Source organism: Marinobacter sp. bablab_jr008 (assembly GCF_016464145.1).
In the GTDB taxonomy this organism is placed as follows: Bacteria; Pseudomonadota; Gammaproteobacteria; order Pseudomonadales; family Oleiphilaceae; genus Marinobacter; species Marinobacter nauticus.
This window is the reverse complement of record NZ_JACDWW010000054.1, coordinates 57191-114129: the sequence shown is the minus strand read 5'-3', so window position 1 is coordinate 114129 and position 56939 is coordinate 57191. Positions and strand designations below refer to the sequence as shown.

51 protein-coding genes and 4 tRNA genes (2 of these 55 running past the window's edge) are annotated in these 56939 nt (G+C 57.1%); 41 read left to right on the top strand and 14 right to left on the bottom strand.

Going from position 1 to position 56939, the window contains the following annotated elements; translation table 11 throughout:
- Together ppsA and rraA are read left to right on the top strand one after the other, a co-directional pair.
- On the top strand, positions 1-2075 hold the 3' portion of the coding sequence (gene ppsA / locus JIF53_RS07820) for a phosphoenolpyruvate synthase (protein ID WP_014421120.1). 298 nt of this gene lie to the left of the window's left edge; 2075 of the gene's 2373 nt are visible here — the last part of the coding sequence; its start codon lies off the left edge, out of view; it ends in the stop codon at positions 2073-2075.
- Between the two features lie 32 nt (positions 2076-2107).
- A complete protein-coding gene (gene rraA / locus JIF53_RS07815; protein WP_023009926.1) occupies positions 2108-2587 on the top strand; it encodes a ribonuclease E activity regulator RraA in 480 nt (159 codons plus the stop codon).
- Positions 2588-2636: 49 nt separating this feature from the next.
- Here rraA and JIF53_RS07810 read toward each other — a convergent pair whose 3' ends face one another.
- The 3 genes from JIF53_RS07810 to JIF53_RS07800 form a co-directional block, all read right to left on the bottom strand.
- Positions 2637-2927: a PilZ domain-containing protein gene (locus JIF53_RS07810; RefSeq protein WP_153740329.1), complete on the bottom strand. Its 291-nt coding sequence runs from the start codon at positions 2925-2927 to the stop codon at positions 2637-2639.
- Between the two features lie 5 nt (positions 2928-2932).
- Positions 2933-3601: a TIGR04211 family SH3 domain-containing protein gene (locus JIF53_RS07805; protein WP_199452190.1), complete on the bottom strand. Its 669-nt coding sequence runs from the start codon at positions 3599-3601 to the stop codon at positions 2933-2935.
- 117 nt (positions 3602-3718) lie between these two features.
- Positions 3719-4018 carry a YciI family protein gene (locus JIF53_RS07800; RefSeq protein WP_011785354.1) on the bottom strand — a complete coding sequence of 100 codons (300 nt, stop codon included), beginning with the start codon at positions 4016-4018 and terminating at the stop codon, positions 3719-3721.
- 87 nt (positions 4019-4105) lie between these two features.
- Here JIF53_RS07800 and JIF53_RS07795 point away from each other — a divergent pair, with 87 nt between their 5' ends.
- Complete coding sequence (locus JIF53_RS07795) at positions 4106-4972, top strand: PHP domain-containing protein (RefSeq protein ID WP_199452189.1); 867 nt, start codon at positions 4106-4108, stop codon at positions 4970-4972.
- Positions 4973-4976: 4 nt separating this feature from the next.
- Here the strand turns inward: JIF53_RS07795 and JIF53_RS07790 are convergent, their stop codons facing one another.
- Together JIF53_RS07790 and rne are read right to left on the bottom strand one after the other, a co-directional pair.
- On the bottom strand, positions 4977-5519 hold the full coding sequence (locus tag JIF53_RS07790; protein ID WP_199452188.1) for a YecA family protein: 543 nt from the start codon (positions 5517-5519) through the stop codon (positions 4977-4979).
- Positions 5520-5521: 2 nt separating this feature from the next.
- Positions 5522-8692 (bottom strand): ribonuclease E, encoded by a 3171-nt coding sequence (rne, locus tag JIF53_RS07785; RefSeq protein WP_199452187.1) that lies wholly within the window; start codon positions 8690-8692, stop codon positions 5522-5524.
- A 629-nt stretch (positions 8693-9321) separates the two neighbouring features.
- Here rne and rluC point away from each other — a divergent pair.
- From rluC to JIF53_RS07770, 3 genes are read left to right on the top strand one after another with little or no spacing between them, the layout of a single operon-like run.
- Positions 9322-10389 carry a 23S rRNA pseudouridine(955/2504/2580) synthase RluC gene (rluC, locus tag JIF53_RS07780; protein ID WP_206769539.1) on the top strand — a complete coding sequence of 356 codons (1068 nt, stop codon included), beginning with the start codon at positions 9322-9324 and terminating at the stop codon, positions 10387-10389.
- The gene (locus tag JIF53_RS07775; RefSeq protein ID WP_023009931.1) at positions 10389-11039 is read left to right on the top strand and encodes an HAD family hydrolase; all 651 of its coding nucleotides are present in this window, start codon (positions 10389-10391) and stop codon (positions 11037-11039) included. Before rluC ends, JIF53_RS07775 begins: the two co-directional genes overlap by 1 nt.
- Before the next feature lie 29 nt (positions 11040-11068).
- Positions 11069-12118, top strand: coding sequence for a S49 family peptidase (locus JIF53_RS07770; protein ID WP_121206808.1), 1050 nt, complete (start codon positions 11069-11071; stop codon positions 12116-12118).
- Between the two features lie 13 nt (positions 12119-12131).
- On the opposite strand, the gene JIF53_RS07765 is transcribed toward JIF53_RS07770, so the two are convergent.
- Positions 12132-12725 (bottom strand): Maf family protein, encoded by a 594-nt coding sequence (locus tag JIF53_RS07765; RefSeq protein ID WP_121206807.1) that lies wholly within the window; start codon positions 12723-12725, stop codon positions 12132-12134.
- A gap of 141 nt (positions 12726-12866) precedes the next feature.
- Here JIF53_RS07765 and JIF53_RS07760 point away from each other — a divergent pair, with 141 nt between their 5' ends.
- From JIF53_RS07760 to putP, 12 genes are all read left to right on the top strand, one after another.
- The gene (locus JIF53_RS07760; RefSeq protein ID WP_121206806.1) at positions 12867-13424 is read left to right on the top strand and encodes a YceD family protein; all 558 of its coding nucleotides are present in this window, start codon (positions 12867-12869) and stop codon (positions 13422-13424) included.
- A 30-nt stretch (positions 13425-13454) separates the two neighbouring features.
- A complete protein-coding gene (gene rpmF, locus JIF53_RS07755) occupies positions 13455-13634 on the top strand; it encodes a 50S ribosomal protein L32 (protein ID WP_011785345.1) in 180 nt (59 codons plus the stop codon).
- Positions 13635-13676: 42 nt separating this feature from the next.
- Entirely contained in the window at positions 13677-14681 is a 1005-nt protein-coding gene (gene plsX / locus JIF53_RS07750) for a phosphate acyltransferase PlsX (protein ID WP_014421134.1), read from the top strand.
- 127 nt (positions 14682-14808) lie between these two features.
- On the top strand, positions 14809-15747 hold the full coding sequence (fabD, locus tag JIF53_RS07745; RefSeq protein ID WP_153740325.1) for an ACP S-malonyltransferase: 939 nt from the start codon (positions 14809-14811) through the stop codon (positions 15745-15747).
- A gap of 16 nt (positions 15748-15763) precedes the next feature.
- Positions 15764-16507: a 3-oxoacyl-ACP reductase FabG gene (gene fabG / locus JIF53_RS07740; protein WP_011785342.1), complete on the top strand. Its 744-nt coding sequence runs from the start codon at positions 15764-15766 to the stop codon at positions 16505-16507.
- Between the two features lie 132 nt (positions 16508-16639).
- Complete coding sequence (gene acpP, locus JIF53_RS07735; RefSeq protein WP_008938713.1) at positions 16640-16873, top strand: acyl carrier protein; 234 nt, start codon at positions 16640-16642, stop codon at positions 16871-16873.
- Between the two features lie 125 nt (positions 16874-16998).
- Positions 16999-18246, top strand: coding sequence for a beta-ketoacyl-ACP synthase II (gene fabF, locus JIF53_RS07730; protein ID WP_153740324.1), 1248 nt, complete (start codon positions 16999-17001; stop codon positions 18244-18246).
- 6 nt (positions 18247-18252) lie between these two features.
- Positions 18253-19071 carry an aminodeoxychorismate lyase gene (gene pabC / locus JIF53_RS07725; protein ID WP_153740323.1) on the top strand — a complete coding sequence of 273 codons (819 nt, stop codon included), beginning with the start codon at positions 18253-18255 and terminating at the stop codon, positions 19069-19071.
- A complete protein-coding gene (gene mltG / locus JIF53_RS07720; protein ID WP_153740322.1) occupies positions 19071-20141 on the top strand; it encodes an endolytic transglycosylase MltG in 1071 nt (356 codons plus the stop codon). The genes pabC and mltG overlap by 1 nt, the downstream gene beginning before the upstream one ends.
- A complete protein-coding gene (tmk, locus tag JIF53_RS07715; protein ID WP_153740321.1) occupies positions 20138-20782 on the top strand; it encodes a dTMP kinase in 645 nt (214 codons plus the stop codon). Before mltG ends, tmk begins: the two co-directional genes overlap by 4 nt.
- A gap of 98 nt (positions 20783-20880) precedes the next feature.
- Positions 20881-21660 carry an AraC family transcriptional regulator gene (locus JIF53_RS07710; RefSeq protein ID WP_011785337.1) on the top strand — a complete coding sequence of 260 codons (780 nt, stop codon included), beginning with the start codon at positions 20881-20883 and terminating at the stop codon, positions 21658-21660.
- A 312-nt stretch (positions 21661-21972) separates the two neighbouring features.
- Complete coding sequence (gene putP / locus JIF53_RS07705) at positions 21973-23460, top strand: sodium/proline symporter PutP (protein WP_199452186.1); 1488 nt, start codon at positions 21973-21975, stop codon at positions 23458-23460.
- A 159-nt stretch (positions 23461-23619) separates the two neighbouring features.
- Here putP and acnB read toward each other — a convergent pair whose 3' ends face one another.
- Positions 23620-26214, bottom strand: a complete 2595-nt coding sequence (acnB, locus tag JIF53_RS07700) for a bifunctional aconitate hydratase 2/2-methylisocitrate dehydratase (protein ID WP_199452250.1) — start codon at positions 26212-26214, stop codon at positions 23620-23622.
- 257 nt (positions 26215-26471) lie between these two features.
- Here acnB and JIF53_RS07695 point away from each other — a divergent pair, with 257 nt between their 5' ends.
- Positions 26472-27083, top strand: coding sequence for a tRNA-(ms[2]io[6]A)-hydroxylase (locus JIF53_RS07695; protein WP_031210476.1), 612 nt, complete (start codon positions 26472-26474; stop codon positions 27081-27083).
- Here the strand turns inward: JIF53_RS07695 and JIF53_RS07690 are convergent.
- A complete protein-coding gene (locus JIF53_RS07690) occupies positions 27056-27961 on the bottom strand; it encodes a LysR family transcriptional regulator (protein ID WP_014421143.1) in 906 nt (301 codons plus the stop codon). The two genes, JIF53_RS07695 and JIF53_RS07690, sit on opposite strands and share 28 nt — an antisense overlap.
- A gap of 136 nt (positions 27962-28097) precedes the next feature.
- Here JIF53_RS07690 and JIF53_RS07685 point away from each other — a divergent pair, with 136 nt between their 5' ends.
- The 3 genes from JIF53_RS07685 (at position 28098) to JIF53_RS07675 (ending at position 30295) form a co-directional block, all read left to right on the top strand.
- Positions 28098-28868 carry a ferredoxin--NADP reductase gene (locus JIF53_RS07685; RefSeq protein WP_031210976.1) on the top strand — a complete coding sequence of 257 codons (771 nt, stop codon included), beginning with the start codon at positions 28098-28100 and terminating at the stop codon, positions 28866-28868.
- 106 nt (positions 28869-28974) lie between these two features.
- Complete coding sequence (locus JIF53_RS07680) at positions 28975-29376, top strand: acyl-CoA thioesterase (protein ID WP_199452185.1); 402 nt, start codon at positions 28975-28977, stop codon at positions 29374-29376.
- A gap of 49 nt (positions 29377-29425) precedes the next feature.
- A complete protein-coding gene (locus tag JIF53_RS07675) occupies positions 29426-30295 on the top strand; it encodes a hypothetical protein (protein WP_199452249.1) in 870 nt (289 codons plus the stop codon).
- On the opposite strand, the gene lpxH is transcribed toward JIF53_RS07675, so the two are convergent.
- The gene (lpxH, locus tag JIF53_RS07670) at positions 30279-31004 is read right to left on the bottom strand and encodes a UDP-2,3-diacylglucosamine diphosphatase (RefSeq protein WP_199452184.1); all 726 of its coding nucleotides are present in this window, start codon (positions 31002-31004) and stop codon (positions 30279-30281) included. The two genes, JIF53_RS07675 and lpxH, sit on opposite strands and share 17 nt — an antisense overlap.
- Positions 31001-31501 (bottom strand): peptidylprolyl isomerase, encoded by a 501-nt coding sequence (locus JIF53_RS07665; protein WP_121206796.1) that lies wholly within the window; start codon positions 31499-31501, stop codon positions 31001-31003. Before JIF53_RS07665 ends, lpxH begins: the two co-directional genes overlap by 4 nt.
- 161 nt (positions 31502-31662) lie before the next feature.
- Between JIF53_RS07665 and JIF53_RS07660 the strand changes: the two genes are divergently transcribed.
- From JIF53_RS07660 to JIF53_RS07650, 3 genes are all read left to right on the top strand, one after another.
- Entirely contained in the window at positions 31663-33342 is a 1680-nt protein-coding gene (locus tag JIF53_RS07660; protein WP_199452183.1) for a glutamine--tRNA ligase/YqeY domain fusion protein, read from the top strand.
- Entirely contained in the window at positions 33342-34733 is a 1392-nt protein-coding gene (gene cysS, locus JIF53_RS07655) for a cysteine--tRNA ligase (RefSeq protein WP_199452182.1), read from the top strand. Before JIF53_RS07660 ends, cysS begins: the two co-directional genes overlap by 1 nt.
- A gap of 147 nt (positions 34734-34880) precedes the next feature.
- Positions 34881-37061, top strand: coding sequence for a malate synthase G (locus JIF53_RS07650; RefSeq protein ID WP_199452181.1), 2181 nt, complete (start codon positions 34881-34883; stop codon positions 37059-37061).
- Between the two features lie 84 nt (positions 37062-37145).
- Here JIF53_RS07650 and folD read toward each other — a convergent pair whose 3' ends face one another.
- Positions 37146-38006, bottom strand: a complete 861-nt coding sequence (folD, locus tag JIF53_RS07645; protein WP_199452180.1) for a bifunctional methylenetetrahydrofolate dehydrogenase/methenyltetrahydrofolate cyclohydrolase FolD — start codon at positions 38004-38006, stop codon at positions 37146-37148.
- 221 nt (positions 38007-38227) lie between these two features.
- On the opposite strand from folD, the gene JIF53_RS07640 reads away from it, so the two are divergent.
- The 10 genes from JIF53_RS07640 (at position 38228) to JIF53_RS07595 (ending at position 47523) form a co-directional block, all read left to right on the top strand.
- Positions 38228-38304 (top strand) — tRNA-Pro (locus JIF53_RS07640).
- 32 nt (positions 38305-38336) lie between these two features.
- Positions 38337-38413, top strand: a tRNA-Arg gene (locus tag JIF53_RS07635).
- 88 nt (positions 38414-38501) lie between these two features.
- Positions 38502-38577, top strand: a tRNA-His gene (locus JIF53_RS07630).
- 64 nt (positions 38578-38641) lie between these two features.
- Positions 38642-38726: transfer RNA gene (locus tag JIF53_RS07625), tRNA-Leu, on the top strand.
- Between the two features lie 218 nt (positions 38727-38944).
- Positions 38945-40249, top strand: coding sequence for a trigger factor (tig, locus tag JIF53_RS07620; protein WP_113879023.1), 1305 nt, complete (start codon positions 38945-38947; stop codon positions 40247-40249).
- Between the two features lie 163 nt (positions 40250-40412).
- On the top strand, positions 40413-41048 hold the full coding sequence (gene clpP, locus JIF53_RS07615; RefSeq protein ID WP_011785318.1) for an ATP-dependent Clp endopeptidase proteolytic subunit ClpP: 636 nt from the start codon (positions 40413-40415) through the stop codon (positions 41046-41048).
- A 76-nt stretch (positions 41049-41124) separates the two neighbouring features.
- Entirely contained in the window at positions 41125-42408 is a 1284-nt protein-coding gene (gene clpX, locus JIF53_RS07610) for an ATP-dependent Clp protease ATP-binding subunit ClpX (RefSeq protein ID WP_011785317.1), read from the top strand.
- 174 nt (positions 42409-42582) lie between these two features.
- A complete protein-coding gene (gene lon, locus JIF53_RS07605) occupies positions 42583-45000 on the top strand; it encodes an endopeptidase La (RefSeq protein WP_199452179.1) in 2418 nt (805 codons plus the stop codon).
- Between the two features lie 238 nt (positions 45001-45238).
- Entirely contained in the window at positions 45239-45511 is a 273-nt protein-coding gene (locus JIF53_RS07600; RefSeq protein WP_008174603.1) for an HU family DNA-binding protein, read from the top strand.
- Between the two features lie 158 nt (positions 45512-45669).
- Complete coding sequence (locus JIF53_RS07595) at positions 45670-47523, top strand: SurA N-terminal domain-containing protein (RefSeq protein ID WP_199452178.1); 1854 nt, start codon at positions 45670-45672, stop codon at positions 47521-47523.
- Positions 47524-47577: 54 nt separating this feature from the next.
- On the opposite strand, the gene JIF53_RS07590 is transcribed toward JIF53_RS07595, so the two are convergent.
- On the bottom strand, positions 47578-48450 hold the full coding sequence (locus tag JIF53_RS07590; RefSeq protein WP_011785314.1) for a MurR/RpiR family transcriptional regulator: 873 nt from the start codon (positions 48448-48450) through the stop codon (positions 47578-47580).
- A 207-nt stretch (positions 48451-48657) separates the two neighbouring features.
- Between JIF53_RS07590 and zwf the strand changes: the two genes are divergently transcribed.
- The 3 genes from zwf to JIF53_RS07575 are packed head-to-tail and all read left to right on the top strand — an operon-like array spanning position 48658 to position 51537.
- Complete coding sequence (gene zwf / locus JIF53_RS07585) at positions 48658-50133, top strand: glucose-6-phosphate dehydrogenase (protein ID WP_113879026.1); 1476 nt, start codon at positions 48658-48660, stop codon at positions 50131-50133.
- On the top strand, positions 50126-50839 hold the full coding sequence (gene pgl, locus JIF53_RS07580) for a 6-phosphogluconolactonase (protein WP_113879027.1): 714 nt from the start codon (positions 50126-50128) through the stop codon (positions 50837-50839). The genes zwf and pgl overlap by 8 nt, the downstream gene beginning before the upstream one ends.
- Positions 50840-50889: 50 nt before the next feature.
- A complete protein-coding gene (locus JIF53_RS07575) occupies positions 50890-51537 on the top strand; it encodes a bifunctional 4-hydroxy-2-oxoglutarate aldolase/2-dehydro-3-deoxy-phosphogluconate aldolase (protein ID WP_113879028.1) in 648 nt (215 codons plus the stop codon).
- A 76-nt stretch (positions 51538-51613) separates the two neighbouring features.
- Here the strand turns inward: JIF53_RS07575 and pyk are convergent, their stop codons facing one another.
- The gene (gene pyk, locus JIF53_RS07570) at positions 51614-53062 is read right to left on the bottom strand and encodes a pyruvate kinase (RefSeq protein WP_199452177.1); all 1449 of its coding nucleotides are present in this window, start codon (positions 53060-53062) and stop codon (positions 51614-51616) included.
- Positions 53063-53337: 275 nt separating this feature from the next.
- On the opposite strand from pyk, the gene edd reads away from it, so the two are divergent.
- From edd to JIF53_RS07555, 3 genes are read left to right on the top strand one after another with little or no spacing between them, the layout of a single operon-like run.
- Positions 53338-55158, top strand: coding sequence for a phosphogluconate dehydratase (gene edd / locus JIF53_RS07565; protein ID WP_199452176.1), 1821 nt, complete (start codon positions 53338-53340; stop codon positions 55156-55158).
- Complete coding sequence (gene glk, locus JIF53_RS07560) at positions 55155-56120, top strand: glucokinase (protein ID WP_153741431.1); 966 nt, start codon at positions 55155-55157, stop codon at positions 56118-56120. The genes edd and glk overlap by 4 nt, the downstream gene beginning before the upstream one ends.
- On the top strand, positions 56117-56713 hold the full coding sequence (locus JIF53_RS07555) for a uracil-DNA glycosylase family protein (RefSeq protein ID WP_022991786.1): 597 nt from the start codon (positions 56117-56119) through the stop codon (positions 56711-56713). Before glk ends, JIF53_RS07555 begins: the two co-directional genes overlap by 4 nt.
- Here the strand turns inward: JIF53_RS07555 and glpD are convergent.
- Positions 56697-56939: the end of a glycerol-3-phosphate dehydrogenase gene (gene glpD / locus JIF53_RS07550; RefSeq protein WP_153741430.1), read on the bottom strand. The gene runs 1299 nt beyond the window's last position; 243 of the gene's 1542 nt are visible here — the last part of the coding sequence; the start codon falls outside the window, past its right edge; the stop codon is at positions 56697-56699. The genes JIF53_RS07555 and glpD overlap by 17 nt on opposite strands.

Genomic DNA, 56939 nt, shown 5'->3' with positions numbered 1-56939 from the left:
ATAACGCCTTGAAAGAAGCCTATGCCAAGCTTCAGGCCGGTAACGATCAGATGGCTGTCGCGGTGCGTTCCTCCGCCACCGCCGAGGATCTTCCTGATGCCTCTTTCGCCGGCCAGCAGGAAACTTTCCTGAACGTGGTGGGACTGGAGCAGGTTCGTACCTCGGTGAAGGAGGTGTTTGCCTCCCTGTTTAATGACCGGGCGATCTCCTATCGCGTGCACCATGGTTTCGATCACAAGCTGGTAGCGTTGTCTGCCGGTATCCAGAAGATGGTTCGCAGTGAAACCGCTTCCAGCGGTGTTATGTTCACCCTGGATACCGAGTCCGGTTTCCGCGATGTGGTGTTTATTACCTCCTCATACGGCCTCGGTGAAACTGTGGTGCAGGGTGCCGTAAACCCTGACGAATTCTACGTACACAAACCGACCCTGGAAGCCGGACGTCCGTCGGTATTGCGCCGTAACCTCGGCAGCAAGGCCATCAAGATGGTTTACCATTCCGAACCGGGTGAGGGTAAGTTTGTTGAAACCGTGAAGGTGGAGCAGGAAGACCGTAATCGTTTTTCCATCACCGATGCGGAAGTGGAAGAACTGGCCAAGCAGGCCATGATCATTGAAAAGCATTACCAGCGCCCGATGGATATTGAGTGGGCTAAAGATGGTGATGACGGCAAGATCTACATCGTTCAGGCCCGGCCGGAAACGGTCAAGAGCCGCGCAGCTGCCAATGTGATGGAACGTTATCTGCTGAAGGAAACCGGCAAAGTGCTGGTGGAAGGTCGCAGTATCGGCCACAAGATCGGCAGTGGCCCGGTGAAGATCATCACCAGCATTAACGAAATGGACCGGGTACAGGCTGGCGACGTGCTGGTTACCGATATGACCGACCCGGACTGGGAGCCGGTGATGAAGCGGGCTTCCGCCATTGTTACCGACCGTGGCGGCCGTACCTGCCATGCGGCCATTATTGCCCGGGAGTTGGGTATTCCGGCGGTTGTGGGCTGTGGCGATGCCACCGAGGTGCTCAAGGATGGTCAGGACGTGACCGTCTCCTGCGCCGAAGGTGACACCGGTATGATCTACGAGGGTGCTCTGGACTTCGAGCTGCGTGAGAATACCGTGGACTCCATGCCCAACATTCCGTTCAAGATCATGATGAACGTGGGTAACCCCGACCGAGCCTTTGACTTCCAGGCGCTGCCCAATGAAGGTGTGGGCCTGGCCCGCCTTGAGTTCATCATTAACCGGATGATCGGCGTGCACCCGAAAGCGCTGTTGAACTTTGACGGTCTGCCCCGTGACATCAAACAGACCGTGGAAAAGCGCATTTCCGGCTATGCCTCACCGGTGGATTTCTACGTGGACAAGCTGGTGGAAGGCATTTCCACCCTGGCAGCGGCGTTCGCTCCGAAGAAAGTGATTGTGCGTTTGTCCGACTTCAAATCCAATGAGTACGCCAATCTGATTGGCGGCACTCTGTACGAGCCGGACGAAGAGAACCCGATGCTGGGCTTCCGCGGAGCGTCGCGCTATATCTCCGATACCTTCCGCGACTGTTTCGAGCTTGAGTGTCGGGCTCTGAAGAAAGTCCGCAATGAAATGGGCCTGACCAACGTTGAAGTGATGGTGCCGTTCGTACGGACTGTCGGCGAAGCTGAGCAGGTGGTGAATCTGCTGGCGGAAAACGGCCTGAAGCGTGGTGAGAACGGCCTGCGGGTCATCATGATGTGTGAACTGCCGGCCAATGCCATTCTGGCGGAGCAGTTCCTGGAGCACTTTGATGGCTTCTCCATTGGTTCCAACGATCTGACTCAGCTGACGCTCGGTCTGGACAGGGATTCTGGCATCATTGCCCACCTGTTCGATGAGCGTAACGATGCGGTAAAGGCGCTCTTGTCCAACGCTATCCAGGCCTGCAAGAAAACCGGTAAGTATATTGGCATCTGTGGTCAGGGCCCGTCAGATCATCCGGATCTGGCCAAGTGGCTGATGGATGAGGGCATTGATACTGTGTCTCTGAACCCGGATTCGGTACTCGATACCTGGTTCTTCCTGGCCGACGAGAAGATCGACTGATCACCAACACTTGGGAAAAGGAGAGCGACAACGTGAGCAAGATTATTACTCCGGATCTGTGTGACGAATTTCCGGAAGTGCAGGTGGTCGAACCTGGCTTCAATAATTACGGTGGCGTGCGCCAGTTCGGCGGTGAGATCGTGACCGTGAAGTGTTTTGAAGACAACTCAGTGGTGAAAGAGCAGGTTGGGCTGCCCGGGAACGGCCGCGTGATGGTGGTTGACGGTGGCGCGTCCAAGCGCAATGCCCTGCTGGGGGATATGCTGGCCGAGAAAGCCGCGGAAAACGGCTGGGCTGGCCTGATCATCTATGGCTGCATCCGTGATGTAGATGAGATTGGACAGACTAATCTGGGCGTTCAGGCCCTGGGTACCGTACCGCGCAAGACTGAAAAGCGTGGTATCGGTGATCTGAATATCCCGGTGACCTTCCACGGTGTGACGTTCAAGCCCGGGCAGTACGTGTATGCCGATAACAATGGCATCATCGTCTCCGAGAAGCCGCTGGTTTAAGCCGCGGCCTCGGCACAGACAAAAACGGCGGCCTTTGGGCCGCCGTTTTTTATTGGGTTACTTCTATGATGTTGATCCCGAGCAGATAACCATCACCATCAGGCTCACAACGCACCACCTCGCCGAGCGTCTCCAGGGGCGGGAACTGATCTCCAGCGGACTCCATTCGGGTTCTCAGCTCCTCGCCAATCCTGAACGGTCGTTCCACTGCTGCTTGCATACCGGCGGCACTGAGATCCCGGCAGATACCGGTGTGGATTTCACCATCGTTGCCGATAATCGTGATGGTGCTGTTCACCTGCATACGATGGAAGTCGCGCTTCTCAGAGTAATCTTTCATCACCTTTACGCCCAGTTGTCGGTTTTTCTTGTCGGTTTGAGCATGGGAATGATCAGGGCCAGCAGTACGCCGCCAAACACGAGGCCCGCGCCCAGAAGCATGAAATCAGATTCTTTGCTGGCCTCAAGACGCTCATTTTCCGCTGTCAGTACTTCCAGATCATTCCGCAGTTTCTGGTTTTCTTCGCGCAATTCACGGTTACGACGCTCAAGATTGATGGAGTCAGCGGCAATATTCTTGATGCGTTGTAGTTCAGTTTGCAGGTCTTCCGCCCGATTGGAAAGATTATTCTCGGCATTCTGCAGAGAATTTCGTTCTTCGGTAACGGCGGCCAGTTGCTGACGAGCTTCAGCCAGCTCAGATTGGGTTTCGTCCAGTTGACGACTGACCCGACGAAGCTGATCAGCTGCGATCGGTTCGTTGCTCAGGTATTGGCTCGCAACCCAGCCTTCCGTCCCTTTCGGCGTGCGTACGCGGGTGTAATTGTCACCGGTTTCCAGCACTTCCAGTGGCGTCCCACTGGGGAGGGCATTTTCGATGATACGGTACTGCGTGCCGGCGCCCGAGCGCACAGGCAGGTAGAGTTGATCATCGACCCAGACGGTGCGCGCCTGCGCAACGGAAACGGAGCTGACAATAAGCACAAGGCTGAAAAGGAGACGGAGCGGTGTCACGGAGTACGTTCCCTGATAGTGATATTACTGATGATTTAAACCCGCAATTCTGTCATAAGGTGGCCGCTATTCAAGCACCTCAGCGTTACAATCCGCTCATGCTGGCGGCCGCTTTGTTCAGGGCAGCACCACCTTGTAGGGTTTAACGATTACTTTTTCATACACGCCGGCATCGACATAGGGATCGGCATCGGCCCAGGCCTGAGCTTTCTCCAGCGATTCGAACTCAGCGATGACCAGGCTGCCACTGAAGCCTGCTTCGCCAGGATCGGGCGAATCAATGGCCGGATGGGGGCCGGCTACCAATAACCGGCCTTCGGCCTTGAGCTGTTCCAGTCGGGCCAGGTGGGCAGGTCGGGCTTCTTTGCGCAGGGGCAGGCTGTTGGCGATGTCTTCGCTGATGATGGCGTAATACATGGGTTCTCCGATCTGTGATCAGCTGAGGTTAGGGGCACTGCCTGAAGGCTGATACACTGGTGCCCGTTTCGTTATTCAGGATTGTTCGTGACTATACCCCAAGACTCCAGAACGTGCATTGATCTGCATTGCCATAGCACGGCATCCGATGGCGCGCTGTCTCCAGAGGCCCTGATAGCCAGAGCCGTTGAGCAGGGGGTTAGCCATCTGGCATTGACCGATCATGACACCATCGCAGGTCTCGAGGTGGCGAGAAGTGCGGCGTCAGGTTCCGTTTTGTCCCTGATTAACGGTGTGGAGCTTTCCTGTGTCTGGCGCAGTCATACCATTCATGTGGTCGGGCTCGATTTTGACGAACGTGATCCTGCGTTTCTCGCCGCACTTGAGCGCCAGAACGAAAACCGCTGGCAGCGAGCTCGGATGATAGCCGACAGGCTAAGCCGCCTGAACGTGGACCAGCTTCTTGAGCGGGCGACGAAAGTGGCCGGAGGGGACGTGCCCGGGCGCCCGCATTTTGCCGAAGTTCTGGTGGAAGACGGTGTTGTACCCAAGGTGGCGCACGCGTTTAAACGGTATCTGGGAACTGGCAAGCCAGGAGATGTAAAGGCGTGTTGGCCGGAGTTGCCGGAGGTGGTGCAATGGATCGTGGCGGCCGGCGGGATTGCTGTGCTGGCGCATCCCAGGAAATATCGTCTCACAGCAACCCGTTTACGGGCATTAACTGCGGATTTCGGCCGTGCCGGAGGGCAGGGCATTGAGGTGTCAGTGTCGGGCCAATCCAGTGGCGATCTGGGTTTTGTGGCCGAGCTGGCGCGGCGGGAAAAACTCTGGGCCTCTCAAGGCAGTGATTTTCACTTCCCGGGAGCTCCCTGGTGTGAGCTGGGGCGCATAATGAAAATGCCAGAGGGGCTGGAGCCCGTCTGGCATCATTTTCGGCAACCGATTGAAGCCTGAGGCTTCAATCCGGCGCGTGGAACAACAGGTAGAGGTCGGTCAGCGAGTCCGGGATGGCCTCTGCCATCTTGGCTGACAGCTTCTCGTCATTCCGGACTTTCTGGAAGTCCTCGTCCTCAAACAGGCCGGACAGTGTCAGCATCGGCACCATAAGGTCCGCCACTTCATCCTCATCCGCAGCCTGAAGCCAGGCCTCCTCGTGCTCGAGGAAGGTATCGACAAAGCCCGCGCACCAGTTTTCCAGAGCGTTCATCGGGTCGCCGTCTTCTGGCTCCGGCAGCTCCAGTGGCTGGCCCATATCCAGGGCGTAGGCCATATCCCGTGCAAGCTCATTTACACAATGGGTAAACGTGTCGGGAATGCCGGTATCCGGCAACTGATCTGTGCCTGTGGCAAGGCGGAAGAGGTCTTCCGCCTTCAGGCTGACCGGCCCGATCACGCTGGCACACACCACGCCATGGAACCCGAAAAAGTCCAGGGCATGATCTCCCCAGGGTTCTGCGAACAGAATGTCTTCCAGCGCTTCGATGTCCGAGTTGCTCAGCATGATCAGTTACTCCCGGCCTGCTTGGCCTCTTCTGCCTTTTTGGCTTCTTCGGCCGCGCGTTGGCGCTTGCGGACCTCTCTTGGGTCATTATAGGCCCGGCCCGGAGTCACCGGGATAGCTTCCGATGCACTGGCTTCCTGAGTCTCTTCTTTCTGCTGCGCTGGCTTTTCGGTGGCCGGAGCTGGCTCGGCTTTTAGGGGCTCTGCAGTCTGCTCCGGTTTGTCAGCGGGTTTTTCGCTGTTGGATTCGGCCTGCTTCTCGGGCGCGGTATCTACTTCAGGCTCGGTTTTAGCGGCCTCGGCTTTCTGTTCCGGCGCCTTGTCGGCTTTATCCTCGGCAGCCTTCTGATCAGAAGCCGCGCCGGTTTCCGGCTCAGACGCCTTCGGTGAGTCAGCCTTGGCTTGCCGGGGTGCCTTGGCCTCTGCCTTGACCGGTTCTTTGTCTTCGGCTTTGGCAGGCTCGGCGCTGGCCTTTTCTGCAGGCTGCTCGGCTTCTGTTGCGGTGACCTGCTCGGTACGCTGAGGCTTGGCGGCCTGTTTCTGCTCGGCTTCTGCCGGCAAGCTCTCCTTGTCACCCTTGTCTTCGGCAGCACCGGATTTTTCAGCGCTATCCGCAGAGCGAGGCTTGCGCTGGCGGCCTGAGCTGCGGCCTCTGCGGCCGTCAGACTTCTCTTTGCGGCTGCTCTCATCCTTTGCTTCAGGCTTGTCTTCTGCTGAGGGAGCCTCTTTCTGCTCGGCCTGTTCGGTTTTGGTCTCCGGCTTCTCGGCCATTTCCTGTTGTTCAGGCTTGCGGCTCTCTGGCGCAGTTTTGGTTTCCGGCGTTGTTGCGGCCGGTTGCTCGGCTTTATCTACGCGCGACTCACTGGCTTTAGCGTCCACAGGAGCTGTCTTGTCAGCCGCTTTTTCCGGCTGGGTATCTTTCTGGTGCTTCTCGCTGCGTTCCGCTTTGCGTTCTGCTGGCGTTGATGCCGGAGTCTCGGCGGGCGAGCCGTCCCGGTTACGTTGTCGGCGTGGTTTGCGTTGCTTGTCGTCACCGCCCTGCTTGTCGTTGGAAGGTCCCTTCTGGGATTCCTGCTGTTCCCGGTTGTCCTGCGGGCCTTTCTGGTCGCGCTGGGGACGGTTCCGGTTCTGGCCGCGGCTCTGGGAGTCCTTGCGGTTGTCCCGGCGGTTGTCATTGCCCTTGCTGTCGCCAGAGCGGTCGTCCCGGTTGGAACGGTTCTGGCCACCACGTTCACCGCGATTCTGATCGTCACCACGGCCACCACGATTGCGGCCCCGGTTGTCATCGCCACGGTTCTGCTGGCTACCCTGACGGCGATCATTGCCGCTGCGGTTGCCGCCGGTGCGTTGGTCATCGCGGGCAACGCGGGATTTGCGGCGATCCTGGCGGGCCTGGTTGCGACGCTCTTCACTCCGGTTCCGGTTAGTGTCGCGGTTGGCTTCCTGCTCCGGTTCTTCACCCCGGAAGAAGCACGCGATCTTCTTGCCCAGTTTGCGGAACAGGCCTTCTTCCTGCTCAGCAGCAGCCGTTGGCGCAGCGGCTGTCGGTGCTGGGGCTGGCGCAGAGGGGCGGATAGCTTTCACGGCGGCCTGTTCGCGCACCGGTTTCTCGGCACTTGCAACTTCTACGGCTGCCTCTTCCTCGCGCTCGCTGTACTGTTGAGCTACCTGATGGCTGGAGACATGCTCTGGAGAGGTTTCGTCCTGACGCAGGCGCAGAATCTCGAAGTGCGGCGTTTCCATGTTGGGCACAGGTGCGACCACAACCGCTACGCCCTGGCGGGCTTCAATGTCGGCCAGCTGCTTGCGTTTTTCGTTCAACAGGAAGGTGGCCACAGAAACCGGCACCATGGCTCGTACTTCTGCGGTCTTCTCCTTGGAGGATTCTTCGTAGATCAGGCGCATGATGCTCAGCGCCAGAGATTCGATACCCCGGATGGTGCCCTGGCCTTCACAGCGCGGGCAAACTTCGCTGCGGGTCTCGCCCAGTGAGGGGCGCAGACGCTGACGTGACATTTCCAGCAGGCCGAAACGAGAGATCTTGCCAACCTGAACGCGGGCCCTGTCGAGTTCCAGCGCTTCACGCATCTTCTGCTCGACTTCCCGCTGGTGTTTGGCTGGCGTCATGTCGATGAAGTCGATAACGATCAGGCCGCCCATATCCCGCAGGCGCAGTTGGCGCGCGATTTCTTCGGCCGCTTCAAGGTTGGTCTGCAGGGCCGTTTCTTCAATATCCTGGCCTTTGGTGGCCCGTGATGAGTTGATGTCAATGGACACCAGGGCTTCGGTCGGGTCGATGACAATCGAGCCGCCGGAGGGCAGTTTCACTTCGCGCTGGAACGCCGTTTCGATCTGGCCTTCGATCTGATAACGGCTGAACAGGGGGATCTCGTCTTTGTACAGCTTGATCTTGTTTTCGAAGGTGGGCATGACCGCACGAACGAAGCTCAGAACGTCTTCGTACACGCTTTCGGCGTCGATCAGGACTTCGCCGATGTCCTGGCGGAGGTAATCGCGCACGGCGCGGATGATCACATTACTTTCCTGATGGATCAGGAAAGGAGCCTTGCGCTCGCCGGCCGCCTGGGTGATGGCTTCCCAGAACTGTACCAGGTAGTCGAGGTCCCACTGGAGCTCTTCGGTGGTGCGGCCAATGCCGGCCGTACGCACAATAATGCCCATGGACTTCGGCACCTGAACGCCGTTCATCGCTTCTTTCAGCTGGGTCCGTTCTTCGCCTTCAATGCGGCGCGAAATACCACCGGCGCGGGGGTTGTTGGGCATCAGCACCAGGTAGCGGCCAGCCAGGGAGATAAAGGTGGTCAGGGCAGCGCCCTTGTTGCCACGCTCTTCCTTGTCGACCTGAACGATCACTTCCTGGCCTTCGGAGACAACATCCTTGATGTTGATTTTGCCCTCAATCTGCCCGGGCGACTTCTTGAAATACTCTTTGGAGATTTCTTTCAGGGGCAGGAAGCCATGGCGCTCTGCGCCAAAGTCAACGAAAGCCGCTTCAAGGCTGGGTTCTACCCGGGTAATGCGGCCCTTGTAGATGTTGGCCTTTTTCTGTTCGCGGGTACTGGATTCGATATCAAGGTCGAACAGCCGTTGGCCGTCAACCAGCGCGACGCGCAACTCTTCGGGATGAGTTGCATTGATCAACATTCTTTTCATGGAAAGAAAGGGTTCCTGTCGTTTGTTGGTGACAGAAAACCGGGGGGATTCGCATCAGCGAAGCAGGATGTGCGTGCCGCGGGCCCTTTACAGCAGGCAGGCCGGCGGCCAGACGGATCATACCCTTATGGGGTGCAATCCTGGGTGTCTGAGACCACCGCCGACATCCCGCCTGCCGGTGGGCAGGTCGAGGTCGAATAGGGTGAGAGTCTGTTGACGCATAATATCCGTTTCAGGTTCACACAAGCCCCTGGGTCTCACGTCGTATTGGTTTGCTGGACGGCCCGGGTTTGCGTGGCAATGATTCTTCGCGATGTCGCCCGACGGTTTTCCAGTCGGTTTTCCTCTCCCGGAGCAGGTAACAGCCTTTCTCGGTCTGGCCTGTGATTCCGGGAGTCTGTTTCCCGCTGCATCCGTTAATGATTGGTTTTGCAGCGTTCAAACTCTTAATCAGTATCGGTATACTGCTGCCGCTCCGGCTTCTGACCAGAGTTCGTCAGGCCGTAGACAAACGGCAGAGCACGCCGGAATATAACAGGTACGGCGTAGTCAGACAACTCCCAAATTGCGTCTGTCCCGGTTCGCGGGGCGGGCATACGGCACCGCAGGTCATCAACGCAAGGATTTTCATGTCGCGCACCCCCGATTCCCGCAAGTCAAAGGGCCGTCGCCCCGCCACGGACAAAGCCCGTGGTGTCGGAAAATCTGCTGTCAAAGCGGGGTCTGAGCGTGCTCCGGGGAAGGTGGCGACAGAGGTTCAGTGGATTACCGTTGATGAGGATATGGCAGGGCAGCGGGTGGATAATTTCCTGCTTGCACGATTGCGGGGGGTGCCCAAAAGCATTGTCTACCGCATTGTCAGAAAGGGTGAGGTGCGGGTAAACAAGGGGCGTGTAAAGCCTGATACCCGTCTTAATCCGGGGGATGTGGTCAGAATTCCGCCGCTGGTGCAGCAGGCCAGGGCGGAGCAGCCCAAGCCCGGCAGTCGGGTGCAGGGGGTTATGGAGGCTGCGGTCGTTTTCGAAAACGATGAAATGCTGGTGGTGAACAAGCCCTCCGGTATAGCGGTTCATGGCGGAAGCGGACTGAGTTTCGGTTTGATTGAAGTGTTGCGGTCGGCCCGGCCGGAAGCCAGGTTTCTGGAGCTGGTTCATCGTCTGGATCGCGATACGTCTGGTCTGGTAATGGTGGCTAAAAAGCGTTCCGCGTTGCGGTTTTTGCAGGATGAGCTGCGGCAGAAGCGGATTCGCAAGTATTACCACGCTCTGGTGGTCGGCAGTTGGCCGGAAAATGTTGATCGTGTTGCTGAGCCGCTGTTGCGTTTTGAGATGCCTAATGGCGAGCGTCGGGTTCGGGTCAGTGAGGAGGGCAAGAGTTCCCTGACTTTGTTTACCTGTTTGCAGCGATTTCAGGGGTATAGTCTTGTTGAGGCATCGCCGGTGACCGGCAGGACTCACCAGATTCGGGTACACAGTGCCTGGGCGGGTCATCCGATTGCGGGCGATGACAAGTATATGGATGATGCGAGCCTGAAAGCTTTCCGGGCCATTGGTGGGCAGCGCTTGATGTTGCACGCCAGGGCTCTTGAGTTTTCGCTTCCGGGTTCGGGTGAGCCCATGCGGCTGGAAGCAGTATACGACGGGCCCTTTTCCGGGGTGCTCGAAGAATTGACCAAGCGAAGCGGGAAGCGGTCTTGATGAAGGTAAAAGTCGTTATTTTTGACTGGGACGGAACGCTGATTGATTCAGTGGACCATATCGCTGACAGCCTGCACCAGGCGGCAACGGAGCTGGGGTATCCAGAGCTGGAGCGAGAGGCCTATCGCGACATTATTGGTCTGGGCATGATTGAGGCGCTGGAGAAGCTGTATCCGGGTCTGAGTCGTGAGGAGATGGTTCGTATTCGTGAAGGTTATGCCGGTTACTTCTTCAAGAAGGTGACCACGCCCCAGAATGTGTTCGACGGCATGGCCGATGTGGTTGCCGATCTCCGGGGTTCCGGGCGTGGGTGTTCGGTGGCGACTGGCAAGAGTCGGCGGGGTCTTGAATTGGCGTTGACCTCCAGTGGTCTGGGGTCGCATTTTGATATCACGCGCTGTGCGGATGAAACCCGGTCCAAGCCGCATCCGTTGATGCTGGAGGAAATCCTGGCGTTCTACGGCTATGAACCGGAAGAGGCTGTGATGATTGGCGATACCCGTTACGATCTGGAGATGGCTCAGCGTATTGGCATGCCCTCCATCGGTGTGGAGTGGGGGGTGCATAAGCGTGATGTGCTTGAGACCTATGATCCTCATGCAGTGGTGAATTCAGTGGCGGACCTCCGGAAGGTGTTGGGTCTGCGCTAACAGCAGGACGTTGCAAGTAAGGAAGACGAATGAGCGAGTGGGATTCGGATAAGCAGTCGGAGTGGGGCGACAAGCCCGTTGAGTCAGAAGCCCGGGGCGCCCGAGGTGGCTTGTTTGGCAGCAGGAAGCCGTCGATGCCGCCGGAGACGGGGCGTGATTGGCGTCTGATTGAAAAGCTGGTGATGTCATTGCAGGCGGAGCAGCGGCGCAGTCGTCGTTGGGGTATTTTCTTCAAGCTGCTCACGTTCGGATATCTGTTTGCGCTGCTGTTCATGATTCGTGCGCCCTTCGGAGAAGGCGTCGGGGCCACAGTGGGAAGCCATACCGCGCTGGTAGAGGTGAATGGCCCGATTGCTGCTGATGAGCTGGCCAGTGCAGATAACCTGGTCGGGGCATTGCGTGCCGCGTTTGAGGCCGAGAGCTCGAAGGCGGTTGTGCTGCGGATTAACAGTCCGGGTGGCAGTCCGGTGCAGTCCGGCTATGTCTATGATGAGATCAAGCGGTTGAGGGAGGAATATCCCGACAAGAAGATCTACGCGGTGATTTCTGATATTGGTGCATCGGGCGCTTATTACATTGCCGCAGCAGCCGATGAGATATACGCCAACCGGGCCAGTCTGGTCGGATCGATTGGTGTAGTGGCCGGTGGTTTTGGCTTCACTGAGGCGATGGAAAAGATTGGCGTGGATCGTCGTCTTTATACCGCAGGTGACAACAAGGCTTTCCTGGACCCGTTCTCGCCGGAGCAGGAGGAAGAGGTTGCGTTCTGGCAAGGCGTGCTTGAAAACACCCATAAGCAGTTCATTGAAGCGGTCAGGCAGGGGCGGGGCGATCGCCTGGCGGATGATCCCCGGCTGTTCAGTGGTCTGGTCTGGAGTGGTGAGCAGGCGGTAGAGCTGGGGCTTGTAGATGGTCTGGGCAGTTCATCCTGGGTCGCGCGCCAGTTGGTGGGCGAAGAGGAGCTTGTCGATTACAGTCGCAGCCGCTCTCCTTTTCAGAAGTTTGTGGATCAGCTGGGGGTCGCCGTTGGTGAAGGTGTCGCAACCCGGTTGATGGAGTCACGACTGGAGCTCCGATAAGTTGCCTCGGGCATCAGTCCAGCAATGGATTGATGCCCAGCTCTCTCAGTATACGGGTGAGTGCAATCAGCGGCAGGCCGATCAGGCTGTTGGGATCGTCGCCCTGAAGGCGGCTGAACAGGGCGATGCCAAGACCTTCCATCTTGAAGCTCCCCGCGCAGTCGTAAGGCTGCTCTTTCTGCAGGTAGCCTTCAATTTCCTCTTCCTGTAAGTCCCTGAAGTGCACCTCAAACGGTTCGCAGTGAGTTTGAAGGTTGCCGCTTCGGGTATCCAGAACGGCCAGACCGGTGAGAAAGCGCACCCGGTTGCCACTGCTTCGCATCAATTGCTGTTTTGCTGTGTCGTAGTGGCCGGGTTTGCTCAGCAGGCTGCCATCCGGTAATGCCGCCACCTGGTCAGAGCCGATGATGATATGGTCCTGAAAGCGCGGGGCGAGAGCTTTTGCTTTGCTTTCTGCAAGTCGGACGGCCAGGGCTTCGGCTGCTTCTCCTGGAGTGGGTGTTTCGTCGATGTCGGGGCTGGCAGTGTCGAACGCAAGGTCGAGCCGGGCCAGCAATTGCTTTCGGTAGGGTGAGGAAGAGGCCAATAGCAGCTTGGGAGGAAGCATAGGGTTTCAGGTCCGGTCGGTTGGATATGGGGGTTCTTTCGGGCTGATATCGTAAAATACCCCTATTCCGGGCGAAAGGCCCGGTAGAAAGTCGATTAAGTCTTTGACAGAGGCGGGTCTCGCCCCTAAAATTGCGCGCCTATGTCCAAAGCGCCGATCGTCGAACTGCCCAGATCTGTCGACCCAAACAAGTTGGCAGAGCAGAACACAACGCTTGAAGGGGTGATTCCTTTCAGGGGGCTTTCTCGTTTTCGTGAAGCTGTGCCGGGACTGCCAGAAGATGGTGAGTGCAGCGTAAAGCTGTCTTTCTATCGGGATGGGGAGCGTCGCCGGATAGTGTCGGGTGAGTTGTCTGCGCCGGTCATTCTGGAATGCCAGCGCTGCATGGGTGACATGCAGGTGACTCTGGAATCCCGTTTTGATCTCGGTCTGGTCATCAGTGATGAGCAGGCGCAGCGGTTGCCGAAAGCGTTGGAGCCATTTCTGGTAGAGGATTTCAACGCCGATCTCTGGGCAATGGTGGAAGACGAGTTGCTTCTGGTGCTGCCGCCATTTCCGCTCCACGAGCGGGAAGAGTGTCCGGCAAAAGAAGATCTTGAAGCGCTCGAAGTGCCCGAGGCTACCGAAGAGCCCGAGACAGAGCAAAGAAAAGAGAACCCGTTCAGTGTTCTGGCGGGACTTAAGACGACAAAGCATTAACGTATTCGAAAATAGGTCAGGAGCATAACCATGGCTGTACAGCAAAATCGCAAAACTCGTTCAAAGCGTGGCATGCGCCGTTCACACGACGCACTGAGTGCTGCTGCTCTGTCTACCGACGCAACAACTGGTGAAGTTCATCGTCGCCATCACGTATCTCCAGACGGTTTCTACCGTGGCAAACAGGTAGTTGAGGCTCGCGACGAGTAATTCGTCGGGGATTTCTTCTGACCTGTGCCGCATGGACGAGTGGTGAACACGCCGGTCACCATTGCCATTGATGCTATGAGCGGTGATCGCGGTGCCGCGGTTGTCGTCCATGCTGCGCTGGAAGCAGTACGTGAAAACGAGGCCTTGAGTCTTGTTCTGGTGGGAATCCGGAGCGAGCTCGAGGCTTTGTTGCATGAGGGGCATGCTCGTATTCGAATTGTTGAGGCTGCCGACGTCGTTCGTATGAACGAGCGGCCTTCCCATGCCCTCCGCCACAAGAAAAACTCCTCTATGGCCATTGCGCTCAGTCTCGTGCGGGACGGAGAAGCGCAGGGCTGTGTCAGTGCCGGAAATACCGGTGCGCTGATGGCATTCGGTCGCTCGATCATTCGAATGTATCCCGGGATTGAACGTCCTGCCATCGCAAAGCTGATCCCCTCTCTGCGTGGCCGCTGTCATGTCCTGGATCTTGGGGCCAACGTCGATTCCACAGCGGAGAATCTTTACCAGTACGCCCTGATGGGGTCCCTGATGGCATCCGCTATCTGCCGCCAGTCTGAGCCACGGGTGGCGCTGCTGAATGTCGGTGAGGAAGAGATCAAGGGTAATGAACAGGTCCGGCTCGCATCACACATGTTGGCCCAGTGCGACACTATCAACTACATCGGTTATGTCGAGGGAAGTGACCTTTTTCGCGATGTCGCCGATGTTGTAGTGTGTGACGGTTTCGTGGGCAATATAGCCCTCAAGACCGGAGAGGGGGTTGCCGGCCTGCTGATCGAATTACTGGAACAGGCATTCACACGCTCCATGTACGGTCGTTTTGTGGGCTTGCTGGCCCGGCCGATTATCGGGCGACTTCTGCAATTGATGGACCCTTCCAGGCACAATGGCGCCAGTCTGCTCGGATTGCAGGGTGTGGTCATCAAGAGCCACGGCAATGCCAATGAGCGGGCGATGCTGGCGGCGATCCGGCAGGCAGTTCGTGAAGTTCAGCTGGAAGTGCCACGAAGGATCAACGAAAGACTCGATGATCTGATGTTATGATCCCTCCTCGTTATCGGGAGCGCGACTAAAGTCGTCCCGCATCCCGGCTCTTATTCGCGGATAATTGGCCCTGATTGTACTATTGGCTAATCTTCAGTAACCCTTCATTGACGATAAGATTCCGCTTATGAAATCAGCGTTTGTTTTTCCCGGACAAGGTTCCCAGTCAGTCGGCATGTTATCTGCTGCCGCTGAAGCGTGGCCGATGATCACCGAAACGTTTGACGAGGCGTCCAACGTTCTTGGCTTTGACCTGTGGCATCTTTGCCAGCATGGCCCCGCCGAAGAGCTCAATAAAACCATGGTTACTCAGCCTGCTCTGCTGACCGCAAGTGTTGCGCTGTGGCGGCAGTGGTGTGTATCTGACGGCCCCCGGCCGGATTTTGTTGCTGGCCACAGTCTGGGTGAATACAGCGCCCTGGTGGCGGCGGAAAGCCTGGATTTTATTGAAGCTGTAAAGCTGGTTCAGCTGCGCGGTGAACTGATGCAGGATGCCGTGCCTGAAGGGCAGGGGCGTATGGCGGCCATTCTGGGTCTTGAGGACTCGGATGTGGTGTCGGCGTGTGAGGAGTCTGCTGAAGGTGATGTGGTTGCCGCAGTGAATTTTAACGCGCCGGGCCAGGTGGTTATTGCCGGTAGCGCAGCGGCCGTTGAAAGGGCCATTGAAGCCTGCAAAGCCAAAGGTGCCCGCAAGGCCATGCCGTTGCCGGTTTCGGTTCCCTCCCACTGTGCGCTCATGAAGGGGGCGGCGGAACAGTTGGCTGAAGCCCTTGAGGATATTCGGTTTAACGATGCTGTCATTCCCGTTGTCCAGAATGTCAATGCTGAGCCGGCAAGGGATGCAGAGGTGCTGAAAGCCAATCTGCTCAAGCAGCTATACTCACCGGTGCTGTGGACAAACTCGGTACAGCGGCTGTCTACCGAAGGGGTGGGTGTGGCTGTTGAGTGTGGCGCCGGCAAGGTACTGGCCGGTTTGATCAAACGTATCGATCGTTCTCTGCCGGTTCACGGCATCGAGAGTCCTGATTCTCTGGCTGAAGCCCTTAAGGCCTTTGGTCAGTCCTGATTACACGGAGTGAATTATGTCTTTGGAAGGCAAAGTTGCATTGGTAACCGGCGCCAGTCGAGGCATTGGCAAAGCCATTGCTCATGAACTTGCCCGGCAGGGAGCCGAAGTGGTGGGTACCGCGACCAGTGCCGAGGGGGCCCAGGCCATTACCGATGGCCTGAAAGAAGCGGGTTTCAGTGGCTATGGCATTGTTATGAATGTGGCAGAGCCCGAGAGCATCGAGGCTGGCCTCAAGCAGCTTGCCGAGCAATCAGGTGCGCCCCTGATTCTGGTCAATAATGCCGGCATCACCCGTGATAACCTTCTGATGCGCTTGAAAGACGATGACTGGTCTGAGGTTCTGGAAACCAACCTGTCCAGCGTCTATCGCACCAGCAAGGCGGTATTGCGTGGTATGGCGAAAGCCCGTTGGGGCAGAATCATCAATATCAGCTCAGTGGTTGCTGGTATGGGAAATCCCGGGCAGGGCAATTACTGTGCGGCGAAGGCCGGTGTTGAGGGTTTTACCCGTAGCCTGGCCAAGGAAATGTCTAACCGCGGTATCACGGCGAACTGCGTGGCACCTGGTTTTATTGACACAGACATGACCAAAAAACTGGACGATAAGCAGCGTGAGGCTATGCTGGAAATCATACCGGCTGGTCGCCTGGGGTCGCCGGAGGAGGTTGCCGCTGTGGTGGCTTTCCTGGCATCGGACGGCGCCGCTTACGTAACCGGAGAAACCATTCATGTGAATGGCGGCATGTACATGGGTTAAGTCCGTTCCGGGCTGGTGTGCAACCCCTTGTCGCACAACATGTTTGACAGAATCCCTGCTTGTTTGCAGGTGGGGTTTAAACTAAACTGGCAGCCATAGAGTTGCTTGGTTGACACATAAAGTGAGGACATTATGAGTACAGTTGAAGAGCGCGTTAAGAAGATTGTTTGTGAGCAGTTGGGCGTGAAAGAGTCCGAAGTTCAGAACACATCTTCTTTTGTAGAGGATCTTGGCGCTGACTCACTGGACACTGTTGAGCTGGTTATGGCCCTGGAAGAGGAATTCGAGACTGAGATTCCTGACGAAGAGGCCGAAAAGCTGGGCACCGTTCAGGACGCGATCGACTACATTGTCGCGCACACCTGATACCCTGCGAATCAGATAGCCAGGCAAAAGCCGTCCTTTGGGCTTATTGAAGGACGGCTTTTTTATTGGTCGGACATTGGCCAGCAGTGAACCATCAGAGACGGAACAATCGGGTGATTGGGGATATGAGCAAGCGACGGGTTGTCATCACGGGAATGGGTATGCTTTCTCCGGTGGGGAATGATGTGACGTCTTCCTGGGAAGCCATTCGTGCCGGACGCAGTGGCATCGGACTGATTGACCGCTTTGACGCGTCCGAGTACACCACTCGCATTGGCGGTGCCGTCAAGGATCTTGATATCGAGCCCTGGTTGTCCAGCAAGGAAGCGCGAAAGCTGGATGCCTTTATTCACTATGGCCTGATTGCAGCGCAGCAGGCGGTAGATGACAGCGGCCTTGAGCAATACAGCAAGCTCGACAAGGAGCGGGTAGGGATTGCCATAGGTTCAGGTATCGGTGGCCTGGAATACATCGAAAAGAACGTTCTTCAGATGGATAAGGCCGGCCCGCGCAAGGTTTCGCCGTTTTTTGTGCCGGCATCCGTCATCAATATGATTTCCGGTAATGCGGCGATCCGTTTCGGCTACAAGGGGCCGAATATTGCGATCGTGACCGCCTGTACCACTGGAACACACAATATCGGCTATGCCGCCAGAACCATCGCCTACGGCGATGCCGATGTCATGCTGGCCGGCGGCTCTGAAATGGCGACCACACGCAGCGGCGTGGCGGCATTTTCCTCCGCCCGGGCCCTGTCGACCCGCAATGATGAGCCGGAAAAGGCCAGTCGCCCCTGGGATCGTGACCGTGACGGCTTTGTACTCAGTGATGGCGCCGGCGTTGTGGTTCTGGAAGAGCTGGAACACGCCAGGGCGCGAGGAGCAACCATTTACGGCGAAGTCATCGGCTTTGGCATGAGTGATGACGCCCATCACATCACGGCCCCCCCGGCCGATGGTGAGGGCGCGGCGCGCTCCATGCGAAATGCCATCCGCGATGCCGGCATCAGCCCGGATCTGGTCGGATACATCAATGCCCATGGAACCTCTACTCAGGTTGGCGATGTGGCTGAGGTGGCTGCAGTCAAATCGGTGTTTGGCAGCCATGCGGAAAGACTGGCCATGAGTAGCACCAAATCCATGACCGGACATCTGCTGGGCGCCGCGGGTGCCGTTGAGGCTATATTCTCGGTGTTGGCAGTCCGGGACGGGGTGTTGCCGCCTACCATCAACCTTGATCATCCGGATGAAGGTTGTGATCTGGACTTTGTGGCGCACAAATCCAGAGATGCCGATGTGAAGGTCGCGCTGTCGAATTCGTTCGGCTTTGGCGGCACCAACGGGACCCTGATCGTCAGCCGCTACGAGGGTTGAGCCCGGGTGTTGAAGCTCTACTGGGCAGACGACGACTGCCTGCTCCCTGGTGACCGGGGGCTGGCATATGGAGATGGCCTGTTCGAAACCATCAGGGTGAACGGGGATTCCGCGCCTTTGCTGGTCTATCACCTTGACCGGTTGGTGCGGGATGCCGGGCGCCTGGGTATTTCTCTGAGTCGGCCCGAACTTGAGTCTGCGGTTGCCGGCGCAATGCAGCGCTATGGGGCCATTCATGGCGGCAGCCACTGGGTGCTCAAGCTGGTGGTAACCCGTGGCAGCGGTGGCCGCGGGTATCGGCCGGCAGCTGATGTCAGCCCTCATCTGTATCTGTTCCATTCCGTTCTTCCTCCGCTGCCGCCCGAAACCGGGGTCATGGTGGACTTCTCCCGGGTACCGTTGACGGTCAATCCACTCCTGTCTGGCATCAAGAGCCTCAATCGGCTGGAGCAGGTTATGGCGGCCCGGGAAATGAAGGATCCAACATTTGAGTTGCTGATGACCAACGCGGCAGGGCATGTGGTTGAAGGTACCCGGACCAATTTATTTCTGCATGGCCCAGATGGTTGGAGAACGCCTCCGGCGGCCTCGTTGGCGGTTTCCGGTGTGATGCGCCGAAAAGTGATCGAATGCCTGCATGCCGCGGGTGAGCCTTTCCGGGAATGTGAGCTGCAGGTGGAGGACCTGCTGGGCCGCGAATGCCAGGGTCTGTACCTGACCAACAGCGTGCTTGGAGTTGTTCCGGTTCGCAATCTGGCGGGCCTTGATTTGCCTGTGGGCAACCGGCTTGCGACAATTTGCGATCCTCATAAGCGACCGGATTGATGCGCGTGTTCAAAAAGCTACTCGTAGGTATTGTTGCTCTTGCTGTTCTGGCGGTTACCGGCAGTGGTCTCTGGCTCTGGCAGGGTTTGAAAACACTTGAGACCCCGGTTGTCCTTGACGAGCCGACCCTGTTTTCTGTCGAGCCCGGCACGGCGTTTGGCCAAGTGGCGCGGGAGCTGGCTACGCAAGGGTTTGTGGATGACCCGCTCTGGTTGCGAATTCACGGGCGCCTGAACCCAGAGCAGACCCTGATCAAGGCGGGAGACTACGAGTTCACCTCTGGCATGACCCCTGTCGACATGATCAACCTGATGGTGGAAGGCAAGGTAAAACTCTGGTCCGTGCAGTTTATCGAGGGCTGGACCTTTGCCGAGATGCGGGCAGCGCTGGCGCGCACCGACAGGCTCACCAGGCAGACCACCGATTGGACGGATGAGGAAATCATGGCGGCTCTGGGAGCCGAAGGGCAGCATCCCGAAGGCTGGTTTTTCCCGGATACCTACCTGTTTCACAGTGGTGAAACCGATCTCGATGTTCTCAAGCGCGCCTACAACATCATGACCGGGGTCCTTGAGGAAGAATGGCAGAACCGTGAGCAAGGGCTCCCGTATGATAGTCCCTATGAGGCATTGATCATGGCCTCGATTGTGGAGCGCGAGACCGGAGTGGCCGGCGAGCGACAACAGGTGGCCGGTGTGTTCGTCCGGCGCCTGCAGAAGGGGATGCGCCTGCAGACGGATCCAACCGTCATCTATGGCATGGGTGACAAGTACCGGGGCCGGATTGGCCGTAGTGACCTTCGTACCTGGACGCCCTATAACACCTATCGCATTGATGGCCTGCCGCCAACGCCTATTGCGTTACCGGGACGAGAATCCATTCATGCCGCGTTGCATCCGGATGACGGCGATGCCCTGTACTTTGTCGCCCGGGGGGATGGCAGTCACAAGTTTTCCCGTACGCTTGCCGAGCACCAGAAAGCCGTGCGTGAGTTCCAGCTGAACCGCCGGGAAGATTACCGTTCATTCCCGGCCCCGGATTCAGAAACCAGCAGTAACGGAGAGCAATGATTTTGGCCAGAGGGCGATTCATTACATTCGAGGGTACCGAAGGGGTTGGCAAGTCAACACAGCTGGATAACGCTGCGAAAACCCTGGAACGGCTTGGTATTGATTACATTGTGACCCGTGAGCCAGGTGGCACCCCTATGGCAGAAAGCATCCGTGAGCTGTTGCTGGCCCCCAGAGAGGAGTCAGTACACGAAACCACCGAGCTGCTGCTGATGTTTGCCGCCAGGGCTCAGCACCTCCATAACAGAATCCTCCCGGCACTTTCCGCCGGTAAGTGGGTTCTCTGTGACCGGTTTACCGATGCTACCTTCGCCTATCAGGGTGGTGGTCGTGGCGTTGCCCGAGAACGGATTGCGTTGCTGGAGGCTCTGGTTCAGGGTGAGGTGCGTCCGGACCACGTTATTCTGCTGGATGCACCTGTGGAAACCGGTATGGCTCGTGCTCGAAAGCGCGGTGAGCTTGACCGGTTTGAGCGGGAGGCGCAGGCATTTTTTCAGCGGATACGGGAAACCTATCTGGAGCGCGCGACGGAAATGCCCGGGCGCTACCATGTGGTAAACGCCGCCTTACCCCTCGAGCAGGTATCCGAGAGTGTATCAGCCCTCCTGACCGCATTGGCAAAACTGCCGGTTTCTGACTGACAGCAGACAGATCGCTGGCGAATCCCGGTGTTTTCGTGCACTTTTTGTAATGTTCTGCTTTAATTGAGGAACATTCTCGATAACGGCTTTCAGTAGTAATGCTCAACGCGAAACTTTTGAAGCTACCCACGGCTGCCCAACAGCATCACCATGAACACCACCAGATCGTGGTCGGTGTGCGCGGGCAGGCGGAGCTGAGCATTGATGGATCCGGTGCCTGCCTCGACACCTGGAAAGCCTGTCTGGTACCTACAGAGGCGCGCCACGATTATTGTGGTGATCAGCAAAACCACGTGCTGGTCATCAATGTTGATCCCTTCTGCGCAGCACTGTCGACACCACTGCACTCGGACTACGACAAGTTGATGCGGCTGTTTGAGAAGCCGCGTACGGTACAGATGGATAACCGTATTCAGGGGTTGGTCCAGTTTGCCGCCGGTGAATTCGACCGTTCACCGGATAACCGGGCGCTGCATCAGCACCTCGCCGCCAGTATTCTCCATTGCATGGCTGAGCGCATCGTCGACCGCCCCCCCGTTTCCAGTAACAGAAACAGTCTCAATCCCGAGGACATCCGCCGCTATATCGTCGGCAATCTTCACCGCAAGATAACCGTCCAGGATCTGGCCGGTGTCGCATGCCTGAGTGTGAGCCGGTTTCATGAGATTTTCCGGCAGGTTACCGGGACTACGCCGCATCAGTTTCTGCTGCAAACCCGCCTCGATCAGGCGGTTGGACTACTCTCCTCGACCTCGCTTTCGGTTTCTGAAATCAGCTATCGCACCGGCTTTTCATCGCAGAGTGCGCTGACCAACGCGCTCAGAAAACATCGGGGCATTACACCTTCCAGGCTACAACTGAATGAACATGTGGCCTGATTCAGGCGTGGATTCGTAGGTTTTGACGTCAGTCCCGTAGGATTCTGCAAAATAATCGTAGGATTTTGTAAGCCTCGAATCCGTAGTAATACTAATTTATATCGCCCGAGGACCGAGGCTCCGGAGCTGAGCTGGCTGGTCGCAAAGATCTGGCGATCAGCTATATTCAATGAGGAATCCCGGCAAGTTGATTCTTGCTACAGGTCTGACGAATCCGAGACATACAAAAAAACGGCACACAGTGCCGATCTTTGATCTGGTGTTGTGCCAATCGAGCGGATCTTATCCGACTCATAAAACCGGAGGAGCCATATGGCTATTGGAGTTTGGATCAGTCTATTTGCGTATTTCGCCCTGATGATCGTAATTGGCCTCTGGGCCATGCGCACATCATCAGCCACTGCTGAGGATTACATGCTGGGGGGCCGTGCCCTCAGTCCTAAAGTTGCGGCGTTGTCAGCCGGCGCATCAGATATGAGTGGGTGGTTGCTGGGTTTGCCCGGCGCCCTCTATGTTACCGGTCTGGCCTCGGCCTGGATTGGTATCGGTCTGTTTGTTGGTGCTTTCATCAACTGGGTTGTGGTTGCACCCCGGCTGCGGGAGCAGACCGTGCATTATGGCAATGCACTCACCATCCCGGCGTTTCTGGCCAACCGTTTCCCAACCAAGGCTCTGCCGCTGCGCACAGTATCCGCCATCGTTATCGTGCTGTTCTTCGCGGTTTATACCGCCTCTGGCCTGGTTGCCGGCGGCAAGCTGTTTGAAAGCGCCTTCGCTGGTATCTTTAACTTCGGTGGCATGAGCGACTACGCCGCCGGTATTGTGATCACCCTGGGTGTGGTGCTGGCGTACACCGTGGTCGGCGGCTTCCTCGCGGTGAGCATGACGGACTTCGTGCAGGGCTGCATCATGATGCTCGCTCTGGTCATCATGCCTGCAGTAGTGCTGTTTGGCGAAGGCGGTGGTGGTTTCGCCCAGGCTTCCGAGACCCTGAACAGTGTGGATCCAACGCTCCTGTCGTGGACGGAAGGGCTCACGGTGATTGGCTGGTTGTCGGCGGTTACCTGGGGGCTCGGCTATTTCGGCCAGCCGCACATCATCGTACGTTTCATGGCTATCCGTACCGTGGGTGAGGTAGGGACTGCCCGTAATATCGGTATGTCCTGGATGGGCATCTCCCTGATTGGCGCGATCGCGCTGGGTGTGTTTGGCCGTGCCTACGCTGTACGTAATGGCCTGGACGTTGCTGATCCGGAAACTATTTTCATTGTTCTGTCAGATCTGCTGTTCCACCCGCTGATTACCGGTTTCCTGTACGCCGCGCTGCTGGCGGCAGTCATGAGTACCATCTCCAGTCAGTTGCTGGTTTCCTCCGCCTCGCTGACCGAAGACTTCTACCGTCTGTTCCTGCGCAAGGAAGCCACGGATAAAGAGTGTGTCAATGTTGGCCGGGCCTGTGTTGTGGCGGTTGGCCTGGTGGCAGCCTTTATCGCGTCTGATCCGGATTCCCAGGTTCTGGGACTGGTCAGTAACGCCTGGGCGGGCTTCGGTGCTGCCTTTGGTCCGCTGATCATTCTGGCTCTGACCTGGCCGCGTACCAACGGTGCAGGCGCACTGGCTGGCCTGATTGTGGGTGCAGCCACCGTGATGATCTGGATCTCTCTGGGCTGGAACGGTGAGTTCATGGGTGGCCCGGGTGTGTACGAGATTATCCCGGGTTTCATTGCTGCGTTTATCGCTATCGTTGTGGTGACTCTGGCCACTTCTGATGCCGGTGAGTACCAGCACATCGAACGGTGATAATTCACCTGCACTGAATAAGGGGCTCCTTCGGGAGCCCTTTTTTTTGTCCTTGAATAATGGAGTGTCGCTGGTCATGGGTTTGTGTGTCAGGACCAAAAAAAACGCCAGCCCGAAGGCTGGCGTTTTCAGATCAGAGGTAGGCTACCTCAGAAGATCTCAGGCTACGGAAGCCTCAGATGCCTTCTGGGTGTACTCTTCCATCTGGTCGAAGTTGAGATACTTGTAGATCTCTTTGGACATGCTGTTCAGGTCCTTGGCGTACTCCATGTACTCCGCCGGAGTCGGGAGTTTGCCCAGTACCGCGCCCACAGCAGCCAGTTCCGCAGAAGTCAGGTACACGTTGGCACCATCACCCAGACGGTTCGGGAAGTTACGGGTAGAGGTAGACAGAACCGTTGACTTCGGTGCTACACGTGCCTGGTTACCCATGCACAGGGAGCAGCCCGGCATCTCGGTGCGAACACCGGCGGTGCCGTAGGTATTGAAGTAGCCTTCTTCCATCAGCTGCTGCTGGTCCATCTTGGTGGGCGGAGACATCCACAGACGGGTGCTCAGGGCGCCCTTGTGTTGCTCCAGCAGCTTGCCAGCGGCACGGAAATGACCAATGTTGGTCATGCAGGAACCGATGAACACTTCGTCTACCTTGTCACCAGCCACTTCTGACAGGAACTTGGCATCGTCCGGATCGTTCGGGCAGCACACGATCGGCTCTTTGATGTCAGCCAGATCGATTTCGATCACGTGGGCGTATTCCGCGTCTTTATCAGCACGCATCAGCTTCGGATCCTTCAGCCACTCTTCCATCTGCTGGGCGCGACGCTCCAGGGTGCGCGGATCGCCGTAACCTTCAGCAATCATCCAGCGCAGCATTACGATGTTGGAGCGCAGGTACTCAGCCACGGAGTCTTCCGACAGGTTGATGGTACAACCGGCAGCGGAACGCTCGGCAGAGGCGTCAGACAGTTCGAATGCCTGCTCAACGGTCAGATGTTCCAGACCTTCGATTTCCAGGATGCGGCCGGAGAATTCGTTGATCTTGCCTTTCTTCTCAACAGTCAGCATGCCTTGCTTGATGCCGTACAGCGGGATGGCGTGTACCAGGTCACGCAGGGTGATGCCAGGCTGCATTTCGCCTTTGAAGCGAACCAGAACCGATTCCGGCATATCCAGCGGCATAACGCCGGTTGCAGCGGCAAATGCCACCAGGCCGGAACCAGCCGGGAAGGAGATGCCCATCGGGAAACGGGTGTGGGAGTCACCACCGGTACCTACGGTGTCCGGCAGCAGCATGCGGTTCAGCCAGGAGTGGATGATGCCGTCGCCCGGACGCAGGGAAACACCGCCACGGGTGCGGATGAAGTCCGGCAGGGTGTGCTGCATTTCAACGTCAACCGGCTTCGGATAAGCGGCGGTGTGACAGAAGGACTGCATTACCAGGTCTGCCTGGAAGCCCAGACACGCCAAGTCTTTCAGCTCGTCACGGGTCATCGGGCCAGTGGTGTCCTGGGAGCCTACGGTCGTCATGTGCGGCTCACAGTAGGTGTTCGGACGAACGCCTTTGCCTTCCGGCAGACCACAGGCCTTGCCAACCATCTTCTGGGCCAGGGTGAAGCCCTTGTCGCCAGCTTCAGGATCTTTCGGCAGACGGAAGATGTCAGTAGCGCCCATGCCCAGAGCCTGGCGGGCCTTGTTGGTCAGACCACGACCGATGATCAGCGGAATGCGGCCGCCGGCCTGAACTTCGTCCAGGATCACATCAGACTTGAACTTGAACTCAGAGATGGTCTCGCCGGCTTCGTTCAGGATCTTGCCTTCATACGGGCGAATTTCAATTACGTCGCCCATGTTCATGTTGTCGACCGGGGCTTCGAATACCAGGGCGCCGGCGTCTTCCATGGTGTTGAAGAAGATCGGGGCAACCTTGTTACCGATACAGACACCGCCGGCACGCTTGTTCGGCACGCCCGGGATGTCTTCACCGAAGAACCACAGAACAGAGTTAGTGGCAGACTTACGGGAAGAACCGGTACCAACTACGTCACCAACGAAGGCAACGGGCAGGCCCTTGGCCTTGATTTCGTCGATCTGGCTCATCGGGCCGGTTACGCCGGGCTCTTCCGGCTTCAGGCCGTCACGTTCCATTTTATAGGCAGCGCGGGCGTGCAGCGGGATGTCCGGGCGGGACCAGGCATCCGGGGCCGGAGACAGGTCGTCGGTGTTGGTTTCGCCGGTAACCTTGAACACCACCATTTTGGTGCTCTCGGGAACCTTCTTCTTGTTGGTGAACCACTCGGCGTTGGCCCAGGACTCAACCACGGACTTGGCAACGGCGTTGCCTGCGTCCATCTTTTCCTTCACATCGTTGAAGGCGTCGAACATGAGCAGGGTTTTCTTCAGCTGCTCACCGGCCAGCTCGGCCAGGTCGCTGTCGTCCAGCAGCTCAACCAAGGTCTCGATATTGTAACCGCCCTGCATCATGCCGAGCAGCTTTACGGCGTATTCTTTGCTGACCAGCGGGGAAGTGGCCTCGCCCTTGGCGATGGCAGACAGGAATGCAGCCTTAACGTAGGCAGCTTCGTCTACGCCCGGCGGAATGCGGTTTTCCAGCAGGTAAACCAGGGTTTCTTCTTCACCGGCCGGCGGGTTCTTCAGCAGGTCAACCAGGGCGGCGGTCTGCTCGGCGTTCAGGGGCTTGGGGGGAATACCCAGGGCTTCACGTTCGGCAACGTGTTCACGATAGGCTTCTAACACGATATGGACCCTCATCAGTTGGAATGTTCCGCGCTGTGGGCGTGGTGCCCGGCGGGAGTTTTTTGGCGAAAAGGCCGCAGGAGCCTCTGAATAACGCCTCAAATCACTGATGGGGTTTCAGGATTTATTCAGAGACTCCTTGATCTGGCGCTGCATTCTATAGGAAACCCCTTATAAAGTTAAGTTGGACAGAGGTCGGAGGAATCTGTTAAGTGCGCTATACTCCCGCCTCCCGAATTTTCAGCCTGAACCGCGATATGAACGACGCCCTGCAAGAAATTCACGATTTCCTTCCGTGCCGTACCCCGCAAACCTGGATTGACAGCGCCCTGGCGAACCAGGACCTGCTGCTGATCGACCATGCGCATTGTGAAAAGAAGGCGGCGTCCACCGCGCTGAGTCTGATGTATCGCTATGTGGACAACACCGAGTTGCTCAACAAGATGTCGCGTCTGGCCCGTGAGGAACTGAGGCACTTCGAGCAGGTACTGGCGATCATGAAAAAGCGCGGGGTTACCTATACCCATCTGTCACCGGCGCGGTATGCCGCCGGCCTGCGGGAAGCGGTGCGAACAGAAGACCCGGGGCGACTGGTAGATGTGTTGATCGTCGGTGCCATTATTGAGGCCAGATCCTGTGAGCGTTTTGCCGCGCTGGCTCCGTCGCTGGATGAGAAACTGGCTGAGTTCTACAACAGCCTGCTCAAATCCGAGGCGCGTCATTACCAGGATTACCTGAAGCTGGCCGAGCAGGCCAATGGTGGCCCGGTGGATGACCGCGTCGCGGAGTTCCTGGCCATCGAGCAAAAGCTGATTGAATCTCCGGATTCCGAGTTCCGCTTTCACAGCGGCCCGGTTCTGGCAGGTTGAAGCTCCTGGCAAAGTGACATCCAGCGGGCGATTCCGGCGCTGCGGTATTTCTGTTTGTGCAGAATGAAGTAGAACTGGCGGTCGAATTTCCGATAGTCGGGCACACTCAGCGGGACCAGGCTGCCGCGCTTGAACGCGTCGGCCAGGACTACTTTGGACAGGCATCCGATGCCCAGATCCGCCTCTACGGCCCGCTTGATGGCCTCGGTATGTTCCAGTTCCAGCAGGATGTTTAGGTCTGGTAACAGGCCGTGCATCCCCCGTTCGAAGCTCTGCCGCGTGCCAGATCCCGGTTCCCTCATAATCCAGACCGCCTGACGAAGGTCCTCGTCGGTCAGAGCCTGTTTTCGGGCCAGGGGGTGTGACGGAGAGCAGAATACCGTCAGTTCGTCTTCCCGCCAGGGAATTACCTCCAGCTCCGGGGACTGTAGCTCGCCTTCAATCAGACCGATATCCAGTTCGAAGTCCCGGACTCGGCGGGCTATGGAGCTGGTGTTGGCCACCTCCAGTGAAACTTTCGGGCGGGTAGGGGTATTCATGTATTTGGCCATCACGCCCACGGCCAGATAGTTCCCTATAGTCAGGGTAGCGCCGACTTTCAGGGCGCCGACTTCTGAATGTTTACTGAAGGCCTGCTCCAGTTCCGTAGCCTGCGCCAGCAGGGACTCTGCCTTGGGCCTGTAGAGTCGGCCGAGTTCGTTCAATTGCAGCCGTTTGCCCACGCGGTCGAAGAGTTGGATATCGAACTGACTCTCCAGTTCTTTCAGGGCGCTGCTGGCGGCGGACTGGGACATGGCCAAGGATTCGGCAGCCCGGGTGATGTTCTGGAAATGGGCGGCGGCCAGGAAAACTTCGAGCTGACGAAAGCTGTATTTCATAGGGCCTCTTCCGGTGGAAGCTGTTTATCGGAAAAATCGAATAGCCTTATGAAAACAGCCCGTTTTGTCGATTTCAAGCAAAAGGTTAAACTATTCTCAATTCCTGATGGACTGACGTTAATAGGCGAGGGCTCCCATGAGCAACCTGATGAAAGAAACCGTAACCAGTGTGCACCACTGGAACGACACGCTGTTCAGCTTCAAGACCAGTCGGGATCCCGGCTTCCGTTTCAAGAATGGTCATTTTGTGATGATTGGTCTGGAGACGGACGGTAAGCCTTTGATGCGCGCCTACAGTATCGCCAGTGCGAACTATGAAGAAGAGCTGGAGTTTTTCTCTATCAAAGTTCCTGATGGCCCGCTGACCTCGCGCCTGCAACAGATCAAAGTGGGTGACGAGATTCTGGTCAGCCGCAAGCCGACGGGTACGCTGGTACTGGACAATCTGCTGCCGGGCCGAAACCTCTGGCTCATCAGCACCGGCACCGGGCTGGCACCGTTCATGAGCATCATCAAGGATCCGGAAGTTTATGAGGCCTTTGACAAGGTGATTCTGACCCACGGTGTACGCTATATCTCGGAACTGGCTTACCAGAGTGAGATTGAAGAGCTGCCGGAGAACGAATTCTTTGGTGAGATGGTCAGTGGCAAGCTGGTGTATTACCCGACCGTGACCCGGGAGCCCTTCCGCAACCAGGGCCGGCTGACGGATGCCATGGAAACCGGCAAGATCACACGGGATCTCGGGTTGCCGGATTTCGACGTGGAGCAGGACCGCTTCATGATCTGTGGCAGCCCGAGTATGCTCAAGGACACCTGTGCCATTCTCGATAACATGGGCTTTCGTGAAGCCCGTGGTGGCGACATGGGCCACTATGTGATTGAGCGGGCCTTCGTGGAGCAGTAATTCGACTAAAGTACGAGCGAAAAATCCCGGGGTTAACGCTCCGGGATTTTTTTTGCGACAAAGTTTGTGTGTATAGTTTTCGCTCTTTCACAGCAGGACTATACCTATGTTTACCCTTGAGATTCAGCCCCGCTTCAGTGATACAGACGCGCTTGGCCATATCAGCAACACCTCCCTTCCGGTCTGGTTCGAGCAGGGACGTACTCCGATTTTTCGCATTTTCCACCCGTCGCTGGACGTAAAAACCTGGCCTCTGATCATTGCCCGGCTGGAGATTGACCTGTTGGCCCAGAGTTACTGGCACATGCCCGTTGAGATCAGGACCGGCGTGGGCAACATTGGTAACAGCTCGTTCCAGGTGATTCAGGAGGCCTGGCAGAATGGCAAGCAGATCGCCCGTGGTGTCGCGACACTGATTCACTTCGATTACGAAAATGAAAAGTCTGTTCCCATCCCTGAGGCCATCAAGGCAGAATTGGCTGAACATAAGGTCAAGGATATGGCGTAATGGTGCCGTCAATGGAGGGGCTGTGACCTCAAGGCTTTCTTGTCTGGCGATGGCGCTGGCCGGCTCTCTGCTGCTGGCAGGCTGTGATTCCGGGGAAGAGCAGGGTGCGCCCGATGATCCCTCGGGTTCCTCCTGGCGGGCGGTTTCGGTTGTGGATATTTCCCTGGCCCTGGAGCCGGCTCAACTGGACTGGGTCGGCCAGAGGATTTTCCAGAATGAATGTGCGGGGCGGTTCCGGTGTCTGGTGCACTGGAACGAGGGGGAAGCTTTCCCGTCTTTGGGCATAGGACACTTCATCTGGTATCCGGAGGGGATTGAAGGCCGTTTTGTCGAGAGCTTTCCGCAGTTGATTACCTATATGAATCAGCGCCAGGCGCCGGTGCCGGACTGGTTGCGCGGGCTTGATCCGCTGGATGCTCCCTGGCCGGATCGTGCGGCCTTTATGCAGATGCAGGATTCGGTCCGCGTTGCTGAACTTCGGGAGTTTCTGGCAGGCACGCAGGGTTTGCAGGCCGAGTTCATTTTTCGCCGTGCCCAGGCGTCGCTGGGCTCTATTCTGGATGATGTTCCCGATCATCGTCAGGAAATCGTTCAACGTCATCTTGAGGAGCTGAGTGCCACCCCGGGTGGCGTCTATGCACTGATGGATTATGTCAATTTCAAGGGCGAAGGGCTCGCTGAATCCGAGCGCTACAAGGGTGAGGGTTGGGGGTTGTTGCAGGTGCTTCTGGCCATGGAGCCGGAGCCGGGGCAATCGACTCTTGACGCTTTCCGGGAAGCGGCGGGGGAGGTGTTGACCCGCCGCGCCCGAAATGCCGAAAATCCGATTGAGCGGGAGCGCTGGCTGCCCGGTTGGCTAAAACGGCTGGAAACCTACCGGGAGCCCGCCACAGACCAGATGGCTACAACGGCGTCTTGAGCAGCTCGGGTTCCTGTCCCGGGCGAGCTTCCAGCCACCAGATATTTTTATCCCAGTCCCCCAGCACAATCCTGCGGGCAGGCTTGCCATTGGCTTCCAGCTCATGAATGGCGGGGCGATGGGTGTGGCCGTGAATCATCAGTTGAACGTTATGGGCTTCCAGTTCTTTCACCACTTCCCCGGGGGTCACATCCATGATGGTCTCAGCCTTGCCCTGATTCTTCGCCATGGAGATTTCCCGCAGTTGCCGTGCCATCAGCTGACGATCTTTGAGTGGGCGGGAGAGAAGCATCTTCACCGTTTGCGGGTTACGCATGTTGGCCCGGAACTTCTGATATTCCACATCGGCCGTGCAGAGGCTGTCACCGTGCATCAGTAGGGCAGGTGTGCCATACAGATCCACTACCGTCGGATCATCCAGCAGTGTGGCGCCGGCGCGCGTGCAGAAGTCTTCGCCGATTAGGAAGTCCCGGTTGCCGTGCATCAGGTAGATGTCGGTGCCGGTGTCCCGCACCTCCCGCAAAGCCGCCGCCACCTGTTCCTGCAGCGGGGTGCGCTCGTCATCTCCAATCCAGGCTTCAAAAAAGTCGCCAAGAATGTATAGACGCTCAACGCCCAAGGCTTTGTCTCTGAGGAAGGTCAGAAACGCACCCGTAATATCCGGGCGCGATTCTTCCAGGTGCAGATCCGAGATAAACAGCGTGGTCACGCGTCCTCCAGAACCTCGGCTTTTTCAATCACTACGTCCTCAAACGGGACGTCCTGGTGGCCGGCGCGCATGGTGGTGCGAACGGCGCGGATCTTGTTGACGGTCTCCATGCCCTCGGCCACCTTGCCGAATACGCAGTAGCCCCAGCCCTCGGCGTTCTTGGCGGTGTGGTCCAGAAAACCGTTGTTCTCAACGTTGATGAAGAACTGGGCGGTGGCGGAGTGGGGGTCCATGGTGCGGGCCATGGCAATGGTGCCGACCATGTTGCTCAGGCCGTTGTCAGCCTCGTTCTGGATAGGTTCGCGGGTTTTGCGCGGCGTCATGCCAGGCTCAAACCCGCCGCCCTGAATCATGAAGTTGCTGATAACGCGGTGAAAAATCAGGCCATCGTAAAAACCGTCGCGAACGTACTGTTCGAAGTTTTTGGCGGTTTCCGGGGCTTTCTCGTAGTCCAGTTCCAGCTTGATATCACCGAAGTTTGTCTGCAGCAGAATCATCAGGGTTTCCTGTGTTTGGGGATCGGAATGTTTAAAGTGGCTATTGTACTCAAGAGTTTCGTCCGGTGCATGAGTCCGGCATGGATTTGTGAGTATAATAGGCGGTTTAAACGGAGCATCCGGACAGCTCCCATGATTCATTCCCTGTTAACAGAGATTGTATGAGCGCCGAGTCGAAGAAAGCCCACAATTTTATCCAGAGCCTGATTGAAGACGCCATCGCCAAAGGGGAGCACGCCGGCAAGGTGGTCACCCGCTTCCCCCCGGAGCCCAATGGCTATCTGCACATTGGTCATGCCAAATCGATCTGTTTGAACTTTGGCATTGCCGAAACGTTTAACGGTGAGTGCAATCTGCGCTTTGACGACACCAACCCGGAAAAGGAAAACCAGGAGTATATCGACGCTATCAAGCAGGACGTGGAGTGGCTGGGCTATGAGTGGGCCGGCGAGGTGTGTTACGCGTCGGATTACTTTGATCAGCTCTATGCCTTTGCCGAAGAGCTTGTTCAGAACGATAAGGCCTATGTGTGTGCCCTGAACGCTGAACAGATGGCCGAGTACCGGGGCTCCCTGAAAGAGCCCGGCAAGAACAGCCCATACCGGGATCGCCCGGTAGAGGAAAGCCTGCAGCTGTTCCGGGACATGCGCGACGGCAAGTTCCAGAACGGTGAGTTGGTATTGCGGGCCAAGATTGATATGGCATCCCCGAATATCAACCTGCGGGACCCGATTCTGTACCGGATTCGCTACGCGGATCATCACCAGACCGGCAGCAAGTGGTGCATCTATCCGATGTACGACTTTACCCATCCGATCTCCGATGCCCTGGAAGGCGTTACTCATTCCCTGTGTACCCTGGAATTCGAGGATCACCGGCCACTGTACGACTGGGTGCTGGATAACATCACCATTCCCTGTCATCCGCGCCAGATCGAATTTGCCCGGCTGAATCTGAACTACACCATTACCAGCAAGCGCAAACTGAAGCGGCTGGTGGATGAAAACGTGGTGGACGGCTGGAACGATCCCCGGATGCCGACGATTTCCGGCATGCGCCGTCGTGGTTACACACCGGAGTCCATTCGCAACTTCTGCGACATGATCGGCGTGAACAAGGCCGGTGGCACCGTGGATGTCGGTATGCTGGAGCACGCTATCCGAGAAGATCTGAATAACCGTGCGCCTCGTGCCATGTGCGTGATGCGTCCGCTCAAGGTCACCCTGACCAACTACCCGGCTGACCAGACGGAGACCCTGACTCTGCCGGTGCATCCACAGAATCCGGATATGGGCGAGCGGGAAGTGACCTGGAGTCAGACCCTGTTTATTGACCGGGAAGATTTCGAGGTAGAGCCGCCACGCAAGTGGAAGCGGCTGGCCCCGGACCAGGCGGTGCGGCTGCGCGGTGGTTACGTGATGACCTGCAAAGAAGTTGTGCGTGATGACAGCGGTGAGATTGTCGAGCTCAAGTGCGAATACGACCCGAATACCCTGGGCGTGAACCCAGAGGGCTACAAACCCAACGGCGTGATTCACTGGGTGTCGGCCAGCGACAGCGTGGAGGCGGATATCAATCTGTACGACCGCCTGTTCAACCACGAGTCTCCGGACAGCGACAAGGAAGGCGATTTTCTGGATCATCTGAACCCGGAATCTCTGGTCGTTCTCAAAGGTGCCCGCGTTGAGAAAAGTCTGGCTCAGCCCCGCACCGATCTGCCGTACCAGTTCGAGCGCGAGGGATACTTTTTCTGCGACCAGGAACTGACTGAAAAAGCTTGCAAGCCGGTGTTCAATCGTACCGTAACGCTGCGGGATTCCTGGGGTAAGGGAGGCAAGTAATGCGTATCTACAATACGCTGACACAGCAAAAGGAAGCGTTCAAAACCCTGGAGCCTGGCAAGGTTCGTATGTACGTGTGCGGCATGACTGTCTACGACTATTGTCATCTGGGCCATGCCCGGGTGCTGGTGGCGTTTGACGTAGTGACTCGGTACCTGCGGCATCGCGGATACGACGTACACTACGTGCGGAACATTACCGATATCGACGACAAGATCCTGCGCCGGGCGGATGAAAACGGTGAGGTGTATACCGACCTGACCGACCGGATGATCCGGGCCATGCACGAGGATGAGGCGAAGCTCGGCGTGCTGTCACCCAATGATGAGCCTCGGGCGACTGCCTTTATCGACGACATCATTGCCATGATCCAGAAGCTGATCGCCGGTGGCCACGCCTACGCTGCCGATAATGGCGACGTGTACTTTGCCGTGGAGTCTTTCCCGGATTACGGCAAACTGAGCAAGAAAAAGCTGGAAGATCTGGTAGCCGGTGCTCGAGTGGATGTGCAGGAAGCCAAGCGCAGCCCTGCGGACTTTGCGCTCTGGAAGGCCGCCAAGCCAGGCGAGGTGAGCTGGCAGTCGCCGTGGGGCGAAGGGCGCCCCGGATGGCATATTGAGTGTTCCGCCATGTCCACCAAGTGCCTGGGTGATACCTTCGATATTCACGGTGGTGGCCCGGATCTGCTGTTCCCCCATCATGAAAACGAAATTGCCCAGTCAGAATGTGCCACTGGCCACACCTTTGTGCACACCTGGATGCACGCTGGCGCCATTCGGGTGAACAAGGAAAAGATGTCCAAATCACTGGGCAACTTTTTTACTATTCGCGAAATCCTGGAGAAGTACCCGGCGGAAGTGGTGCGCTATTTTCTGGTGTCCAGCCACTACCGGAGCCAGGTGGACTATTCAGAGGATAACCTGGCGGAAGCCGGGCGTACCCTGACCAAGCTCTATCATGCTCTGCGGGGTATCGTGCCGGCGAAAGAGGCGGACGTAGCGGAAACGGATCACGACCGTCGTTTTGCTGAGGTCATGGATGATGATTTCAATACCGCTGGCGCCATTGCTGTTCTGCACTCAGTGGCGAACGACATCAATCATTACCGTCGGGAAGGTGATGAAGAAGCCGCCAAGCGCAGTGCGGCCGTTCTGGTGCGGCTGGGTGCTGTGCTCGGCCTGCTGCAGCAGGACCCGGAAGCCTTTTTCCAGGCGGATACCGGCAGTGAGTTAACTGCACAGGACATCGAGGCCATGATTCAGGCTCGTGCCGATGCCCGCAAGGCCAAAGACTTTGCGGAGGCTGATCGCATTCGCGATGATCTGCTGGAGAAGGGCATTATCCTGGATGATAGCCGTGAAGGAACCACCTGGCGCCGGAGCCAGGACTGAGTTGATTCGCGCAATGTCGCATTGTGCCGGTGGGAATGACCTTGTAGGGAATTTCACGTACAATGCGGCGCTCTAATCAGAACGTCCCCGCGCTTTCAGGCGCCATCAGGGGAGTCGGGAACTACAAACCCATTGAGGCAAGCAACGATGACAGAACGCGTTCAAGTTGGCGGCATCCAGATCGCCAAGAATCTGTACGATTTTGTAAATAACGAAGCGATTCCGGGCACCGGTATTGACGCTGACAAGTTCTGGGCCGAGTTCGACAAGATCGTGAACGAGCTCGCTCCGCGCAATCGCGAGCTGCTGCTCAAGCGTGACGAAATCCAGGAAAAAATGGACACCTGGAACCGCGAGCACAAGGGCCAGAAACTGGACATGGCCGAGTATAAGGCGTTCCTGAAAGACATCGGCTACCTGGTAGATGAGCCGGCGGATTTCAAAATCTCCACCTCCAATGTGGATCCGGAAATCGCCACCATGGCTGGCCCGCAGCTGGTAGTGCCGGTCATGAATGCTCGTTTCGCCCTGAACGCGGCTAACGCCCGCTGGGGTAGCCTGTACGATGCCCTGTACGGTACCGACGCTATTTCTGAGGAGGATGGTGCTGAGAAGGGTCGTGGCTACAACCCGGTTCGTGGCGCCAAGGTTATTGAGTGGGCCCGCAACCTGCTGGATGGCTCTGCGCCTCTGGCTTCCGGTAGCCATAAAGACGCCGCAAAATACTACATCGACGGCGGCAAGCTGGCGGTTAAACTTCAGAACGGTGACGTGACCGGTCTGAAAGACGAGGCCGGTTTTGTGGGTTACACCGGCGCTGCCGATGCCCCCACTGGCGTTCTGCTGGTTAAGAATGGCATGCATTTCGAAATCCAGATTGATGCCAGCCATCCGATCGGCAAGGATGACGGTGCCCACGTTAAAGACGTTCTGATGGAATCGGCCCTGACCACCATCATGGACTGCGAAGATTCCGTTGCTGCGGTAGATGCCGATGACAAGGTTGTCGCCTACAAGAACTGGCTCGGACTGATGAAAGGCGATCTGGAAGAGTCCTTCGAGAAGGGCGGCCAGATGATGACTCGCCGCATGAATGGCGACCGCACCTACACAGGCGCTGATGGCAGTGAGCTGACCCTAAAGGGCCGCAGCCTGCTGTTCGTTCGTAACGTTGGTCACCTGATGACCAATCCGGCCATTCTGCTGAAGGATGGTAGCGAAATTCCTGAAGGCCTGATGGACGGCCTGGTGACTTCCCTGATCGCCATCCACGACCTGAAGGGCGACGGCAAATTCCAGAACAGCACCAAGGGTTCTGTGTACATTGTTAAGCCCAAGCAGCATGGCCCTGAAGAAGTGGCGTTCACCAATGAATTCTTCGGTCGTGTTGAAGACGCTCTCGGTCTGCCGCGCTTCACCCTGAAAGTGGGCATCATGGACGAAGAGCGCCGCACCACTGTGAACCTGAAAGCCTGTATCCAAGCTGCCAAAGAGCGCACCGTGTTCATCAATACTGGCTTCCTGGATCGTACTGGTGACGAGATTCACACATCCATGGAATTGGGTCCCTTCATCCGTAAGGGCCCGATGAAGCAGGCTGCCTGGATCAACGCCTACGAGCAGTGGAACGTGGACATCGGCCTGGAAGCCGGTCTGTCTGGCGTTGCCCAGATTGGTAAGGGTATGTGGGCCATGCCGGATCTGATGGCAGGCATGCTGGAGGCCAAGATCGGTCATCCGAAAGCTGGTGCCAACACCGCCTGGGTTCCGTCTCCGACAGCCGCTACCTTGCATGCCACTCATTACCACCAGGTGAACGTGTTTGATGTGCAGAAAGAGCTGGCTAACCGTCAGCGCGCGTCTCTGGACGACATCCTGACTGTGCCGGTGATGGAGGATCCGTCCTCCTTGAGCGCCGAAGACATTCAGCAGGAACTGGACAACAACGCCCAGGGTATCCTTGGCTACGTTGTACGCTGGATCGACCAGGGTGTGGGCTGCTCCAAGGTGCCTGACATCAACGATGTGGGCCTGATGGAAGACCGTGCGACACTGCGTATTTCTTCGCAGTTGCTGACCAACTGGTTGTACCACGGCATCTGCTCTGAAGAGCAGATCATGGAAACCATGAAGCGCATGGCTGCGGTTGTTGATAAACAGAACGCTGGTGATGCGGCATACCGCAACATGGCTCCGAACTTTGATGACAGCATCGCCTTCCAGGCCGCTGTGGATCTGGTTCTGAAGGGGCGCGAACAGCCGGCCGGTTACACTGAGCCGCTGCTGCATGCTTACCGTCAGAAGGCCAAGGCCAAATTCGGGCAGTAAAGCGCCCGTCCATAAAAAACCCCGCTTCGGCGGGGTTTTTTATTGGGCCTGTGCCCGTTAACGAAAAATGCGAAGAATGCCGCGTCAGGTGTCGGCGTGCAGCACGTCCGCAGCGTACAGCGTGTTTTCCAGCAGGGTGGCAATGGTCATGGGGCCGACGCCGCCTGGTACCGGGGTGATGTAAGCCGCACGCTCTGCTGCAGCGTCAAAATCGACATCACCACAGAGCTTGCCATCATCCATCCGGTTGATACCCACATCAATGACGGTGGCGCCGGGTTTGACCCATTCGCCCTTGATGATGCCCGGCTTGCCCACTGCGGCCACCAGGATGTCGGCTTCACCGACAAATTTCTCGAGGTTGTCGGTAAACCGATGACATACCGTTGTTGTGGCGCCCTTTAGCAGCAGTTCCATGCTCATGGGGCGACCGACAATGTTGGAGGCCCCGACAATAACTGCGTGCTGGCCTTTATAGGGGGTGCCAATGGAGTCCAGCAGGGTGATGACACCTGCCGGTGTGCAAGGGCGCAGGGTAGGCTTGCGCTGCATCAGGCGGCCGATGTTGTAGGGGTGAAAGCCGTCTACATCTTTGTCGGGGCGTATCTTTACCAGAATCGGGTCCGCGTCCAGGTGTGAGGGCAGGGGCAATTGAACCAGGATACCGTCAACGGCGGGGTTTTCATTCAGCTCGTCGACCAGTGCTTCCAGTGCTGCCTGGGAAGTGTCTTCCGGCAAATCATAGGACAATGACAGGATGCCTGCCTGTTCGCAGGCCTTGCGTTTGTTGCCAACGTATACCTGGGAGGCCGGATCGTGACCGACCAGTACCACGGCCAGCCCGGGCGCTCTCAGGCCCTTCTGTTTTCTGGCTTCGACACCGGTGGCCACTTGTTGCCGGACCCGGGCAGCAATTTCTTTTCCGTTAATCAGTTTGGCGCTCATGTTTCCGTCTTGTCGGTTTGGGCGTAAGAAAGTGAAGGCCGGGCATTGTCTCATGCTTCAGGGTTAACGCCAATGTGGAGGGGTAGTCGGGAACTCCTGTGGTTTCGGGTGGTCTCTTATAAGGCTGTCTCGGCAAGGAATTTTCAATTCCGTGTTGACGGACGCGATCAGCGCCGGTAATATGCGCGCCAACTTTGCTGAGGCACTTGTTGTTCAGTTAACGGGGTATAGCGCAGTCTGGTAGCGCGCCTGCTTTGGGAGCAGGATGTCGGGAGTTCGAATCTCTCTACCCCGACCACTTTCTGGATATTCAGGTGGGCGAACGGTCAAGCGCCCGTAGCTCAGCTGGATAGAGCATCCGCCTTCTAAGCGGATGGTCGCAGGTTCGAGTCCTGCCGGGCGCGCCATCTCGTTAATCGCAGATTGGTACCGGACTCGCCGAACCAGCAAAGTTGAAGTTGGCAGTAGCGTGCCGGATGGCACCTCCCTGATGTGGTGGACGTAGCTCAGTTGGTAGAGCTCAGGATTGTGACTCCTGCGGTCGAGGGTTCGAACCCCTTCGTCCACCCCACTTTTCCCCTGTTTGTTTCCGCGTACCCTGATTCCTTGTTATGGTTCAGAGCGACGCCGGATATGCGAGAGTGGCGGAATTGGTAGACGCACTGGATTTAGGTTCCAGCGGGTAATACCGTGAGAGTTCGAGTCTCTCCTCTCGCACCACCCTTTCTTTTTTCTGATTTGTCCCCATTGTGTTTCCGTACCGCGTTGTTAGGCGCGTCTCAAACCCATATTCAGGGTGGCCGGGTGATTCTCTCGGCGGGGCAAACCGTGATAAACTACCGGCTTTTAATTTTGCGTCCCTTTGGGGTGAGCTGCTCCTGCCGGGATTTTGGTTTAATTTTCATTCACCTACAGAATCTGTAATTTGAGGAACTTCCATGCAAGTGTCTGTTGAAACGACCTCCAACATCGAGCGTCGCATGACGATTGGTGTGCCCGCCCAGGAAATCGACCAGGCGGTTCAGAAACGCCTGCAGGAAACTGCTCGCACCGTGCGCCTGAACGGTTTCCGCCCTGGCAAGGTTCCCATGAGCGTGGTCAAGCGTCGTTTTGGTGACAGCATCCGCCAGGAAGTGGTTGGCGAGGCTATGCGCGACAACTACATCAAGGCGCTGCAGGAGCAGGATATCAATCCGGCTGGTTGGCCCAAGTTGGAGCCGAAGACCATGGAAGAAGGCAAGGACCTCGAGTTCGTTGCGACTTTTGAGGTACTGCCGGAAATTGAGCTGGGTGATCTGAGCAAGATCAACGTTGAGAAGCCGGTGTCTGAAGTTGCCGACAAGGATATCGACAACATGATCGATAACCTGCGTCGCCAGCAGGCCACCATGAAAGAAGTCAAGCGCAAGTCCAAGAACAAGGACATTGTGACTATTGACTTCAAGGGCTCCATCGATGGTGAAGAATTCGAAGGTGGCTCCGCTGAAGGCCATCGCCTGACCCTGGGTTCGGGTCAGATGATTCCCGGCTTCGAAAAAGGCATTGTGGGCGGTAAAGCCGGCGAAGAGCTGGAAATCGACGTCACGTTCCCCGAGGACTACCACAACGAAGACCTCGCGGGTAAAGATGCCAAGTTTGCTATCACTATCCACAAGGTAGAAGAGCCGCAGCTGCCGGAACTGGATCAGGAGTTCTTCAAGCGTTTCGGCATCGAAGCTGAAGACGAAGCCGCTTTCCGTGAGGAAGTGAAGAAGAACATGGAGCGCGAGCTCAAGCAGGCGGTATCCAACAAAGTCAAGAACGACGTTGTAGACGGTCTGCTGGAGACCACCGAGCTGGAAGTACCTGCGGCTCTGGTTGACCAGGAAATTGATCGCCTGCGTCAGGACGCCGTTCAGCGCTTTGGCGGCCAGGTAGATTTCCAGCAACTGCCGAAGGAAATCTTTGAAGAGCAGGCGAAGCGTCGCGTGAAGACGGGGCTGCTGTTCCAGGAAGTGGTCAAGAAAAACGACCTGAAGGCTGACGAAGCGAAAGTGGAAGAAAAGATCCAGGAGATCGCTTCTACGTATGAACAGCCGGACGAAGTTGTTGCACACTTCAACAGCAACCCGGATCAGAAGGCTCAGGTTGAGTCTTCTGTACTGGAAGACGCCGTGGTTGATTTTGTGCTTGGCGCGGCCAAGGTAAAAGAGAAGAAGATGAAGTACGAGGAAGCGGTTCAGGCCGGTCAGCCCCAGCGCTGATGGCCGCCGGGCATTGGCCCGGTGCCGTGTTCTGGAAGCAGCCGGCGTGTCCGGCTGTTTTCATCTGGGCGATCTGCTGGCAGAGTATATGGGGTACCGGAATACAACGGGCTCCCGTTGAAGCAGGAGTCCAAACCATTGTCCATAAGGAGTTCAGGCGCACATGACGCAGAAACCGTTTGATGGCCCTACAATGATAACCAGCTCAGGCCTGGTGCCGATTGTTATTGAACAGACGGCGCGCGGCGAACGTTCGTTCGACATTTATTCCCGTCTGCTCAAGGAGCGGGTGATCTTTCTGGTTGGCCCGGTTGAAGATCACATGGCAAACCTCGTGGTTGCCCAGTTGCTGTTCCTGGAATCCGAAAATCCGGACAAGGACATCCACCTTTATATCAACAGTCCGGGTGGCTCTGTTTCCGCTGGCATGTCCATTTACGACACCATGCAGTTCGTGAAGCCGGACGTAGCAACGCTTTGCATCGGCCAGGCAGCCAGCATGGGTGCTTTTCTGTTGTCGGGTGGCGCGAAGGGCAAGCGTGCCTGCCTGCCGCACTCCCGTGTAATGATTCACCAGCCGCTGGGCGGCTATCAGGGGCAGGCGACGGACATCGAGATCCATACCCGTGAGATCCTGAAAATCCGCAACACGCTCAACGAGCTGCTGGCGGAGCACACGGGTCAGGACATCGAGACCATCGCCCGGGATACCGACCGTGATAATTTCATGGATCCTGCCCAGGCCAAAGAGTACGGGTTGATCGATACAATACTTGATAAGCGCGTATCGAATAAATAATACTGAAAGTCATCGCATCACTACCGGCCGGCGTAAACACTGACGACGCCGGCCAACGAAGAACAGAGGTATTTCAATGGCAGATGAAAGAAACGGCAGAGGCGACGATAACGGCAAGTTGCTCTACTGCTCGTTTTGTGGAAAGAGCCAGCATGAAGTCCGTAAGCTCATTGCAGGGCCCTCGGTGTTCATCTGCGACGAGTGCGTTGATCTGTGCAATGACATTATCCGGGAAGAGATTCAGGAGAACGCCCCGGAGGAGGCCAGCGATCGCCTGCCCACGCCGGCAGAGATTCGAGAGACTCTTAATGAATATGTTATTGGCCAGGATCGCGCCAAGGTCGTTCTGTCTGTAGCGGTGTATAACCACTACAAGCGTCTTCGCTACGGCGAGGGCAAGAGTGATGTCGAGCTGGGCAAAAGCAACATTCTGCTGATCGGTCCCACCGGTAGCGGTAAGACCCTGTTGGCGGAAACCCTTGCGCGCATGCTGAATGTACCGTTTACCATCGCGGATGCGACCACGCTGACCGAAGCAGGCTATGTGGGTGAAGATGTTGAAAACATCATCCAGAAACTGCTGCAGAAGTGCGACTACGATGTCGAAAAGGCCCAGCGCGGTATTGTCTACATCGACGAGATCGACAAGATTTCCCGCAAGTCCGATAACCCGTCCATCACCCGGGACGTCTCGGGTGAGGGTGTACAGCAGGCTTTGCTGAAGCTGATCGAGGGTACTGTCGCTTCGGTTCCTCCTCAGGGTGGGCGTAAACATCCCCAGCAGGAATTCCTGCAGGTGGATACCGGTAATATCCTGTTTATCTGTGGCGGTGCCTTCGCCGGCCTCGACAAGGTCATCCAGGAACGGTCTGAGCGCAGTTCCATTGGCTTCTCGGCTACAGTCAAGAGCCAGGACGACAGCAAGAGCACTGGAGATATCATTCGCGAAGTCGAGACCGAGGATCTGGTGAAGTTTGGCCTGATTCCGGAATTCGTCGGCCGTCTGCCTGTGGTGGCCACGTTGACTGAGCTGGATGAAGAAGCACTGGTGCAGATTCTGACCGAGCCCAAAAACGCCCTGACCAAGCAGTATCAGAAACTGTTTGATATGGAAGGGGTGGAGCTGGACTTCCGGGAAGACGCCCTGCGCGCAGTGGCCAGAAAAGCCATGGAGCGCAAGACGGGTGCCCGTGGTCTGCGGTCGATAATGGAAGCGACCCTGCTGGATACCATGTATCAGATTCCCTCTGAGCATGATGTCTCCAAGGTGGTGATCGACGAGAGTGTGATCAAGGGTGATTCCGAGCCCTTCAAGATCTACGCTAGCAGCGATCACGCCAAGGCGGTACCCGAAGACTGAACGGGCACAGGGCGTAGAATACCGGATGACATAAAAGGGGCGTTCAACGCCCCTTTTTCATCTCAGGCCCGTCTCGTTTGCTCCTGATATTTCCCGTCGTAAAAAGATTGCAATTTATGTCAGCGCCCCAATGTTGGGTGATATGCTGAAAGAAATACTGTCAGAGGATTCCCCATGACCCGTATACCTGATGAAACTGTGCACGAATACCCGCTGCTTCCTTTGCGTGATGTGGTGGTGTTCCCGCACATGGTGGTACCGCTGTTTGTGGGCCGCGAAAAATCCATTCAGGCGCTGGAAGCGGCAATGGAGGGCAGCAAGGAAATCCTGCTGGTAGCCCAGAAAGATGCCTCCACCGACGAGCCGGGCCCGAAGGATGTATTTGCCATGGGCACCCTGGCGACAGTGCTGCAGATGCTTCGGCTGCCGGATGGCACCGTCAAGGTTCTGGTCGAGGGTAACTCCCGTGCCAGCATTTCTGACATCGAGGAAGGCGATTACCTGTCCGGTCAGGCCATTCTGATGGACGAAGAATCCTTGCCGGAGCGCGAGGAAGACGTCCTCACCAAGACCCTGATGGACGAATTCGAGAAGTACGTGAAGCTGTCCAAAAAGGTGCCATCCGAGGTTTCCAATGCCTTGACCGGCATCCACGAGCTTGAGCGTCTGGTCGATACCATGGCCGCGCATCTGGAGATGCGGATTCCCGAGAAACAGGAGTTGCTGGAAGCGCTGGATGTGCGTAAACGGGTGGATCTGCTGCTGGGCAAGCTGGACGGTGAGATTGATCTGATCGAAGTGGAGAAGCGCATCCGTGGCCGTGTGAAAAAGCAGATGGAGCGCAGCCAGCGCGAGTATTACCTGAACGAGCAGATGAAAGCGATCCAGAAGGAAATGGGCCAGCTCGGTGAGGGTAATAACGATTTCGAGGAACTCGAGCAGAAGCTTGAGGAAGCCGGTCTGCCGGAAGAGGCCCGGAAGAAAACCGAAGCCGAGCTGAATAAGCTCAAGATGATGTCTCCGATGTCGGCGGAAGCTACCGTGGTGCGCGGCTACATTGACTGGATGCTGGCTGTACCCTGGAAGAAGCGCAGCCGGGTTCGTCACGACCTTGAAAAGGCCCGAGAAATCCTGGACCGGGATCACTACGGCCTGGACGAGGTGAAGAAGCGTATTCTGGAGTATCTGGCGGTACAGAGTCGGGTCAAGAAGGTAAAAGGGCCTGTGCTCTGCCTGGTAGGGCCTCCCGGGGTTGGCAAGACCTCCCTTGGCCAGTCCATCGCCAAGGCCACCAATCGCAAATACACCCGCATGGCGCTGGGTGGTGTGCGTGACGAAGCCGAGATACGAGGCCACCGCAAGACTTACATCGGCGCGCTGCCGGGCAAGTTGTTGCAGAAGCTTTCCAAGGTGGGTGTGAAGAACCCGCTGTTCCTGTTCGACGAAATCGACAAGATGGGCATGGACCATCGTGGCGATCCGGCCTCGGCGCTGCTCGAGGTGCTGGATCCGGAACAGAACCATACATTCAATGACCACTACCTGGAAGTCGATTACGACCTCTCGGATGTGATGTTCGTGTGTACCTCCAACTCCATGGATATTCCACCGGCACTGCTGGACCGCATGGAGATCATCCGGATTCCCGGATACACCGAAGATGAAAAGGTCAATATTGCCCTGCGTTACCTGCTGCCCAAGCAGCTCAAAGCCAATGGCCTGCGCAAGGACGAACTGAAACTGCCGGAAGAGACTATTCGGGATCTCATTCGTTACTACACCCGGGAAGCCGGTGTGCGGGGCCTTGAGCGCGAGATTGCCAAGATCTGCCGCAAGGTGGTGCGTGAGCACGTAGAGAGCAGCAGCAAGGCCTCGGTGACCCTGACGCCGGATCTTCTCGAGGATTACTCCGGGGTCAAGAAGTTCAAATACGGGCTGGCAGAAGAAACCAACCAGATCGGACAGGTGACCGGTCTGGCATGGACCCAGGTCGGCGGCGAGCTGTTGACCATCGAGTGCGCTTTGACGCCAGGTAAGGGTCGTGTCGTTAAAACCGGCTCGCTGGGTGACGTTATGCAGGAATCCATTCAGACGGCACTTACAGTGGTCCGGAGCAGGGCGGCCGGCCTGGGTGTGGCGGATGATTTCCACGAAAAACACGATCTTCACGTGCACGTACCAGAGGGGGCAACCCCGAAAGACGGCCCGAGTGCCGGTATTGGCATGTGTACAGCACTGGTTTCTGCACTGACCCGAATTCCCGTTCGGGCGGATGTAGCGATGACCGGTGAAATCACCTTGCGAGGTCGCGTTCTGGCGATCGGCGGCTTGAAGGAAAAGCTGCTGGCAGCCCATCGCGGCGGCATCAAGACTGTCATTATCCCGGATGAAAATGTCAGGGATCTCAAAGAGATACCGGACAACATCAAGGAATCGCTGGAGATTCGTCCGGTCAAGTGGATTGATGAGGTTCTGGATATTGCGCTGGCCTACCAGCCGGATCCCCGGGCTGAAAATGCTGACAAGGAAACCGGCAAATCGGCCACTTCTGATGATTCCGGCGACGCTGCAGAGCGCATAAATACACATTAAACACCGGATGAGTTGTTGACACGCCTGAGAGCCCGTTGGTATAACTGTTTCGCCGTGAAGCAGCCAATACCAAGGGCTCCCGCGCAGTAAGTGCCTATTCCGAACACCGGTTTAATGCCGCAAGGAATAAAAAAACTGAAGAATGGAATTCTCCCATCGCTTATGCGATAGTCGAGAACGTCCGCGAAAAAACAAACCGACCTATAACATCTTCAACCTGAAATCGAAGGGGTTTAGTGTGAACAAGTCCGAACTGATCGATGCAATTGCAGAGTCCGCAGACATCTCCAAAGCCGCAGCTGGCCGTGCGCTGGATGCCATGACCAACTCTATCACCGGTGCACTGAAGAAAGGCGACCAGGTTACCCTGATCGGCTTTGGCACCTTCTCTGTGAAAGAGCGTGCTGCCCGTACTGGTCGCAACCCGCAGACTGGTGCAGAAATCAAGATTCCGGCCTCTAAAGTGCCTGGATTCAAGGCAGGCAAGGCCCTGAAAGACGCCGTTAAGTAACGGTTCTTTCTCTGGCAGTTCCCGGTTTCGGGAACTGCCATCAGAATTCAAGGCGCATTCCGGTAAGGGTGCGCCTTTTTGCGTGTTAACTGTGGCTCTCTCAGCTTTCGCCTCACCACTACCAACAGCAGAACCTTGAACAGGGATTCGAGAACAACATGCTTCAAGATATTCGGGATAACGCCCAGAGTACGATCGCCAAGGTTATCGTTGGCCTATTGATTATTTCCCTCTCGATCTGGGGAATGGATGCCATCATCGGCGGCTTCACTGGCGAGCCAGAAGTGGCAACGGTTAACGGCCAGGACATCACCGAGCGGGAGTTTCTGCGCACCGTACAGATGGAAAGCCAGCAGCGCCTTATGCAGATGGAGAATCCGGATCAATCCCTGTTGGACGAAGATCAGATTCGCCGCGACGTGCTGGATGCGCTGATCCGGGAGGCCGTGCTCACTCAGGACGCTCAGAGCCAGGGGCTGGAGCTGACCGACGCCGACATCGATTCCCTGATTACCCAGATGCCCCAGTTCCAGGTGGATGGCCAGTTCAATCGTGATCGGTTTGTAGCCACAGTGCGCAATCTGGGCATGGGCGTTGCCGAGTTCCGCGAAAGCATGCGCAAGAACTATGTGGTAAACCAGATTCGCGCGGCGATCGTCCAGACTGGTGTCGTGGCACCTGAGAATGCAGCCCATTTGCTGGCCATTCAGAATCAGACCCGTGACTTCCGCGTGCTGACCCTTGATGGCAGTAGTGTTCAGGACAAGGTGGATGTGACCGAGGCGGACGTGCAGGCGTACTACGACGAGAACCGTGACCAGTTTCGTCAGCCAGAGCAGGTGGATGCTGCCTACATTACCCTGTCCCAGGGAGCGTTGGCGGAGTCCATTGAAGTTGCCGAAGATGAAGTGCGGGCCTATTACGAGGAGCGTGCTGAAGAATACGCGCGTGAAGAACGCCGTGCCGCCCACATTCTTGTAGAGGCCGGTGATGAAGGGCAGGAGATTCTTGCAACCATCCAGCAGCGTCTTGAAGACGGTGAGTCGTTTGCCGTCCTGGCCGAGGAATACTCAGTCGATACCGTCTCTGCGCAGGAAGGTGGTGATCTCGGTTTTGCCGGCCGTGGTGTCTACGATGAAGCCTTTGAAGACGCTCTGTTTGGGCTGGAAGAAGGCGAAGTTTCTGGTCCGGTTGAGACCAGCTTTGGTCTTCATCTGATCAAGCTGGAAGAGGTGCGCCGCTCCGATGTGCCTGCCTTTGACGAGTTGCGTGAAGATCTGCGACTCGAATTGGCCAGAACCAAGGCCAGTGAGCGTTTTGCGGAAGTTCGCTCGCAACTGGCTGATGCGGCCTACGCCGCCGACGATCTTGCCAGCCCGGCCGAAGAGCTGGGTCTGGAAATTCGGGTGGTCGAAGGTGTCAGCAGGGATGGCGGTGCAGCACCCTTTGATCATGCGGGTCTGGTACGTCAACTGTTCTCTGAAGATGTACTTGAGGGTGGCTACAATACCGAGCTGATCGACGTGGGTGATAACGTGTCGGTCGTTGCCCGGGTGCGCGAGTATCACGAACCGCGCCAATTGGAGTTGGCCGATGTGGAGCCGGAGATTCGTCGGATTCTGGAGAGAACCGAAACCCGGGATGCGCTGGCAGCCCGTGTTGATGAGCTCGTGGCTCAGCTTGAATCCGGTACCAGTGCTGACGAACTTGGTGCCGGTGAATGGCAGCAGTTTGAAGATCAGGGCCGGAGTGTGTCTGGCCTGAGCCCGCGCGTGGTGCAGGAAGTGTTTTCCATGGCCCGCCCGGATGGTGACTCGCCAACCGTTGGCCGCGCCGTTACGGCCGATCAGGCTGCTGTCATTGTGCTGACCGGTGTCAACGAAGGTGAGGTTGATCAGGAAGGTGCGGAATACCAACAGCTGATGCGTTTCCTGGCGCAGCTGGAGGGGCAGCGTGAATATACCGCCTACCAGCAGTACCTTCGCAATACAGCTGAGGTTGAGCGGAACTGATTTGCTGTAGACCTCGAAAAAAAGCCCCCTTTCGGGGGCTTTTTTGTGAGCGGTTCATTCTTTCGGATATCGGGTAGCTTTCAGGCTTTCCTTGATTTTCTTGAGATGGCCCAGAAAATCCGATCCACGTTTCAGCGTTACACCGGTTGCGAGGATGTCGATGACCGTCAAATGAATAATTCTGGAAGACATGGGCATGTACACTTCTGTGTCTTCCGGGGTTGTGACGCCAACCACCACCGTACAGAATTCCGCAAGAGGGGATTCCGGGTTTGTTATACCAATAACCGTTGCGCCGTTCTCTCGCGCCACTCTGGCGATATCAACGCTTTCCTTGGTTCGGCCGGTGTATGAGATCATTACGATCACATCTCCGACCTGCGCCCCTGCCGCCACCATTCTCTGCATGAGAGCGTCGTCGTATGAGGTTACGGGAATGTTGAATCGAAAAAACTTGTGCTGGGCATCGAGTGCGACCGACGCGGAGCCGCCCATGCCAAAAAAGTGGATCTGTTTTGCCTGGATAAGATAGTCGATGGCCGAAGCTAGCGCTTTGTGATCGAGTGACTGGCGAGACTTATCCAGGTTGGCAATGGTGCTGAGCATGATTTTGTCAGCGAATTCAGCCACGGTGTCGTCGGGCTCTATATTCTGGCCGACATAGGGTGTTCCTGTCGCAATGCTCTGTGCTAATCGGATCTTGAAGTCCGGGAAGCCCGTCGCTGAAAAACTCCGACAGAATCGGTTTACAGTAGGTTCGCTGACATTGGCCGCCCGGGCCAGGGCTGCAATGCTGTACCGCGTTGCAGCGCTGGGGTCCTTAAGAATCGCTTCTGCCACTTTGCGCTCGGACTTGTTCAGATTATCCAGGCGTTCCTGAATATCTTCCAGCAGATTCTCTTCCCGGTGCGCGTGACTGGTTGTCATGAATGGATGCTCCGTTGATCTCTTGGGGGCCGAATCATCTAAGAACTCGGGAGTATACCGTTTTATTGGTGTGTTTGCGGTAGTCAACGTGTCATAACGTGGTTTTCTGAGGGCTGGGAGTCAGCAGTTTGACTGTTTTTTTTCTAAAACTACTACTTCCTGTTAATGTGAATGAAGTGGAGCGGCAAATCATGGAGGGCGCGACTCATGGTAAAGAACGCGAATGCCCCGTGTGACCTGATGCTTTTTGGCGCCTTGGGTGACCTGGCTCAGCGTAAACTCTTCCCTGCGCTGTATCAGCTGGAGCGCGCGGGCTTGCTCGCGCAGGGCAGTCGCATTCTGGCGATTGCGCGCACGAAGGCAACAACAGCGGACGTCCGGGAGCAACTGTTTGAAAAGCTTCGCTATCATGTGAAAGACAGTGAGTTTGATGCTGGCGTGGCGAATGCATTTCTGCAGCGGGTGGATTACCTGTTGCTGGATTTCACCGATCCTGAGGGCTACGGGGCCCTGCGTGAGTGGCGGGATGAACCCAACAACGAACTCATCGTCTACATGGCCACGCCGCCTTCGATGTATGGCGTGATTGCCCGCAATATGAAGGCGACCAGTTGTTGTAATGAGAAAACCCGGGTGGTGGTGGAAAAACCTATTGGCCACGACCTTGAGTCGTCCCGGGTGATCAACGATGAGCTTGGAGAGGTCTACCACGAAAACCAGTTGTTCCGGATTGATCACTATCTGGGTAAGGAGACCGTGCAGAATCTGATTGCCCTGCGATTCGCCAACAACCTGTTTGCCTCCCAGTGGGACCAGAATCATATCTCTCACGTTGAAATTACCGTCGCGGAGAGCGTCGGTATAGAAGGGCGCTGGGGCTATTTTGACCAGGCCGGTCAGATTCGCGACATGATTCAGAATCACCTGCTGCAGTTGCTGTGCCTGATTGCGATGGATCCGCCTGCCGACCTGTCAGCGGACAGTATCCGGGACGAGAAGGTAAAGGTACTCAAGGCGCTGAAGCGGATTACCCCGGACATGATGGATCGGTACGTCGTGCGTGGTCAGTACACTGCAGGCACCAGCAATGGCAAGCCGGTTCCGGGTTATCTGGAGGAGGAAGATGCCAACAAGGGCAGTGCCACCGAAACCTTCGTGGCCCTGAAGGCTGAGATCGACAACTGGCGCTGGTCTGGCGTGCCCTTTTACATCCGCACGGGCAAGCGACTACCGGAGAAGCTTTCCCAGATCATCATCCATTTCAAGCCCGCGCCTCACTACATTTTTGACCCGGACCAGAAGCATTTGGCCAACAACAAACTGATTATACGGTTGCAGCCGGATGAGGGAATGGCCCTGAAAATCCTGACCAAGGATCAGGGGCTGGATAAGGGGATGCGATTGCGGCAGGGGCCGTTGGAGCTGACCTTCTCCGAAACCTTTGAAGCGGAACGCATTCCGGATGCCTATGAGCGTTTGCTGTGGGAGGTGATGAAAGGTAATCAATACCTTTTTGTTCGCAGGGATGAGGTGGAATACGCCTGGCGCTGGGTCGACGAGATCATCGCTAACTGGCGAGACAGTGGCGAACCGCCCAAGCGATATGCCGCCGGCACCTGGGGCCCGGTTGCCTCCATTGCCATGATCACACGGGATGGGAGGAGCTGGTATGAGGATGCCTGACATCCGCTTGCCAGAGGGGGTAGGGTTTCACGCCGATGATAATGCCGGGCGCGTGGCCCGGGCCTTGGCCTCGACCGTCGCCGATGTGCTCGCCAGTCGTCTTGAGCAGGCGTCCAGGGTCAGCCTGGTGGTGTCCGGAGGCTCTACGCCTTTACCCTTCTTCAAGGCGTTGTCCGACGCGGATCTGGACTGGTCCAGAGTGGATGTTGTGCTGGCGGACGAGCGCTGGGTGCCGGAGGGCGACCCTGCCAGTAACACAACCCTGGTCAGAAACAATCTGTTAGTGGGCAGGGCTGCGAAAGCCCGTTACCTGGCACTGAAGCAGCCGGGGGAAATTCCGGATCAAGGATTGGAGGCAGTTCGGCAGGCGCTTTCTGTGCTGGTTCTGCCGGTGGATGTGGTGATTCTGGGAATGGGCAATGACGGTCATACCGCTTCGCTGTTTCCGGATGCGCCTGAGCTGCCTGAAGCCATGGATGAGTTCAATACTGGTCTGGTAGCGGCGATGACACCCGAATCCCAGCCTCAGCCCAGGGTGACGCTGACCCGGGCGGTACTGGCGCAAGCGCGCTTTACCGCGCTGCACCTGAAAGGGGAGGACAAGCTGGAGACGCTCAGAAGGGCGTGTTCGGCTCTGGATGATGTATTTGCCATGCCGGTGCGGGCCTTCCTGAAACCCGGCCTGGAAGTGTTCTGGAGCCCGTGACGCCGCGTTGCTTGTCTGGTCACCGCCGCTAACTGCTTTAGGAGATCACCATGAATCAATTGTCGGACTATCATCGCGAGCGGGTGCAGGCCGTTCTGGCAGCCTCGCCTCTGGTGCCTGTGATTGCGATCAAAGACCCGGACGATGCCATCCCGCTGTGCCGTGCGCTGGTAGATGGAGGTATCCGGGTACTTGAAATTACCTTGCGCACCGAGCATGGAGTGCGTGCCATTGAAAAGGTCAGGAAAGCCATTCCCGAAGCCTGGGTTGGTGCAGGAACGGTTACCAGTATCGCCCAGTATCGACAGGTGGAGTCTGCTGGTGCGCAGTTTGTGATTACCCCCGGGATTACTGAGGCCATTCTGGAGTTCGGTGTTACCTCCGAGGCACCGCTGTTGCCAGGGGTTTCGACGGTGTCCGAGCTGATGATGGGGTATGCGTTGGGCTATCGGGAGTTCAAGTTTTTCCCGGCGGAAGTGGCAGGGGGTATCCCTGCGCTTAAGGCCTTCAGCGGGCCATTTCCCGATGTCGTCTTTTGTCCGACTGGTGGCATTAGCCGCCAGACAGCCAGAGATTATCTGGCGTTACCGAATGTCTGTGCTGTTGGTGGGTCCTGGCTCACGCCGGCGGAGGCCATTGCCGGTAAAGACTGGCCGGCAGTGTCGGAAATTGCCAGGGGAAGTCTGGGCGACCTTTAAACCGGACACACAAAACCCACCGTCGTGGTGGGTTTTGTGTGTCCGGCCAAAGGCTGTGCCAGGCGCTGCCCGGCGGCTAGCGGATATCGCTGCCAACGCGCACGATTTTCATGGTGTTGGTGCCGCCCTGGGCATTGACGTAATCCCCCTTGGTAATCACCACCAGATCGCCTTCGTCGACCACGCCGCGCTTGCGCAGTTGCTCCACCGCCTCCGCATTGGTCTGCTCATTGGCAATCCGGGCCGAATCAAACGGTATGGTCTGCACGCCGCGGAACAGGACCACCCGGTGCTGGGTGGAGTGATGGCGGGACAGGGCAAAGATTGGCAGGCTGGATTTGATGCGGGACATCAGTCTGGGAGTGGCGCCCGTCTCGGTCATGCAGATAATGGCTCGGACACCCTGGAGGTGGTTGGCGGCGTACATGGCGGACAGGGCGATGGCTTCGTCTACCCGCTCCATACTCTCATGAATCCGGTGTTTGGACTGGTGCATGGAGGGATGCCGTTCGGCCCCCAGGCAGATGCGTACCATGGCCTCTACCGCCTCTTTCGGGTAGTCGCCTACCGCGGTTTCGGCAGACAGCATGACCGCATCGGTGTAGTCCATTACGGCATTGGCGACGTCGGACACCTCGGCCCGGGTGGGCATCGGGTTGGTGATCATCGATTCCATCATCTGGGTCGCTGTGATGACTGCCCGGTTCAGTACCCGGGCGCGGGCGATGATGTGCTTCTGAACCGCTACCAGTTCGGCATCGCCAATCTCAACCGCCAGGTCGCCCCGAGCGACCATGACGGCGTCTGAGGCGAGGATGACTTCATCCAGAGCCTGGTCGTCGTGTGCTAGTTCCGCCCGCTCAATTTTGGCTACCAGGCCTGCTTCCGAACCGGCTTCGCTCAGCAGTCTGCGTGCGATGTGCATATCTTCGGCGGTGCGCACGAATGAGACGGCGACATAGTCCGCGCCCAGTTTGGCGGCGGTGACAATGTCCTGCTTGTCTTTCTCGGTCAGTGCTTCGGCAGACAGCCCGCCGCCGCGCTTGTTCAGGCCCTTGTTGTTGGATAATGGGCCGCCAATAAGTACCTTGGAGGTAATGCTGTGCTCGTCTACCGACATCACTTCCATTTCGATGCGGCCGTCGTCGAGCACCAGAATGTCGCCGGGGGTAACGTCTTCAATCAGTTGCTCGTAGTCGATGCCCACCCGCTCTGCTGTGCCGGCGTTCTTGTCCATGCTGGCGTCGAGAACGAAGGTTTGCCCGGCTTCCAGAAAGACCTTGTTATCGGTGAATCGCGCGATGCGCAGCTTGGGGCCCTGAAGGTCGGCGAGAAGGGCAACAAAGCGGCTCTGTGCTGCAGCGGCTTCACGAACCTGGCGGGCCCGGGCCATGTGCTCTTCGGCGCTGCCATGGGAAAAATTCAGGCGAGTCACGTCAACGCCAGCCTTGATGATGGCGGCAAGTGACTCCGGTGTGTCTGTGGCGGGGCCGAGCGTGGCGACAATTTTCGTGCGCCTGAGCATATGTGGGTGTCCTTATTCCGGGTTCGCCGGTATGGTCGAAGAGTCGACAGTGCCGGCGGTCAATGAAAACGGGTGCCAGTATATGAACTACTGATGACCCTTCTGTGACACGGTTTCACCTCGCTAGATGTTCGAGGGCTCCCGGTGCCTGCTTTCGTGATATGTAGTAAAGTTACCAAAATAATGGCGATAATTTTTTGCTGTGTCTATGTTTTGAAGCATTTTTTACTATTCTTTGTTCTATGTTCGAGTGAATCCGTAGAGGAGGCTGCAGGATGCATCCAACCATAGTGAAGGTTACTCAGAGAATTGTGGCCCGAAGTCAAGCCACGCGGCAAGAGTACCTCTGTCGTATGGCGGCGCTGAAAAAGAACTCCCCCCAACGGGGCACGCTGTCCTGTGGCAACCTTGCCCACGGCTTTGCCGCCTGTAATCAGGCGGATAAGAACACGCTCAAGCTGATGAACAAGGCCAACGTGGCAATCGTAACGGCCTACAACGATATGCTTTCGGCTCATCAACCCTACCAACAGTTCCCCGATATCATCCGCGAGGCGGCCCATGGTATGGGGTCGGTGGCCCAGGTTGCCGGGGGCACACCCGCCATGTGTGATGGCGTGACCCAGGGGCAGCCTGGCATGGAGCTCAGCCTGTTCTCCCGGGACACGATCGCCATGAGCACGGCGGTTGCTCTCAGCCACAACATGTTTGATGCCACGCTGTTGTTGGGGATCTGCGACAAGATTGTTCCGGGGCTGCTCATCGGATCGCTGAGTTTTGGCTATCTGCCGACCATACTGGTACCCGCCGGCCCCATGCCGTCCGGATTGCCCAACAAAGAGAAGCAGCGCATCCGTCAGCTCTATGCTGAAGGCAGGATTGGCAAAGAGGAGTTGCTGGAAGCCGAGAGCAAGTCATACCACAGTCCCGGTACCTGTACCTTTTATGGCACCGCCAACAGCAACCAGCTGTTGGTTGAGGTGATGGGGCTGCACTTGCCGGGTGCCGCCTTTGTGAATCCAGGCACACCGCTGCGTGAAGCGCTGACCAGGGCAGCGACGGAACAGGTTATCCGGTTATCGAAACCTAACGGTGGAGATCTGGGGCTGGGCGATATGGTAGACGAAAAGAGCATCGTCAATGCTCTGGTCGCCCTGCTGGTAACGGGCGGCTCAACCAACCACACCATTCACTGGATAGCCATCGCCCGCGCTGCCGGCATCATCATTGACTGGAATGACTATGCCGAGCTTTCTGCGGTTGTGCCCTCGTTGACCCGTATCTATCCCAATGGCCAGGAGGATGTGAATGCCTTCCACGAGGCGGGTGGTACGCCGTTCCTGATCCGCGAACTGCTTGCTGGCGGATACCTGCATAACGACGTGCACACAGTGATGGGCCCAGGCCTGGAGCAGTACGCCCGCATGCCGGAACTCGACGATGGTAAGCCCGCCTGGAAGCCTGCAGCTGAGCAAAGTGCCATGCCGGAGGTACTCCGTGGTGTGGCCCAGCCTTTTGCGCCGGATGGTGGGCTCAGGGTGCTGGAGGGCAATCTGGGCAGGGGCGTGATCAAGGTCTCGGCAGTCGCGCCTGAGCACCATACCATTGAGGCCCCGGCCGTGGTATTCAACGATCAGAACGAGCTCAAGGCGGCCTTCGAGGCCGGAGAGCTGAATCGGGATTGCGTTGTGGTTGTGCGATTTCAAGGTCCCCGTGCCAATGGTATGCCGGAGCTACACAAACTCACCCCTTATCTGGGGGTGTTGCAGGACAGGGGCTACAAAGTGGGCCTGGTGACGGATGGCCGGATGTCTGGCGCTTCCGGGAAAGTGCCTGCCGCCATCCACGTATACCCCGAAGCGTTAGATGGCGGACCTTTGGCCCGAGTTGAAGACGGGGATACCGTTGTCCTGGACGCCCGCAACGGAACCCTCAGCATCAGGGTAGAGGATGACGTGCTGGCCGCCCGCAGGCCTGCAACGACGGATTTGTCCGGCTATCATACGGGCTACGGGCGGGAGCTGTTTGGTTGGTTCCGTCGTTCGGCAAGCAACCCTGAACAAGGTGCCAGTTTTTTCTGGAACCACGAGGCATGACAGCAGAACACTATTCTCTGGTGGGGGACATTGGGGGAACCAATGCACGCTTTGCTCTGGTGGGGCAGGGCAGTATAGAACCAGAAGCTATTGAAGTTTTGCCCTGCCGTGACTACGAGAATCTGGATCAGGCGGTGGTCACCTATCTGGAACGTGTAGGTGTGGCGTCGGTCAGGCAGGCCTGTCTGGCCGTGGCCTCCCCCTTGCGCGGTACCCGGGTGACAATGACCAACAATCACTGGCGCTTTGACATTGAGGCGGTGCGACAGGTCTTTGGCTGGTCGGCCTTCAAGGTCATCAATGATTTTACCGCCATGGCGCTGGGCGTGCCCCATGTACCGGACGCCAATCTGGTGCACGTTTGTGGCGGCCCGGGAGACCCTGGCCGGCCGAAACTGGTGATGGGTCCGGGAACGGGCCTGGGCGTTTCCGGTCTGGTTCCGATTCGAAATGGCTGGGTGCCTTTGGTGACTGAAGGGGGCCATGTGGATTTTGCCCCCACCGATGACACGGAAATGGAGGTGTTGCGCCTTCTTCGGGCCAGGTTTGGGCGGGTGTCGGTCGAGCGGATTCTGTGCGGCCAGGGTTTGCTGAACCTGTATCAGGCGCATGCCGAAATCCGTGGCGTGGCGGCCCCGCTCGATGCTCCGGAGAAGATCACAGCCGCCGCTGTGGACGCCTCCGATGCCTTGGCCGGGGAAGTCCTTCGGCATTTCTGCGAAATGCTTGGGCGAACCGCAGGCAATTCGGCGCTGACGCTGGGGAGTCTGGGCGGCGTGTACCTGTGTGGCGGTATGCTGCCAGGGTTTCTCGACTTTTTTCTTGGGAGCCCGTTCCGTGAAGCCTTTGTAGCCAAGGGGCGGATGCGTCCGCTAATGGAATTTACACCGGTTTACGTGGTGACGGAGCCCTATACCGGTTTACTGGGAGCTGCCGAAGCGTTAGGAAATTCTGAGGTATGACCGATTCTTTGATAAACCTGTCCTTTGATGAGCTGGTTCGGCGTGTTCGGGCCTGTCAGATTTGTGCAGGCGATCTGCCCCACGAGCCGAGGCCGGTCATTCAGCTTAGTGAATCCTCCCGCATTCTTGTGGTCGGGCAGGCGCCGGGTCGACGGGTACACGAAACCGGTCTGCCGTTTAACGATCCCAGTGGCGACCGGCTGCGCCAATGGATGGGCATTACCCGCGACACCTTTTACGATGAACAGAAACTCGCCATCCTGCCCATGGGATTCTGTTATCCGGGCACCGGTAAATCCGGAGATCTTCCTCCACGCCCCGAGTGCGCTCCGGCCTGGCGCCGGGCGTTGCTCGACCGCTTGCCGGAGATTCGCCTGACCTTGCTGATCGGTCAATATGCTCATGCCTGGCATATTCCCGGCGCAAGGCGCGCGGTTACCGAGAATGTGCGGCAGTGGCAACAATTCTGGCCTGATGTCATTCCGATGCCCCATCCCAGCCCCCGCAATAACCTCTGGTTGCGAAAGAATCCCTGGTTTGAAGCGGAAGTGGTGCCGGCCATTCAGGCCAGAGTTGCTAGCATTCTGAACTGACCTGGCCACTCCGGTTCATATACTCAGATAGCTCGCTGTATTGTTCCGGGTTAATGTACAGGCCCTGTTTGGTTCGCCGCCAGAGCAGGTCCTCTGGTGTGATCGCCCATTCGTGGGTCATCAGATAATCCACCTCGCGACGAGACAGGGTATCGGTAAACCAGTGGCCGAGATCGGCCATGTTCTGACAGCCTTCCAGAATCTGGTAGCTGCTGGTGCCATAGCT

Bases quoted from the DNA above. Each gene is read 5' to 3' on its own strand.
- JIF53_RS07810 (WP_153740329.1), bottom strand. From the start codon at position 2,927: ATGAAAGATTACTCTGAGAAGCGCGACTTCCATCGTATGCAGGTGAAC.
- JIF53_RS07800 (WP_011785354.1), bottom strand. From the start codon at position 4,018: ATGTATTACGCCATCATCAGCGAAGACATCGCCAACAGCCTGCCCCTG.
- JIF53_RS07790 (WP_199452188.1), bottom strand. From the start codon at position 5,519: ATGCTGAGCAACTCGGACATCGAAGCGCTGGAAGACATTCTGTTCGCA.
- rne (WP_199452187.1), bottom strand. From the start codon at position 8,692: ATGAAAAGAATGTTGATCAATGCAACTCATCCCGAAGAGTTGCGCGTC.
- rluC (WP_206769539.1), top strand. From the start codon at position 9,322: ATGTCGCGCACCCCCGATTCCCGCAAGTCAAAGGGCCGTCGCCCCGCC.
- JIF53_RS07775 (WP_023009931.1), top strand. From the start codon at position 10,389: ATGAAGGTAAAAGTCGTTATTTTTGACTGGGACGGAACGCTGATTGAT.
- JIF53_RS07770 (WP_121206808.1), top strand. From the start codon at position 11,069: ATGAGCGAGTGGGATTCGGATAAGCAGTCGGAGTGGGGCGACAAGCCC.
- JIF53_RS07765 (WP_121206807.1), bottom strand. From the start codon at position 12,725: ATGCTTCCTCCCAAGCTGCTATTGGCCTCTTCCTCACCCTACCGAAAG.
- JIF53_RS07760 (WP_121206806.1), top strand. From the start codon at position 12,867: ATGTCCAAAGCGCCGATCGTCGAACTGCCCAGATCTGTCGACCCAAAC.
- rpmF (WP_011785345.1), top strand. From the start codon at position 13,455: ATGGCTGTACAGCAAAATCGCAAAACTCGTTCAAAGCGTGGCATGCGC.
- fabD (WP_153740325.1), top strand. From the start codon at position 14,809: ATGAAATCAGCGTTTGTTTTTCCCGGACAAGGTTCCCAGTCAGTCGGC.
- fabG (WP_011785342.1), top strand. From the start codon at position 15,764: ATGTCTTTGGAAGGCAAAGTTGCATTGGTAACCGGCGCCAGTCGAGGC.
- acpP (WP_008938713.1), top strand. From the start codon at position 16,640: ATGAGTACAGTTGAAGAGCGCGTTAAGAAGATTGTTTGTGAGCAGTTG.
- fabF (WP_153740324.1), top strand. From the start codon at position 16,999: ATGAGCAAGCGACGGGTTGTCATCACGGGAATGGGTATGCTTTCTCCG.
- mltG (WP_153740322.1), top strand. From the start codon at position 19,071: ATGCGCGTGTTCAAAAAGCTACTCGTAGGTATTGTTGCTCTTGCTGTT.
- tmk (WP_153740321.1), top strand. From the start codon at position 20,138: ATGATTTTGGCCAGAGGGCGATTCATTACATTCGAGGGTACCGAAGGG.
- JIF53_RS07710 (WP_011785337.1), top strand. From the start codon at position 20,881: ATGCTCAACGCGAAACTTTTGAAGCTACCCACGGCTGCCCAACAGCAT.
- putP (WP_199452186.1), top strand. From the start codon at position 21,973: ATGGCTATTGGAGTTTGGATCAGTCTATTTGCGTATTTCGCCCTGATG.
- JIF53_RS07695 (WP_031210476.1), top strand. From the start codon at position 26,472: ATGAACGACGCCCTGCAAGAAATTCACGATTTCCTTCCGTGCCGTACC.
- JIF53_RS07690 (WP_014421143.1), bottom strand. From the start codon at position 27,961: ATGAAATACAGCTTTCGTCAGCTCGAAGTTTTCCTGGCCGCCGCCCAT.
- JIF53_RS07685 (WP_031210976.1), top strand. From the start codon at position 28,098: ATGAGCAACCTGATGAAAGAAACCGTAACCAGTGTGCACCACTGGAAC.
- JIF53_RS07680 (WP_199452185.1), top strand. From the start codon at position 28,975: ATGTTTACCCTTGAGATTCAGCCCCGCTTCAGTGATACAGACGCGCTT.
- JIF53_RS07675 (WP_199452249.1), top strand. From the start codon at position 29,426: ATGGCGCTGGCCGGCTCTCTGCTGCTGGCAGGCTGTGATTCCGGGGAA.
- JIF53_RS07665 (WP_121206796.1), bottom strand. From the start codon at position 31,501: ATGATTCTGCTGCAGACAAACTTCGGTGATATCAAGCTGGAACTGGAC.
- JIF53_RS07660 (WP_199452183.1), top strand. From the start codon at position 31,663: ATGAGCGCCGAGTCGAAGAAAGCCCACAATTTTATCCAGAGCCTGATT.
- cysS (WP_199452182.1), top strand. From the start codon at position 33,342: ATGCGTATCTACAATACGCTGACACAGCAAAAGGAAGCGTTCAAAACC.
- JIF53_RS07650 (WP_199452181.1), top strand. From the start codon at position 34,881: ATGACAGAACGCGTTCAAGTTGGCGGCATCCAGATCGCCAAGAATCTG.
- folD (WP_199452180.1), bottom strand. From the start codon at position 38,006: ATGAGCGCCAAACTGATTAACGGAAAAGAAATTGCTGCCCGGGTCCGG.
- tig (WP_113879023.1), top strand. From the start codon at position 38,945: ATGCAAGTGTCTGTTGAAACGACCTCCAACATCGAGCGTCGCATGACG.
- clpP (WP_011785318.1), top strand. From the start codon at position 40,413: ATGACGCAGAAACCGTTTGATGGCCCTACAATGATAACCAGCTCAGGC.
- clpX (WP_011785317.1), top strand. From the start codon at position 41,125: ATGGCAGATGAAAGAAACGGCAGAGGCGACGATAACGGCAAGTTGCTC.
- lon (WP_199452179.1), top strand. From the start codon at position 42,583: ATGACCCGTATACCTGATGAAACTGTGCACGAATACCCGCTGCTTCCT.
- JIF53_RS07595 (WP_199452178.1), top strand. From the start codon at position 45,670: ATGCTTCAAGATATTCGGGATAACGCCCAGAGTACGATCGCCAAGGTT.
- JIF53_RS07590 (WP_011785314.1), bottom strand. From the start codon at position 48,450: ATGACAACCAGTCACGCGCACCGGGAAGAGAATCTGCTGGAAGATATT.
- zwf (WP_113879026.1), top strand. From the start codon at position 48,658: ATGGTAAAGAACGCGAATGCCCCGTGTGACCTGATGCTTTTTGGCGCC.
- pgl (WP_113879027.1), top strand. From the start codon at position 50,126: ATGCCTGACATCCGCTTGCCAGAGGGGGTAGGGTTTCACGCCGATGAT.
- JIF53_RS07575 (WP_113879028.1), top strand. From the start codon at position 50,890: ATGAATCAATTGTCGGACTATCATCGCGAGCGGGTGCAGGCCGTTCTG.
- pyk (WP_199452177.1), bottom strand. From the start codon at position 53,062: ATGCTCAGGCGCACGAAAATTGTCGCCACGCTCGGCCCCGCCACAGAC.
- edd (WP_199452176.1), top strand. From the start codon at position 53,338: ATGCATCCAACCATAGTGAAGGTTACTCAGAGAATTGTGGCCCGAAGT.
- glk (WP_153741431.1), top strand. From the start codon at position 55,155: ATGACAGCAGAACACTATTCTCTGGTGGGGGACATTGGGGGAACCAAT.
- JIF53_RS07555 (WP_022991786.1), top strand. From the start codon at position 56,117: ATGACCGATTCTTTGATAAACCTGTCCTTTGATGAGCTGGTTCGGCGT.